Origin of the sequence: Kribbella sp. NPDC026611 (assembly GCF_040638345.1) — a bacterium.
Classification (GTDB): Bacteria; Actinomycetota; Actinomycetes; order Propionibacteriales; family Kribbellaceae; genus Kribbella.
On sequence record NZ_JBEZYC010000002.1, the window covers coordinates 1084477 to 1140029 of the forward strand.

At 69.0% G+C, this 55553-nt stretch carries 59 protein-coding genes (2 of these 59 only partly in view); 18 read left to right on the top strand and 41 right to left on the bottom strand.

Annotated elements, in window-relative coordinates; genetic code table 11:
- Positions 1-403, bottom strand: the 5' portion of a protein-coding gene (locus tag AB0E69_RS11170) for an RNA polymerase sigma factor (protein ID WP_360142734.1). It extends 170 nt beyond the left edge of the window; 403 of the gene's 573 nt are visible here — the first part of the coding sequence; it begins with the start codon at positions 401-403; its stop codon lies beyond the left edge, outside the window.
- A gap of 21 nt (positions 404-424) precedes the next feature.
- Between AB0E69_RS11170 and AB0E69_RS11175 the strand changes: the two genes are divergently transcribed.
- Positions 425-1786 carry a serine/threonine-protein kinase gene (locus tag AB0E69_RS11175; RefSeq protein WP_360142736.1) on the top strand — a complete coding sequence of 454 codons (1362 nt, stop codon included), beginning with the start codon at positions 425-427 and terminating at the stop codon, positions 1784-1786.
- Positions 1787-1987: 201 nt separating this feature from the next.
- On the opposite strand, the gene AB0E69_RS11180 is transcribed toward AB0E69_RS11175, so the two are convergent.
- Positions 1988-3196 carry a hypothetical protein gene (locus AB0E69_RS11180; RefSeq protein WP_360142738.1) on the bottom strand — a complete coding sequence of 403 codons (1209 nt, stop codon included), beginning with the start codon at positions 3194-3196 and terminating at the stop codon, positions 1988-1990.
- 107 nt (positions 3197-3303) lie between these two features.
- Here AB0E69_RS11180 and AB0E69_RS11185 point away from each other — a divergent pair, with 107 nt between their 5' ends.
- Positions 3304-4368 (top strand): methyltransferase domain-containing protein, encoded by a 1065-nt coding sequence (locus AB0E69_RS11185; protein ID WP_360142740.1) that lies wholly within the window; start codon positions 3304-3306, stop codon positions 4366-4368.
- Here the strand turns inward: AB0E69_RS11185 and AB0E69_RS11190 are convergent.
- The 19 genes from AB0E69_RS11190 to AB0E69_RS11280 all read right to left on the bottom strand — a co-directional run bounded on the left by AB0E69_RS11190 (position 4358) and on the right by AB0E69_RS11280 (position 24745).
- The gene (locus AB0E69_RS11190) at positions 4358-5590 is read right to left on the bottom strand and encodes a DUF6596 domain-containing protein (RefSeq protein ID WP_360142742.1); all 1233 of its coding nucleotides are present in this window, start codon (positions 5588-5590) and stop codon (positions 4358-4360) included. The two genes, AB0E69_RS11185 and AB0E69_RS11190, sit on opposite strands and share 11 nt — an antisense overlap.
- On the bottom strand, positions 5590-6009 hold the full coding sequence (locus AB0E69_RS11195; RefSeq protein ID WP_360142744.1) for a TIGR03668 family PPOX class F420-dependent oxidoreductase: 420 nt from the start codon (positions 6007-6009) through the stop codon (positions 5590-5592). The genes AB0E69_RS11190 and AB0E69_RS11195 overlap by 1 nt, the downstream gene beginning before the upstream one ends.
- Positions 6006-7598, bottom strand: coding sequence for an NAD(P)/FAD-dependent oxidoreductase (locus AB0E69_RS11200; protein WP_360142746.1), 1593 nt, complete (start codon positions 7596-7598; stop codon positions 6006-6008). The genes AB0E69_RS11195 and AB0E69_RS11200 overlap by 4 nt, the downstream gene beginning before the upstream one ends.
- A gap of 2 nt (positions 7599-7600) precedes the next feature.
- Positions 7601-8425, bottom strand: coding sequence for a CoA ester lyase (locus tag AB0E69_RS11205; protein ID WP_360142748.1), 825 nt, complete (start codon positions 8423-8425; stop codon positions 7601-7603).
- A gap of 14 nt (positions 8426-8439) precedes the next feature.
- Positions 8440-9627 carry a CoA transferase gene (locus tag AB0E69_RS11210; protein ID WP_360142750.1) on the bottom strand — a complete coding sequence of 396 codons (1188 nt, stop codon included), beginning with the start codon at positions 9625-9627 and terminating at the stop codon, positions 8440-8442.
- On the bottom strand, positions 9624-11612 hold the full coding sequence (locus AB0E69_RS11215) for an SUMF1/EgtB/PvdO family nonheme iron enzyme (protein ID WP_360142752.1): 1989 nt from the start codon (positions 11610-11612) through the stop codon (positions 9624-9626). Before AB0E69_RS11215 ends, AB0E69_RS11210 begins: the two co-directional genes overlap by 4 nt.
- A complete protein-coding gene (locus tag AB0E69_RS11220; protein ID WP_360142754.1) occupies positions 11609-12502 on the bottom strand; it encodes a ribokinase in 894 nt (297 codons plus the stop codon). Before AB0E69_RS11220 ends, AB0E69_RS11215 begins: the two co-directional genes overlap by 4 nt.
- Positions 12492-13883, bottom strand: coding sequence for an ADP-ribosylglycohydrolase family protein (locus tag AB0E69_RS11225; protein ID WP_360142756.1), 1392 nt, complete (start codon positions 13881-13883; stop codon positions 12492-12494). Before AB0E69_RS11225 ends, AB0E69_RS11220 begins: the two co-directional genes overlap by 11 nt.
- Positions 13880-15019: an ADP-ribosylglycohydrolase family protein gene (locus AB0E69_RS11230; RefSeq protein ID WP_360142758.1), complete on the bottom strand. Its 1140-nt coding sequence runs from the start codon at positions 15017-15019 to the stop codon at positions 13880-13882. Before AB0E69_RS11230 ends, AB0E69_RS11225 begins: the two co-directional genes overlap by 4 nt.
- Complete coding sequence (locus tag AB0E69_RS11235; RefSeq protein ID WP_360142760.1) at positions 15016-16302, bottom strand: extracellular solute-binding protein; 1287 nt, start codon at positions 16300-16302, stop codon at positions 15016-15018. The genes AB0E69_RS11230 and AB0E69_RS11235 overlap by 4 nt, the downstream gene beginning before the upstream one ends.
- An 8-nt stretch (positions 16303-16310) precedes the next feature.
- Positions 16311-17144, bottom strand: a complete 834-nt coding sequence (locus AB0E69_RS11240) for a carbohydrate ABC transporter permease (protein ID WP_360142762.1) — start codon at positions 17142-17144, stop codon at positions 16311-16313.
- Complete coding sequence (locus AB0E69_RS11245; protein WP_360142764.1) at positions 17141-18058, bottom strand: sugar ABC transporter permease; 918 nt, start codon at positions 18056-18058, stop codon at positions 17141-17143. Before AB0E69_RS11245 ends, AB0E69_RS11240 begins: the two co-directional genes overlap by 4 nt.
- On the bottom strand, positions 18055-19068 hold the full coding sequence (locus AB0E69_RS11250; protein ID WP_360142766.1) for a LacI family DNA-binding transcriptional regulator: 1014 nt from the start codon (positions 19066-19068) through the stop codon (positions 18055-18057). Before AB0E69_RS11250 ends, AB0E69_RS11245 begins: the two co-directional genes overlap by 4 nt.
- 94 nt (positions 19069-19162) lie before the next feature.
- Positions 19163-20365 carry an MFS transporter gene (locus AB0E69_RS11255; protein ID WP_360142768.1) on the bottom strand — a complete coding sequence of 401 codons (1203 nt, stop codon included), beginning with the start codon at positions 20363-20365 and terminating at the stop codon, positions 19163-19165.
- Between the two features lie 60 nt (positions 20366-20425).
- Entirely contained in the window at positions 20426-21313 is an 888-nt protein-coding gene (locus tag AB0E69_RS11260) for a zinc metalloprotease (protein WP_360142770.1), read from the bottom strand.
- 70 nt (positions 21314-21383) lie between these two features.
- Positions 21384-22373, bottom strand: coding sequence for a potassium channel family protein (locus AB0E69_RS11265; RefSeq protein WP_360142774.1), 990 nt, complete (start codon positions 22371-22373; stop codon positions 21384-21386).
- Positions 22306-23415 carry a GNAT family N-acetyltransferase gene (locus AB0E69_RS11270; protein WP_360142776.1) on the bottom strand — a complete coding sequence of 370 codons (1110 nt, stop codon included), beginning with the start codon at positions 23413-23415 and terminating at the stop codon, positions 22306-22308. Before AB0E69_RS11270 ends, AB0E69_RS11265 begins: the two co-directional genes overlap by 68 nt.
- 82 nt (positions 23416-23497) lie before the next feature.
- A complete protein-coding gene (locus AB0E69_RS11275; protein WP_360142778.1) occupies positions 23498-23911 on the bottom strand; it encodes a hypothetical protein in 414 nt (137 codons plus the stop codon).
- 24 nt (positions 23912-23935) lie between these two features.
- Positions 23936-24745, bottom strand: coding sequence for a GNAT family N-acetyltransferase (locus AB0E69_RS11280; protein WP_360142780.1), 810 nt, complete (start codon positions 24743-24745; stop codon positions 23936-23938).
- 73 nt (positions 24746-24818) lie between these two features.
- Here AB0E69_RS11280 and AB0E69_RS11285 point away from each other — a divergent pair, with 73 nt between their 5' ends.
- From AB0E69_RS11285 to AB0E69_RS11305, 5 genes are all read left to right on the top strand, one after another.
- Entirely contained in the window at positions 24819-25433 is a 615-nt protein-coding gene (locus tag AB0E69_RS11285) for a hypothetical protein (protein ID WP_360142782.1), read from the top strand.
- Between the two features lie 305 nt (positions 25434-25738).
- Positions 25739-26488 (top strand): ABC transporter ATP-binding protein, encoded by a 750-nt coding sequence (locus AB0E69_RS11290; protein WP_360142784.1) that lies wholly within the window; start codon positions 25739-25741, stop codon positions 26486-26488.
- Complete coding sequence (locus tag AB0E69_RS11295) at positions 26485-29142, top strand: FtsX-like permease family protein (protein WP_360142786.1); 2658 nt, start codon at positions 26485-26487, stop codon at positions 29140-29142. Before AB0E69_RS11290 ends, AB0E69_RS11295 begins: the two co-directional genes overlap by 4 nt.
- A 46-nt stretch (positions 29143-29188) precedes the next feature.
- Positions 29189-29944 (top strand): hypothetical protein, encoded by a 756-nt coding sequence (locus AB0E69_RS11300; RefSeq protein WP_360142788.1) that lies wholly within the window; start codon positions 29189-29191, stop codon positions 29942-29944.
- Positions 29945-30072: 128 nt separating this feature from the next.
- Positions 30073-31851, top strand: a complete 1779-nt coding sequence (locus AB0E69_RS11305; RefSeq protein WP_360142790.1) for a glycerophosphodiester phosphodiesterase family protein — start codon at positions 30073-30075, stop codon at positions 31849-31851.
- On the opposite strand, the gene AB0E69_RS11310 is transcribed toward AB0E69_RS11305, so the two are convergent.
- Positions 31848-32903: a glutamate--cysteine ligase gene (locus tag AB0E69_RS11310; RefSeq protein ID WP_360142792.1), complete on the bottom strand. Its 1056-nt coding sequence runs from the start codon at positions 32901-32903 to the stop codon at positions 31848-31850. The genes AB0E69_RS11305 and AB0E69_RS11310 overlap by 4 nt on opposite strands.
- Before the next feature lie 42 nt (positions 32904-32945).
- Between AB0E69_RS11310 and AB0E69_RS11315 the strand changes: the two genes are divergently transcribed.
- Positions 32946-33683 (top strand): HipA family kinase, encoded by a 738-nt coding sequence (locus AB0E69_RS11315; RefSeq protein WP_360142794.1) that lies wholly within the window; start codon positions 32946-32948, stop codon positions 33681-33683.
- Positions 33680-34060 carry a DUF3037 domain-containing protein gene (locus tag AB0E69_RS11320; RefSeq protein ID WP_360142796.1) on the top strand — a complete coding sequence of 127 codons (381 nt, stop codon included), beginning with the start codon at positions 33680-33682 and terminating at the stop codon, positions 34058-34060. Before AB0E69_RS11315 ends, AB0E69_RS11320 begins: the two co-directional genes overlap by 4 nt.
- Here the strand turns inward: AB0E69_RS11320 and pgm are convergent.
- Positions 34057-35679: a phosphoglucomutase (alpha-D-glucose-1,6-bisphosphate-dependent) gene (pgm, locus tag AB0E69_RS11325; protein ID WP_360142798.1), complete on the bottom strand. Its 1623-nt coding sequence runs from the start codon at positions 35677-35679 to the stop codon at positions 34057-34059. The two genes, AB0E69_RS11320 and pgm, sit on opposite strands and share 4 nt — an antisense overlap.
- Positions 35680-35761: 82 nt before the next feature.
- On the opposite strand from pgm, the gene AB0E69_RS11330 reads away from it, so the two are divergent.
- Positions 35762-36427: a maleylpyruvate isomerase N-terminal domain-containing protein gene (locus tag AB0E69_RS11330; RefSeq protein WP_360142800.1), complete on the top strand. Its 666-nt coding sequence runs from the start codon at positions 35762-35764 to the stop codon at positions 36425-36427.
- On the opposite strand, the gene AB0E69_RS11335 is transcribed toward AB0E69_RS11330, so the two are convergent.
- From AB0E69_RS11335 to AB0E69_RS11350, 4 genes are read right to left on the bottom strand one after another with little or no spacing between them, the layout of a single operon-like run.
- Entirely contained in the window at positions 36424-36771 is a 348-nt protein-coding gene (locus tag AB0E69_RS11335) for an MmcQ/YjbR family DNA-binding protein (protein WP_360142802.1), read from the bottom strand. The genes AB0E69_RS11330 and AB0E69_RS11335 overlap by 4 nt on opposite strands.
- A gap of 4 nt (positions 36772-36775) precedes the next feature.
- Positions 36776-37441 (bottom strand): response regulator transcription factor, encoded by a 666-nt coding sequence (locus tag AB0E69_RS11340; protein ID WP_360142804.1) that lies wholly within the window; start codon positions 37439-37441, stop codon positions 36776-36778.
- On the bottom strand, positions 37438-38616 hold the full coding sequence (locus tag AB0E69_RS11345) for a histidine kinase (protein WP_360142806.1): 1179 nt from the start codon (positions 38614-38616) through the stop codon (positions 37438-37440). The genes AB0E69_RS11340 and AB0E69_RS11345 overlap by 4 nt, the downstream gene beginning before the upstream one ends.
- A 24-nt stretch (positions 38617-38640) precedes the next feature.
- Entirely contained in the window at positions 38641-39333 is a 693-nt protein-coding gene (locus AB0E69_RS11350; protein ID WP_360142808.1) for a hypothetical protein, read from the bottom strand.
- 263 nt (positions 39334-39596) lie between these two features.
- On the opposite strand from AB0E69_RS11350, the gene AB0E69_RS11355 reads away from it, so the two are divergent.
- Together AB0E69_RS11355 and AB0E69_RS11360 are read left to right on the top strand one after the other, a co-directional pair.
- Positions 39597-40136 (top strand): hypothetical protein, encoded by a 540-nt coding sequence (locus AB0E69_RS11355; protein WP_360142810.1) that lies wholly within the window; start codon positions 39597-39599, stop codon positions 40134-40136.
- Between the two features lie 97 nt (positions 40137-40233).
- Positions 40234-40737, top strand: coding sequence for a hypothetical protein (locus AB0E69_RS11360; RefSeq protein ID WP_360142812.1), 504 nt, complete (start codon positions 40234-40236; stop codon positions 40735-40737).
- Between the two features lie 55 nt (positions 40738-40792).
- On the opposite strand, the gene AB0E69_RS11365 is transcribed toward AB0E69_RS11360, so the two are convergent.
- A complete protein-coding gene (locus AB0E69_RS11365; protein ID WP_360142814.1) occupies positions 40793-41344 on the bottom strand; it encodes a YceI family protein in 552 nt (183 codons plus the stop codon).
- Positions 41345-41519: 175 nt separating this feature from the next.
- Between AB0E69_RS11365 and AB0E69_RS11370 the strand changes: the two genes are divergently transcribed.
- The 4 genes from AB0E69_RS11370 (at position 41520) to AB0E69_RS11385 (ending at position 43444) form a co-directional block, all read left to right on the top strand.
- The gene (locus AB0E69_RS11370) at positions 41520-41906 is read left to right on the top strand and encodes a hypothetical protein (RefSeq protein ID WP_360142816.1); all 387 of its coding nucleotides are present in this window, start codon (positions 41520-41522) and stop codon (positions 41904-41906) included.
- Positions 41907-41995: 89 nt separating this feature from the next.
- Entirely contained in the window at positions 41996-42490 is a 495-nt protein-coding gene (locus AB0E69_RS11375) for an FBP domain-containing protein (protein WP_360142818.1), read from the top strand.
- A 75-nt stretch (positions 42491-42565) separates the two neighbouring features.
- Positions 42566-42823: a hypothetical protein gene (locus tag AB0E69_RS11380; protein ID WP_360142820.1), complete on the top strand. Its 258-nt coding sequence runs from the start codon at positions 42566-42568 to the stop codon at positions 42821-42823.
- Positions 42824-42928: 105 nt separating this feature from the next.
- Positions 42929-43444 (top strand): phosphoribosyltransferase family protein, encoded by a 516-nt coding sequence (locus AB0E69_RS11385; protein ID WP_360142822.1) that lies wholly within the window; start codon positions 42929-42931, stop codon positions 43442-43444.
- A gap of 605 nt (positions 43445-44049) precedes the next feature.
- Here AB0E69_RS11385 and AB0E69_RS11390 read toward each other — a convergent pair.
- Positions 44050-45276 carry an exonuclease domain-containing protein gene (locus AB0E69_RS11390; RefSeq protein WP_360142824.1) on the bottom strand — a complete coding sequence of 409 codons (1227 nt, stop codon included), beginning with the start codon at positions 45274-45276 and terminating at the stop codon, positions 44050-44052.
- 71 nt (positions 45277-45347) lie between these two features.
- Complete coding sequence (locus tag AB0E69_RS11395; RefSeq protein ID WP_360142826.1) at positions 45348-45980, bottom strand: hypothetical protein; 633 nt, start codon at positions 45978-45980, stop codon at positions 45348-45350.
- 18 nt (positions 45981-45998) lie between these two features.
- Here AB0E69_RS11395 and AB0E69_RS11400 point away from each other — a divergent pair, with 18 nt between their 5' ends.
- Positions 45999-46154: a hypothetical protein gene (locus AB0E69_RS11400; protein ID WP_360142828.1), complete on the top strand. Its 156-nt coding sequence runs from the start codon at positions 45999-46001 to the stop codon at positions 46152-46154.
- A gap of 135 nt (positions 46155-46289) precedes the next feature.
- Here AB0E69_RS11400 and AB0E69_RS11405 read toward each other — a convergent pair whose 3' ends face one another.
- Positions 46290-46781 carry a metallophosphoesterase gene (locus tag AB0E69_RS11405; protein WP_360142830.1) on the bottom strand — a complete coding sequence of 164 codons (492 nt, stop codon included), beginning with the start codon at positions 46779-46781 and terminating at the stop codon, positions 46290-46292.
- Between the two features lie 11 nt (positions 46782-46792).
- The gene (locus tag AB0E69_RS11410; RefSeq protein WP_360142832.1) at positions 46793-47782 is read right to left on the bottom strand and encodes an NAD-dependent epimerase/dehydratase family protein; all 990 of its coding nucleotides are present in this window, start codon (positions 47780-47782) and stop codon (positions 46793-46795) included.
- Between the two features lie 189 nt (positions 47783-47971).
- On the opposite strand from AB0E69_RS11410, the gene AB0E69_RS11415 reads away from it, so the two are divergent.
- Positions 47972-48283: a hypothetical protein gene (locus AB0E69_RS11415; protein WP_360142834.1), complete on the top strand. Its 312-nt coding sequence runs from the start codon at positions 47972-47974 to the stop codon at positions 48281-48283.
- Between the two features lie 142 nt (positions 48284-48425).
- Here AB0E69_RS11415 and AB0E69_RS11420 read toward each other — a convergent pair whose 3' ends face one another.
- From AB0E69_RS11420 to AB0E69_RS11460, 9 genes are all read right to left on the bottom strand, one after another.
- The gene (locus tag AB0E69_RS11420; protein WP_360142836.1) at positions 48426-48806 is read right to left on the bottom strand and encodes a hypothetical protein; all 381 of its coding nucleotides are present in this window, start codon (positions 48804-48806) and stop codon (positions 48426-48428) included.
- Positions 48803-49060 (bottom strand): hypothetical protein, encoded by a 258-nt coding sequence (locus tag AB0E69_RS11425; RefSeq protein ID WP_360142838.1) that lies wholly within the window; start codon positions 49058-49060, stop codon positions 48803-48805. The genes AB0E69_RS11420 and AB0E69_RS11425 overlap by 4 nt, the downstream gene beginning before the upstream one ends.
- 179 nt (positions 49061-49239) lie before the next feature.
- On the bottom strand, positions 49240-49698 hold the full coding sequence (locus tag AB0E69_RS11430) for a hypothetical protein (protein WP_360142840.1): 459 nt from the start codon (positions 49696-49698) through the stop codon (positions 49240-49242).
- A 39-nt stretch (positions 49699-49737) separates the two neighbouring features.
- Positions 49738-50214, bottom strand: a complete 477-nt coding sequence (locus tag AB0E69_RS11435; RefSeq protein WP_360142842.1) for a hypothetical protein — start codon at positions 50212-50214, stop codon at positions 49738-49740.
- A 21-nt stretch (positions 50215-50235) separates the two neighbouring features.
- Positions 50236-50703, bottom strand: coding sequence for a hypothetical protein (locus tag AB0E69_RS11440; RefSeq protein WP_360142844.1), 468 nt, complete (start codon positions 50701-50703; stop codon positions 50236-50238).
- Complete coding sequence (locus tag AB0E69_RS11445) at positions 50703-51929, bottom strand: hypothetical protein (RefSeq protein ID WP_360142846.1); 1227 nt, start codon at positions 51927-51929, stop codon at positions 50703-50705. The genes AB0E69_RS11440 and AB0E69_RS11445 overlap by 1 nt, the downstream gene beginning before the upstream one ends.
- Before the next feature lie 5 nt (positions 51930-51934).
- On the bottom strand, positions 51935-52195 hold the full coding sequence (locus AB0E69_RS11450) for a hypothetical protein (protein WP_360142848.1): 261 nt from the start codon (positions 52193-52195) through the stop codon (positions 51935-51937).
- A gap of 16 nt (positions 52196-52211) precedes the next feature.
- The gene (locus AB0E69_RS11455; RefSeq protein WP_360142850.1) at positions 52212-52889 is read right to left on the bottom strand and encodes a hypothetical protein; all 678 of its coding nucleotides are present in this window, start codon (positions 52887-52889) and stop codon (positions 52212-52214) included.
- Positions 52886-55553, bottom strand: partial view of an FtsK/SpoIIIE domain-containing protein gene (locus AB0E69_RS11460; RefSeq protein WP_360142852.1) — the 3' portion only. Its footprint extends 83 nt past the window's final position; 2668 of the gene's 2751 nt are visible here — the last part of the coding sequence; its start codon lies off the right edge, out of view; the stop codon is at positions 52886-52888. Before AB0E69_RS11460 ends, AB0E69_RS11455 begins: the two co-directional genes overlap by 4 nt.

The following is a 55553-nucleotide window of genomic DNA, read 5'->3' on the forward strand; positions in this document are numbered from 1 at the left end:
GGTGCTCCAGCGCGTCCAGAAGGTCGATCCGGGTGCCGGCGACGACGCTGGTGGTCCGCGGATCGGGACGGTCGTGCCTGGCCGGGCGATCGTCGTCCTGCCAGGCCGCCGGATTCTCCACGGCGCGGCGTTTCAGCCGCCGGTAGGTTTCGCGAGCGGCGTTCGATGCGACCGCGTGCACCCAGGTGCTGAACCGGCTCCGGCCGGAGAAGGTGCCGATCTTCGTGGCAATCGCCAGCAGCGCGTCCTGGCAGGCGTCCTCGGCGTCGGCGCGGTGCGGCAGGACGCGCTGGCAGATCCGGATCACCTGCGGCTGCACCTGCCGGATCAGCTCGTCCAGCAGGTCCGGATCCAGGGCAGCGCGACGGGCCAGGTCGTCGAGCGCGTCCGGGTCGTTCGCCATGGCGGTGAGCATAATGACGGCATGGTCCAGCCCGTGCGCCTCGGTCGCTACGCCGTGATCCGGAAGCTCGGCAGCGGCGGGTTCGCCGCTGTCTGGCTGGCCCGGGACGAACAGCTGGACGCGGAGGTGGCGGTCAAGGTGCTGGCAGAGCACTGGGTCGACGACCTCGACGTACGCCGCCGGTTCGTCGACGAAGGACGCTTCCTCCGCAAGGTCGAGTCGCCGTACGTCGTCGGCGTCCACGACATCGGCAGCACCGACGACGACCGGCCGTTCCTGGTCCTCACCTACGCCGATCGCGGCACGCTGGCCGACCGGATCAAGGCCGGTCCGCTGCCGCTGCCCGACGCCGTCGACGTCATCGAGAACATCGGCGCCGGTCTGCAGGAGCTGCACGACCGCGGTGTCCTGCACCGGGACGTCAAGCCGGAGAACGTGCTGTTCCGCAGTACGCCGACGGGTGAGCGGGCCATGCTCGGCGATCTGGGCCTGGGCAAGTCGCTCGAGGCGGTGTCGCGAGTGACGATGCCGGGTGGTACGCCGGCGTACGTCGCTCCCGAGCAGGTGCGCGGCGACGTACTCGATCCGCGCGCCGATCTGTACGCACTGGCCGCGGTGACGTACGCCGCGCTGGCCGGCCGACCGCCGTACGGCGCGACCACGCTGGCGGGGGTGCTGGCCGTTGACGGGCCGCCGGGTCCGCTCAGCACGGTCCGTGACGACATTCCCGCCGAGGTGGACGCGGTGATCCTGCGTGCGCTGGAGCGGGATCGTGAGCTGCGCTGGCCCGACGTACGATCGTTCGCCGGGGCCCTCCGGACGGCGGCGCTTGCGAGCGTTCCGGCCGGTCGGTTTTCGGTCCACCCCTGGGTGGCGGCGACGGTCGCCGCCGCGTTGCTCGGTGGGGCCGGTGGGTACCTGGGGTGGCAGTACGGCGTCAGTCGGCAGTGGGTCCGCGTGGTCGACCAGCAGCAGGTCCTTTCGGTCGAGCTCCCTCGAGACTGGACGCTCACCCTGGCCGGCGACGGCTGGCGACCACAGGGGTCGTCGGCCGCGCTGCCCGGGTTGCTTGTCAGCGGCAACAACGAGGCCTGGGGTGAGGCCGGCGCGAAGGTCCCGGGCGTCTTCGCGGGCGTGCTACCGCCCGGGACGATGCCCGCCGCTGCCGGTCTACCCGGCCCGGCGGGCTGCACGGTCACCCCCGAGCGGGTCGACAAGGACTCGACGGCGACCGCGAAGTACGTCGGCTGCCCCGCCGGCATGACGACGTACGAGCGCGTCCAACGAATCCAGGGCCAACTGATCCGCATCCAGGTCCGAGCCGAAAACACCACCCAGGCCGAAAAGGTCCTCGAGTCAGTAACCTACAACCCAAGAAAATAGGAAGAGATAAAAGACAGAGGAAAGATTCAGAGTGCTGGCCGGCTCTGGTCGCCAGCCGAAGGCCTGCCTGTGAAGTCGGCCAACACCTCGCGCATGATCGCTCGATGGATCCCGACATCACAGGCAAAGCTTCGGCTGATCACCAGAGCCAGCCACCACTCTAAATTCTTCTTCTTTCCTCTGTCTTTGTCTTTCAGTTCTTCAGTGGCCGAGTTGGTACGGGCGGTTGTTGTCGTTGCCGGTGCCCTTTTTCAGGGGGGTGGCGAGTTCGCAGGTGTTGGTGGTGGGGGTGCAGCGGGCGATGGCGGTCTTGCCGTTCTGTTCGGCGAGGACCAGGACGTGGTCGGCGTCTTCCATGGCCGTCGAGATGATCGTGACCGCGGAGCCGCCCGACCATTCGCGGACGGCCTTGCCGGTTTTGAGATCCAGCGCGGCGAACAGGCCGTCGCCGTACCCGTCCCGGTAAGCGGGGCCGCCGAGCGCGAAGGTGCTGCCGCCGACGAGCTCGTCCACTGCGTAGTCGCAGGTGGTCCAGCGCTTCTTGGCCGCTGCCACGTCGATCAGCGCGGTACAGCTGCCGTCGTTCGCCTGCGAGACGATCGAGGCCGCAAGCTGGAGGTCCGACGAGACCGCGGACGGTGCCGTTACGGCGCTGATCGGCTTCGGCGCGTCGTCGCCGGCAGTCCACTTGTAGAGGGTCTGCTTCTCGCTCTTGGACAGGGCACTGAAGTACACCTCGCTGCCCTGGACGGCGTGCACGATCGGTCCGTGCTCGCCGGTGCGCTGGAGCGAGTACTTCTCACCGCTGGGGTTGTCGCGCCAGGTCAACGTGAACCGGGGAAGCTCGCTGCCGTCGGCAGCCGTCGGCTGGACGGCGTACGCGCTGCTCGCCTGGTCCGCCGCGGAGAGGACCGTCGACACGTCGTTCACGCTCTCACCGCGGGAGCCGTTGTTCCAGGTGGTCAGTACGGTCCGGCCGTCGTCCTTCGGGGTGTGCAGAACCAGCGCGCCGGTGCCTGTGCGCGCGACGTCCACGACGGCACCGTCCGAGGCCGGCAGCGTGAACTTGGTGCCGCCGACGTGGACTGTCCGGCCGTCGACGTACGACGTGGCAGGCGCCGCGGCCTGCTCGAGCTTGGTGAGGTCCAGTGTCTGCTTGACCGACCCGCTCTGGGGGGCGGAGGAAGTCCTGGCAGGCGTCTTGGACGGTGAAGTGGACGATGAAGTGGACGATGTCGACGGCACCACCGGCGTCGGCAACCGTCCGCTGGCGCTGTCGATGGGGCGGACACCGCCGCCCGAGGCCGCCGCGAGCGTGGGTGTCTGCTGTGCGGCAACCACCGCGCCCGCCACCACGGCTGCGATCGAAACGCCCGCCACCAGCCCGATCAGCTTGCCAGTCCGATTCATGATGCCCTCCGAGTGAGTGTCAGTGTGTCGTACTGGAGGGCTTTGATGGTCGGCCGACACGATCGGTTCACGGCGCCTCCGGCGGAGGCCGACGTACGATCCACCGCATGGACCGGACCCAAGCGCTCGTCGACCGAATCTTCGCCAACGCCGGCGCAGCTCTGGAGCTGTACAGCATCTACCTCGGTGAGCGTCTCGGCCTGTACAAAGCGCTCGCGCAAGCACCCGCTACCTCGCCAGAACTGGCCGAGCGCACCGGCACCAACGAGCGCTACGTCCGCGAGTGGCTCGAGCACCACGCGGCCAGCGGCCTCATTGACGTCGACGAGACCAAGGCGGCCCCGACCGAACGGCGCTACACCCTGCCGCCGGAGCATGCCCGGGTGCTGGCCGATGAGGACGATGTCGACTACCACGGCTACAAGGGTGTCGAGCTCGCACGAGCCGCTCGCATGCTGCCGGACCTGGTCGACGCCTACCGCACCGGCGATGCACCGCCGCACCAGCCGTGGGAGCCCGAAGGACGGGCCGAGTTCAACCGGCCGACGTACCTGAACCTTCTCGGCAAGCAATGGCTGCCGGCCATCCCGGAGATCGACGAGCGGCTGCGCGCCGAGCCGCCGGCCCGGGTCGCCGACTTCGCCTGTGGCACCGGCTGGTCGTCGATCGCGATGGCCCAGGCGTACCCGCTGATCACCGTGCACGGCGTGGACCTCGACGAGGACGCCATTGCCGCGGCCGGCCGGCACGCCGAGGAGGCAGGTCTGGCGGATCGGGTCACCTACTCGACCGCCGACGCGGCCGACGCCGCCGACCAGAGCGGCCAGTTCGACCTGGTCACGATCCTCGAGGCCCTGCACGACATGTCGCGACCGGTCGACGCGTTGCGCACAGCATGCCAGATGCTGGCGCCGGGCGGCTCGGTACTGGTTCTCGACGAGCTGGTCGAGAACGAGTTCACCGCCCCGGCCTCGGAGCTGGAGCGGTACCACTACGGCTGGAGCCTGATGTCCTGCCTGCCGGACGCGATGGGCGATCCGGAGTCGGCCGCGACCGGGGCGGTGATGCGACCGGAAACTCTGCGCCGCTACGCCGAGGAGGCCGGATTCAGCGACACGCAGGTCCTCCCGTTCCACACGTCGCTCTTCCGCTTCTACCGGCTCATCCCGTGATGGCGGCAGCCTTGGCGTGAAGATACTGCTGCTCCGGCAAGCTCGTCGTCCGCTGAGCCGCGGCGAGATAGTGAGCGTGCGCCTTCTCGAGGTCGCCGGCACGCTCGTACAGATGCGCCCGGACGGCGTCCAGCCGGTGCGTCTCGGTGATGTTCTTGTCGGAGTCCAGCGTCGCGAGCAGGTCCAGCCCCGCCTGCGGACCTTCGACCTGGGCCAAGGCGATCGCGCGGTTGAGCGTGACCATCGGGTTGGGCGCCAGCTTCTCGAGGATCACGTACAGCGCCAGGATCTGCGGCCAGTCCGTCTCCGCGGCGCTCGGCGCCTCGGCATGAATCGCCGCGATCGCGGCCTGGAGCTGGTAGGGACCGACCGCACCGTTCTGCAACGTCGTCAGGATCAGCGCAGCGCCCTCGGCGATCTGCGACTGGTCCCACAGCGACCGGTCCTGCTCGTCGATCGGCACCAACCCGCCATCAGCCGACGCACGCGCAGCCCGCCGCGAGTCCGTCAGCAGCATCAGCGCGAGGAGCCCGGCCACCTCGCCGTTGTCGGGCAACGACGCACGCAGCAACCGGGTCAGCCGGATCGCCTCGGCGGTCAGCTCCACCCGCTGCAGCTCCGAACCCGAGCTTGCGGTGTAACCCTCGTTGAAAATCAGGTACAGCACCTGCAGCACGACCCGGAGCCGCGCGGCCCGCTCGGACTCCGGCGGCATCGCGAACCGGCTGCCCGCCTCCTTGATGCTCTTCTTCGCGCGGCTGATCCGTGGCGCCATCGTTGCCTCCGGCACCATGAACGCCCGGGCGATCTCGGCGGTGGTCAGACCGCCGACCGCGCGCAACGTCAACGCGACCTGGGAAGCCGGGGTCACCGCCGGATGACAGCACAGGAACAGCAGCGTCAACGTGTCGTCGGAGCCATCGGCCGGCGCGATATCGGCGCCCGGGGCAACCAGCTCCTCCGGGCCCGCCAGCGCGGCCACGGTGTCCTCGCGCCGGCGCCGCGCGCTCTCGCTCCGGAACGCGTCCGTCAGCCGCCGGGTCGCGACCGTCACCAGCCACCCGCGCGGATTCGCCGGTACGCCGTCGGTCGGCCACTGCGTCGCCGCCGCCAGCAACGCCTCCTGTACGGCGTCCTCGCACAGATCGAACTGCCCGTACCGCCGGGCCAGAAATCCCAGCACCTGCGGCGCATGCTCCCGCAGTACGTCCTCGACCGCCATCACTCTCCCTCACCCAGGTACGACCAGCCCGACCACCCGTCGGCGCGGATCGCGATCACCGGTCCCCGCGGCGGATCCGCCTGGTACTGCGGGTACTTCGCCACCAGCAACTCCAGCGCTACCGGATCCGCGTCCAGCACCCGCGCCGCGCCGTCGATCCGGACCCACCACAGATGCGTCCAGTCCTCGTCGTACTCGTCCACCAGGACCGCGACGCGTTCGTGCGCCGCGATGTTCCGCAATCGCTGCAGATCGGTGGTTCGTTTCGGTTTCTGATCGATCCCGATGAACACCTGATCACCATGCACGGCATACGTGATCGGTACGACGTGCGGCCGCAGATCGGCGCCGACGGTCGCCAGCCGACCGACCCGGGCGGCCGCGACCCGGGCTCGGCACGTCGCCTCGTCGAGTCTCAACGCTGGAGACGCCGGAGCGCCGCGGCGGGAAGAGTACGAGTGATCGGACCGATGATCGAAGCGTCGCGGAGCGCCGTCCGCGCCGCCAGGTGACCGCAAGCGCCGTGGACGCCGCCACCCGGATGAATCGCGGAGCTGCCCAGGTACAGGCCGTCGACGTACGTCCGTGCGCTGCCCAGTCCGATCGTCGGCCGGAAGATCAGTTGCTGCTGCAGCTGCATCGTCCCACCGCCCAGCGCGCCGAGACCGAGCGAAGCGTTGCCGGACTCGAGGGCGCTCGGGCGCTGCAGGTCGCGCGCGATGACCAGGTCGGTGAAGCCGGGGGCGAAACGTTCGATCGCCCGCTCCATCCGGCCGGCCAGCTTCTCCGCGGACGCGTCGTCGGCGACCCCGCGCGGGAGGTGCGAGTACGCCCAGAGCATCTCGGTGCCGGCCGGCGAGCGGCCCGGATCCGACTTGGTGGTCTGACCGATGAGCAGGAACGGCTGCGACGGCACCCGGCCGGTGTCCAGGTCGGCCGAGAGGTGCACGAGGTCGTTGGCCGTGCCACCGAGATGGACGACGCCGGCCGACCGGGCCTCGACCGAGGTCCACGGGACCGGGCCGCTGAGCCGGAAGTTCAGCTTCACCGTCGGGTAGTCCCACTCGTACCGCTCGTCCAGGTCGCGTTTCAGGCCGGCCGGGACACTTGCCTCAGGCAACAGGGAACGGTAGAGCATCGGAGCAGACGTGTCGGCGATCACCGCCCGCTCCACCGCCACCGTCTCGCCGGACGCCGTCCGCACCCCGCTGACGCGCCCCGCGGACACGTCGATGCCGGTGACCGGCGTACCGGAAACCAGCAGGGCGCCGGCGCGTTCGGCGCGCTGGACGAGGGCGCCGGACAGCGCGGACGAGCCGCCGACGGCGACCGGGAAGCCGACGTCCTGTGCCAGCATCGCCAGCAACCAGCCCATCGTGCCGCTGACGGCGCCGGACAGCGGCGCGTCCGCGTGCAGAGCGTTACCGGCCAGCAACGCCGGTCCGTGCCGGCCGTCGAACAGCTCCTGGCCCATCCGGTGCATCGGCATCGCCATGAACCGCGCGAACCGCAGCAGTTCGCCGAGCGAGCCGAGCTTCCGCGCCAGCTTGATGCCAGGGACGATCGGCGGCCAGGTGGTCAGCAAAGCCTTGAGCATCGGTTCGCGAACCGCGACGTACTGCTGGTAGAGCTGCAACCACGCCTCGCCGTCGCCCGGGACCTCCGCGCCGAGCGACTTCGCCGTGTCCTCGGGGTCAGGATGGATCGCAGCCGACGTACCGTCCTCGTCGAGCAGGTGCACCAGCGGCAGCGGGGCGTGACCCCACTTCAGGCCGAACTTCTCCAGCTCCAGCGCGCGCAGCACCGGTGACGCGACGCCGAGCGGGTAGTTCGAACTGAAACGATCACTGATCCAGCCGCCCTCCTCGACGGACCGGACGGCACCGCCGAAGGTCTCCGCGGCCTCCAGGACCAGCACGTCCCAGCCCGCGTCGGCGAGGGTGATCGCGCTCACCAGCCCGTTCGGCCCCGAGCCGATCACCACGGCATCAACACTGCGCGGCAGCATGTCTACGACCTTAACTCGATCTCCCGCATCAGCGTGACCACCTCCCGGGCGCGCCCGATCATCGCCGGATCGGCCATCCGCCCGTCCGGCAGCACGATCACGCCGCCGTCGGCGACACCGGCCTTCTCCACGGCAGCGAGCAGCGCCTCGGCCTCGGCCACCTGGACGGCGGTCGGGGTGAAGGACTCCACGATGACGGAGAGCTGCTTGGGGTGGATCGCCGTACGGCCGACGAAGCCGAGCGCTCGGCCCTCTGCAGAGGTCTGCCGCAGGCCGTCGAGATCGTGCACCTGCGGGTAGACCGACATCACCGGCGCACCCAGCCCGGCCGCCCGGGAGGCGGAGACCAACCGTCCGCGGGCCCAGGCGAGACCGGCCGACCCGTCCACGCCCAACGCGCTGGACAAGTCGGCCTCCCCCAGCGCGATCGCGACCACCCGCGGGTCCGCGGTCGCGATCTCGAAGGCGCGCTCCAGCCCCAGCGGCGACTCGATCAGCGCCGTGATCCTTGCTGACGGCACCTTTTCCAGCACAGCCCGGACCTCGGTGACACTCTCCACTTTCGGTAACCGGATCCGCACCGAGGGTACGGCGGACACCGCGGCCAGGTCGTCCTCGATCCACGGCGACCCGACCGCGTTCACCCGGACCTCCGCCGGCCCGTGCGTGTGCGCTGCGATCCAGGCCACCGCCCAACTGCGCGCCTCCGCCTTGTCCTCGACGGGTACGGCGTCCTCCAGGTCGAAGACCACCAGGTCGGGACCTGCAGCCACCGCCTTCGCGAACCGATCCGGCCGATTGGCCGGGACATAGAGTGCCGTCAACACCGTCAACCGCCCCCTTACACCACTCCAGCAGCTCGCAGACCGGCGAGCTGGTCCGGGGTGATTCCGATTTCGGCGAGCACCTCGTCGGTGTTCGCGCCGTGCGGCCGGCCGGCCCAGCGGATCAGGCCGGGCGACTCGGACAGCCGGAACAGGACGTTCTGCATCTCGACCGGCCCGCCCAGCTCGTCGTCCTCGACCGCGACGATCGTGCCGAGCGCGGCGTACTGCGGATCCGTCACGATGCCGCGGATGTCGTGCACCGGCGCGACCGCGGCCTCGGCCTTCTCGAACTCGGTCATCACCTCGTCCAGCGGCCGCTGCGCGATCCACGAACCGACCGCGTCGTCCAGTTCGTCGGCGTGCTCGGCCCGCTCCCGCCCGGTCGCGAACCACGGCTGCATGATCAAATCGGATCGACCGACCAGCGTGACCACTCGCTCAGCGATGCTCTGCGAGCTCGTCGACACCGCGACCCAGCGGCCGTCCGCAGTCCGGTAGACGTTCCGCGGCGCGTTGTTCGACGACCGGTTCCCGAGCCGCGGCTGCACGTACCCGGTCTGTTGGTACGCCGTGATCCCGCCGCCGAGCATCATCAGGATTGGTTCGATGATCGCCAGATCGATCACTTGACCAGATCCTGATCGATCGCGCTCGTGCAACGCAACCATCACGGCGTACGCCGTCGCCAGCGCCGTGATCCCGTCCGCGAGCCCGAACGGCGGCAGCGTCGGCGGACCGTCCGGCTCACCGGTGACCGCCGCGAACCCGCTCATCGCCTCGGCCAGAGACCCGAACCCCGGGCGCCGCGACCACGGCCCGACCTGACCGAACGCCGTGACCCGCGCGATCACCAGCCGCGGATTGGCCTCGAGCAACACGTCCGGACCGATGCCCCAGCGCTCCAGCGTCCCCGGGCGGAAGTTCTCCACGAGGACGTCGTGCTGCCGGACCAGCGCGAGAAACGTGTCCCGGCCGCGGGACAGGTCGAGCGTCGCGACCCGCTTGTTCCGGCCGAGCGTTTTGAACCAGAGCCCGACGCCGTCCTTGGACGCGCCGTGCGTCCGGGCCGCGTCCGGGCGGTCCGGGTGCTCGACCTTGGTCACGTCGGCGCCGAAGTCGCCCAGGAACGTCGCTGCCAGTGGTCCCGCGAACAGCGTCGCCGCCTCGAGCACCTTCACACCGTCGAGAGGAGCAGGTCTCATCCCGCGCACCGGAAACCGATGCTCGCGGACCGGTCCAACCCACCACCGGTCAGCACGAGCTTGAAGCTCACCTCGGGGTCCTTCGGCCCGCCGTCGGCGTACCAGTCGGAGCCCTCGGCGACGTAGTGCGAGCCGCCCTTCAGGATGCAGAACCGGCTGCGGCCGTCGCGGTGCTCGCTCTCGGTCAGGTTCCAGACCAGCGGCTCGCGCCGGGTGAAGCCGTCCTCGAGCGCGGCGAGCTGCCACTCGTCCTCGGTGGGCAGCCGCGCGCCGCGCCAGGCGGCGTACGCCCGCGCGTCCGGCAGGTCGACATACGTCACCGGGTGCTCCTCGGTCCCGGGAACCGGGGCTCCCTCGACCCAGTGCTTCAGGAACCGGTTCGCAATCAACGGCCGGTAGCCGGTGGCGTTCAGGAACTCGGCGTACTGCGCGTTGCTCACCTCGGTGATCGCGACCGAGATCCCGGCCAGGTCGACCTCGCGCTTGACCTTCTGCTGGTCGTGCAGGCGGGGCGGGAGCGGCTTCCACTCCTCGACGTACGGCGCCTGGTCGTAGAGACCCGTCTCCCGGCGCCGGTGCCGGACGGTGAGAACGCGTTTCCCGGCCGGTACGTCGACGACCGGGCCGATCTTGGCGTTCCCCCAGATCTCCGGCGGCTCGACCCGCTCGGCCGGACGCATCGGGAACGCATTCTCGGCGACGTGCGGCCGCGGCATCGTGCCCAGCCGGCGCGCGGTCGCCCGGCAGCTCGCACCGGCGGTCGCGCCGACCCGGATGATGCCGGCCACGCCGCGCCCCGGCACGACCAGGTGGACGCCGTCGTCGTCCGACGTGATCGGTACGCCCGACGTCACGTCGTACCAGTCGCCGACCTGGTCCTCGGACCGCAACACGATCCCGTCGAAGTCCTCCTCGTCGCGGTTGACCAGCGTCCAGAACGTGATGTCGGCCAGGTCGAACCGGGAGCCGTAGATCCCGTGGTCGCGCGCCTTCTCCGGGATCTCAGGCGTCAGCTGGATCCAGTCGCCGTTGATCAGCACCGGAGCGAACGCCCGCTGAGCCGCCACCATCCGGCGCAGCGTCGCGCGGTCCCGGGCGTTCCAGCCGACCCAGGCCGAGAACACCGACTCCCAGACCAGCATGCCGACGCCGTTCACCCAGGCGGACTGCAGCTCGTCGCTGTGGTCGCGGTTCCAGCGGCGGGTGTGGTGCATCATGTGCCGGCGCTCGAACAGGTGCGCGCGCAGCACGCCCGGCGCGCGGGTGTCCGCGAACCACTGCGCCCAGGACAGCGCATGGTCGCCGATCCTTGCCATCGGCAACCGTGACTCGCCCTCGAGGGCGATCGCCGGGTTCGCCCGCCGGAGCGCCCGGGTGAACGCCGGATCGCCCTCCTTCAACGTGTCCAGGAAGACACCGTCGACGGCGTACTCCGCGACCAGCGCGGCGAACTCGTCCGCGTCCGAGCGCTCCGCCCGGCGGGTGCCGACGTCCCACGGGTTGTAGTCGAAGAACACCTTCAGGCCGTGCTCGTGCAGGTCGTCGACCAGCTGCCGCAGGCCGGGTACGTCGCGGTAGAAGTCGAACTGGTTGCGGTCGTCGATCCCGATCACCGGGTACGCGTGCCAGAGCACGATCGCGTCGTACCCGCCGAACTCGTCGATGCCGTGCCGGACGAACCGCTCCGGGGTGAACCTCCCGGTCGTGACGTCGTACAGCAGGTCGTCCCAGAGCCAGACCAGCGCCACGGAGTACGCCGTCTGGGTCCACTCGCGGCCGGGCTCGTCGTAGTGGGAGCCGTCGTACCGGGTCCGTTCGATGGCGCCGAACCGCCATTCGGCGAGCTTGGCGCGCCACCGCGGCAGGTCGGCCGGGTCCTCCGGGGCGCCGAGGATCTTGGCGTCGTCCAGGAAGGACATGTCGGCCCGAAGCCCCAGGTCCACCCGGGCGGGTAGATCGATGGGCCGCGGCTCGAGCGGATTCACAGGTACACCTCCGCATAGCGCGCGTCGATCGCATCCCCGTGAGGCACCGAGGGAATCGCCCCCGCGGCCTGAACACTCAATGAAGCAGCAACGTTAGCGCGTCGGACGGCGTTCGTCAGGTCGGTTGCGGCGATCGCGTCGATTGTTGACTTGGAAGCCAAGGTCGCGGCGAGGACCCCGCAGAAGGTGTCGCCCGCGGCGGTGGTGTCGACCACCTCGACGGGTACACCGGGAACCGCGATCTCGTCGGCGCCGCGGGTCAGGATTACCGCGCCGGCGCGGCCGAGGGTGACCACTACGGCCGGGACCTTCTCGAGCAGCGCGGACCGGTCGGCGCCGGCGATCGCCTCGGCCTCGGTCTCGTTCACCACCAGGAGGTCGACCTCGGCGAGCAGCTCGTCGGAGAGCTCGGCGGCGGGGGCTGCGTTGAGGATGAAGTACGCGCTCGCGGCGGCCGCGGCTCGGACGGCCGGAAACGGGATCTCGAGTTGGGCCAGCACAACCTTCGCGGTACCCAGGGCGGACACGGCGGCGGGGGTCAGGGTCAGCTCGCCGTTCGCGCCTGGAGCGACGACGATCGAGTTCTCGCCGAGCTCGTCGACGGTGATGATCGCCGTACCGGTCGGGGCGTCGCTGGTCGTGGCGAGGGAGAGGTCGACGCCGTCGAGCGCGTCGCGGAGGAGGGCGCCGCCTTCGTCGTCGCCGAGCGCGACGATCATCGCCGTACTGGCGCCGGCGCGGGCCGAGGCGACCGCCTGGTTCGCGCCTTTGCCGCCGGGGCCGCGGGTCATGGTGCCCGCGAGCACTGTCTCGCCCGGTCGTGGGATCCGCTGGACCGGGAGCACGAGATCCACGTTCGCGCTCCCCACCACGACTACCTCAGGCTGCACCCCCGGCCACCTCCACAGTCCTCGCCGCCAGCTCGTCGATCGCGATCTGGTTCATCCCGGGCAGGCTCGTGGCCACCCGATTGTCCAGTGGTGCGCACCACTCTGCCGGAACCCCGCGGGTCGCGCCAAACACCGCCCCGACCGTCGCACCGACCGAGTCCGTGTCCCAGCCGCCCATCACCGCGCGCCCGACGGCGGTCGCGAAGTCGGGGGCGGTCAGGGCGTAACCGGCGAGAGCCGAGTTGTTGACCGCGTGGACCCAGTGCAGGTGTCCGTACTCCGCATGCAGTCGGTCTAGTGCTTCATCGAGCTCTAGGTCGGCGAGGTCGAGGCCGAAGCGAACGGCGCGCTTGAGCTCACCGTCCCCGATCACTTCCAGCCCCGCGAGCGCCGCCTCAACCGGGTCGTCCAGGACCATCGCCGCCGCCGACATCGCGGCCACCCATAACGCACCGTCCACGCCGGCACCGGTATGACTCAACCGAGCATCCGTCAGCGCGAGCTGCGCGGCCGCAGTCCGATCACCTGGGTTGACCCACCCGTAAACATCCGTGCGGATCTGCGCCCCGATCCACTCCCGGAACGGATTGCCTGTCGTCGCCGCCTGCTCCGGCTCGACCCCTTGCAGAAGGTTGCGATAGGCAACCCGCTCGGCCGTGAACACCCGCCCCGCCGGCAGATCGTTCAACCAGCTCTGCGCCACATCCTCCGTCGTCAACCCACGCCCGAACCGCTCGAGCATCAGCAACGCCAGAATCGCAAAGTTGATGTCGTCGTCCTCCGGCATCCCGTCGATCACTTCCCGCAAGCTGTTCACCTGCGACCGCCGATTCCACGGCCACCGCTCCACCACCTCCCCCGGCACCCCCACCGCGGTGATGTACTCGCTCAGCGGCCACTGCCCCGAACTCTCCAAAATCTCCCGAATCCCCACCCGAGAAATCTTCTCCACCGGCTTCCCCAACAAATTCCCAGCCATCCGCCCCAACCAAGCATCCAGCACCCGCTGCTCAAACCCCCGCGCCCCGCCGACACTCTGCCGGGAGAGACCTACTGCCTCGCGAGACGAGGGTGTCTCGGTGCCCGGCTCGCCCGTCTTCTGCTTTTCGAGGCCGTGGGCCTCGCCAAGCAGAGGGGTGGTGGGGATGGTTGGTGGTTGCCAGGGTGGGGTGCGGGTGTCCAGTTCGTCCATCAGTTGCTTGGCCAGGGTGCGCAGTTCTGGTGTTGCTGGTAGGTCCGTTGCGCCGGAGACGGGAGCTTCTAGGGAACCGCCGGCTGTGGTCCAGCGTGACTCGACGTCGGTGATGGCGACGCCTTCGGCTCGGGACTGGATCAGTTGGTGTGGGAGGAGGTCTTCGGGTTGGACCCAGGTGAGTCTCATCGGGTCAGAGTCTCCAGTACTTCGGTGCGGTGTGCCCAGCGGCGCGCGTCGGATGCGTGCAGGTCGGCGGCGACGGACGCCATCACCTGACCCGGGCGGACCAGGTCGGTCCTGCTGGCCGTGGCGACGTCCTCCGCCCAGTCCTGAGGTACGCCGGATGAGCCGTTCAGCGCCCCGGCGATCGCGCCCGCCATCGACGCGATCGAGTCCGCGTCGCGGCCGTAGTTCGTGCCGCCGAGGACGGCACGGCGTACATCTCCCTCCGCCACCAGCACGAACCCGAGCGCGACCGGCAGTTCCTCGATCGCTTTCGTGCGGCTCGGGCGGCGGGCGTCCAGCGACTGGTCGCGATAGTCGGGCCCGACCGTGTCGTACGGCGCGATCGCCTTGCGCAAAAGCGGAATCGCCTGCTCCCAGTCGGTCACCCCGGACGCCGCCTCCGCCACCGCCTCGACCGCGCGCCGAGTCCCATCCTTGGCCAGACCAACAGCAGTCTCGACCACAGCCGCCGCCGTCACCCCCGGAACCATCGCCGCAGCAACAGCAGCCGCGAACACCCCGGCCGCCTCCCGCCCATAACTCGACTGATGCGCCCCAGCCACATCCACCGCCTCGGCGTACGCACCCGCGGGATCACCAGCGTTGGCAATCCCCACAGGTGCCATGTACATCGCCGCACCACAGTTCACGATGTTCCCGACGCCGGCCTCACGCGGATCAACATGCCCGTAGTGCAACCGCGCCACCAACCACTTCTCCGCCAGGAACACCCGCTGGAGCAGCAGCGCCTCGGTCTCCAGCTCGGGCACCCACCGCGGCCCGCTCACCATCTTCGGCACCAACGACTCAGCCACCGCATAAGCATCCAGATGCGTACGCCGCTCGTCGTACACCTCGACCAGCGCATGCGTCATCAACGTGTCGTCGGTGATGTGCCCATCGCCCTTGTGGTACGGCGCAATCGGCCGAGCCGTCCGCCACTCGTCGTACCACGGCCCGACAATCCCCGTGACCCAGCCACCGTGCCGTTCCCGAATCGCCTCCGGCGTCCAGCCCTCGACGGCCCCGCCGATCGCATCACCGACCGCGGAGCCGACGAGAGCGCCGACCGCCTTCTCCTCCAGCAGGGACGTCACTGGTTGACCTGACCCCATCCGTCGCTCAGCTTCTTCCCCAGTCCGGCGAGATCAGACTTGTTCGCCAGGTACTCCTGTAGCGCCGGCGTCGCGATCTGGTCCTTCCACTTCGGGTAGTTCTCCACGCTCTGGAACGGCGCCTTGGTCAGCTCGGTGCCGCTGGCAAGCGTCTGCTGCCAGCCGTTCTTCCCACCGGTCGTCTTCAGGATCGCGTCCCGCGCCGCCTGCGTGGTCGGGATCAGCCAGTCGCCCTGCCCGACGGCGGCCAGGTTCTCCGCCTTCATGAAGTAGTCGATGAACTTCGCCGACTGCTCGACATGCTTGCCCTCGGCCGGTACCGACAGCGTCTGCGGGTTCGCGGCCTGCTGGGTGCTCGTACCCTTCAGCGGCGGCAGCACCTCCCACTGGAAGCCCTTCGGTGCCTCCTCGAGGATCTGCTGCGCGGCATAGTTGCCGCCGACAATCATCGCGTACTTGCCGGCGTAGAACCCGGGCAGTACGTCGGACCCGCTCTGGGTCAGCGAGGTCGGGTCGATCGACTTGTCGTCGTACGCCATCGCGTGGATCCGCTTCGGCACCTCGAGCTCGGCGTCGCCGATCGTTGCCTTGGCGTCCTTACCGCTGCCGTCGAAGAACTTCGCGTCGAAGTTCATGCCGAGGTTGAGCACCGTCGCGGTCGGGCTCTTCAGCCCCCAGCCGAGACCGAACTTGCCGCCCGCGGTCAGCTTCTTCGCGTTCGCGGCCAGGTCGTCCCAGCTGAGCGAGTCGCCGGTCGCGGTGATCCCGGCGCCTTTGAGCAGCGCGCTGTTCGCGAACACGACGTACGACTGCAGCAGGGTCGGCGCGGCGTACACCTTGCCGTCGTTCGAGACCGTGTCCCAGACGCCCTTCGAGACCGCATCCTTGGTCTCCTGGCTCAGGTACGGCGAGAGGTCGGCGAGGTAGCCCTGGTTGATGAACCCGGTGATGTCGGCGGACTCGTCGTGGATGATGTCCGGCGCGGTCCCGCCCTGGAACTGGGTGACCAGCTGGTCGTGCACGGAGTCCCAGCTGCCCTGGACGTACTCGACCTGGATGTTCGGGTTGGCGGCGTTCCAGTCGGCGACGATCTTCTTGGTCGCGGCCACGGTGGTCTTCTGGAAGGCGAGGCTCTGGAACTTGAGCGTCACCTTCTCGGTCGAGCCGCCCGATCCCGAGCTGCCGGAGCCACTGTTGCCACCACCACAGGCGGCGAGCGTCACCAGAGCGCTCGCCGCGAGCACCGCGGTCAGTACCTTCTTCATTACCTCTCCTAACCTTTGACTGCGCCGCTCAGCAGGCCGGAGGTCAACCTCCGCTGCAGGAAGGCGAAGAACACGAGACTGGGGACCGTCGCCAGCACCGAGGCGGCGGCGAGCGGACCGAACTGGACCTGACCCTCGGCACCGACGAAGCGGGCGAGGACCAGCGGAAGCGTTTTGAGCTGCGGGTCCTGGAGCAGGACCAGCGCGAAGAAGAACTCGTTCCAGGCCGAGATGAACGTGAACATCGCGGTCGCGATCAGCCCCGGCCGGAGCAGTGGCATCACGATCGACACGATCGTCCGGAGCCGGCCCGCCCCGTCCACGGACGCCGCCTCTTCCAGCTCGCGCGGTACTGCGCCGACGTACCCCTGCAGCATCCAGAGCGCGAACGGCAGCGACCAGACCATGTACACGATCACCACGCCCGGGATCGTGTTCGTGAGGTGCAGCGGGCGGAGGATCATGAACAGCGGGATCACGATCAGGATCACCGGGAACACCTGGGACACCAGGATCCAGCCGTTCGTGAGCGGCCGGAGCCGGCTCCGGAACCGGGCCAGCGCGTAGGCGACCGGCAGCGCGATGACCAGCACCAGGATCGTGCTGTAGATCGAGATCTGCAGGCTGTTGCCGAGGCCGCGGACCAGGCCCTGCTCGTTCAGCGCATCGGTGTAGTTGGAGAAGTCGGCGTGCTTCGGCAGCAGGCTCGGCGTGATGCTCGCGAACTCCTGCGGCGACTTCAGCGAGCTCGAGATCAGCCAGAGCAGCGGGAAGCCGAGGAACACCAGGTAGCAGAGCACGGCGACGTACTGCAGGAAACGGGTGGCCGGACGGGTTCTCATGCTTCGCTCCGCAGCCGGTTCCGGAGGTAGAAGAACAGGAACAGGATGATGATCACGACCATCACGTCACCCATCGCGGCGGCCATCCCGAAGTTCCCGTACCGGAAGGCCTCGTTGTAGGCGAAGAGCATCGGGAGCATGGTCTTGCCACCCGGGCCGCCGGCGGTGAGCACGTAGACCAGGCCGAACGAGTTGAAGTTCCAGATCAGGTCCAGGCTGGTGATCGCGACGATGACCGTTCTGAGCTGCGGCAGCGTGATGTGCCGGAACTGGCTCCACGCGCCGGCGCCGTCGACAGCGGCTGCTTCGTAGAGCGTGCGGTCGATGCCCTGCAGGCCGGCGAGCAGCGTGACCGTGGTCATCGGCATACCGACCCAGATCCCGACCACGATCACAGCCGGGAGCGCCGTGCTGAAGTTGCCGAGGAAGTTGATTGGGTGGTCGGTGAGGTGCAGGTTCTGCAGGATCTCGTTGACCGGGCCGTTGGTCGGGTGCAGCAGCAGGCGCCACATGATCGCGACCACCACCGGCGGCATTGCCCACGGGATCAGCGCGAGGGTGCGGGCGACGCCGCGGAACCTCAGGTTCGTGTTCAGCAGCAGGGCGAGGCCGAGCGCGGCGACGAACTGGAGGATCGTGACCGAGAGGGTCCAGATCACGCCGATCCGGAACGAGTCCCAGAACAGGTGGTTGTGCAGGAGCTTGCTGAAGTTCTCGAAGCCGACGAAGCGCGTCTCGACGCGAAGGCCGGCGCGGGCGTCGGTGAAGCCGAGCGCGATTCCGCGGATCAGCGGGTAGACGCTGAGCGAGAGCACCGGCAGCAACGCGGGGAGGAACAGGAAGATCGCTTCCCGGTTCTGCTTCGGCCGCCCGGCCTGCTTCAGCTCTGTCGGTGCGGTCATCGTCGCCGTCACGGCGTCGACCCCCGCACACTCAGCGCCGGCTGTACGACGATCCGCCGCGGCGTCCGCGTACTGTCCTCGATCCTTGCCAACAGCAACTCAGCCGCCCGCCGCCCCCGCTCCGCCGACCCCAGGTTCACACTCGTCAACGTCGGAAAACACTGCTCGGCCAACTCACTGTCATCCATCCCCACCACAGCCACATCCGCAGGCACCAGCAACCCCACCGCAGCCAACTCATGCATCAACCCCACGGCCAGCAAGTCGTTCGCACAAACCACCGCGTCAAAGGCGCTGGAACCCGAGCCCGTGCGCCCCCTTCCTTCCAGCAGTTCTGGGGCTGCGGCGCGGCCTGCTGTGAAGGTGAAGTCGGCGGCCTCGGCTACAGCTGCCGGTTCGAGACCGTGCGTTTTTAGGGCGTCTGCGAAGCCCTTGGCTCGGGCGGTGCCGGGGACTGTGTCGGCGGGGCCGTTGAGGAAGGCGATTCGGCGGCGGCCGCGGGAGACCAGGTGGTCGACGGCGAGCAGCATGCCCTTGGGGGAGTTGGCGCGGACGGTGTCGACGCCGGCCTTGGCTGGCACGTTACCGGCGACCACCACCGGTACCTCGCACTCGCGGATCGACTTGATCAGGTCCTCGTCGACGCGCAGCGGGCTGATCACGAGACCATCGGCGTACCCACGCGCCATCCCCCGCACCAACGCGACCTCGTCGACGATCTCCGGACCGGTCGTCGTCACCACCAGCCGATAGCCGGCCGCGGCGACCACCGACTCCACCGCGCGCATCATCGTCACGTACACCGGGTTGCCGACGTCAGCGACCGCCAGCGTCAGCTGAAACGTCCGCCCGACCTTCAGCGACCGGGCCCGCGCGTCTGGCACGTATCCGAGCTCCCCCACCGCCCGCTGCACCCGCTCGGCCATCTCCTCGGTCGCCGGCAGCCCGTTCAGTACCCGCGACACCGACGCCACCGAGACCCCGGCAGCCCGAGCCACCTCAGCAATCGTCGGCCGACTCACACGGTCTCCTGTAATCGTTCTTGTAATCGTTTACAGGCCAGACAGTAGAGCGCCCGGAACGACACCGTCAACACCCAAGAGCCAGGCGAAGCGGTCAGCGACCAACCGGCTGCACAGCGCCAGCACGAAGCGTGACGCCCAGCGCGACGACAACACCCACAGCTCCAGCAACCGCCACCGTGTGCGCCACCCCGATCCGGTCGGCCAGCAGCCCCGCCAACACCACCCCAAGCCCCTGAGCGGTCAGTACGCCGGAGTTCAGCAACCCCATCACCTGCGCGCGACTCTCCGCGGGTGTCTGCCGCCCGAAGGACGCCCCCACCTGGATCTGGTACGCCGTGCACATCCCGCTGACCACCAGAATCACCAGGACGACCACCACCGGCGGTCTGGCGAAGCACAGCATCAACACCGCACCAGCAGCCACCGCCAGCGGCCCGGTCCACCCCGGCCGCCGCGCGGCATCGACGTACCTGGTGAAGAGCCACGCGCCAACCACCAGACCAGCTGCGGGTGCGCCCATCAGCAGCCCCACGGTCGCGGCCGGTGCGTGCAGCTCGGACACCCACGCGGCCGCCAGCCCCTCCGGTCCGATGTAGAGGCCGGCCAGCATGCCGAGCACGTACAACCCGGGCAGCCCAGCCACGGACCGGATCACCCGCACCCCCTCAGCCGTCGACGACCAGAAGCTCCGGCGCACACCACCCGCCGCGGCCGGCCGGCGCCGTACAAACACCCGCAGGATCAGTGCCGAGCACAGGAACGTCCCAGCGTCGACCAACAGCGCCACCCGCGGGCTGAGGAACGCCACCACCACACCACCCGCAGCAAACCCGACCAACTGCGCGCCCTGGATCGTCATGCTCCGGATCGCCAGCGCACTCACATACGCCTCACCGGCGAGCATCTCCGGCAGCAGCGCCAACCGCGCCGCCCGAAACGGCCCGCCCACCAGCGCCACCCCAGCCATCGCCGTACACACCACCGCCAACGGCATGCCCGGCACAGCCATCACCACGACCAGCACCGCGCACAGGAGGTCGCACGCGATCATTACCGAGCGCCGCGGCAACCGGTCCGCCAGCCCGGACAGCAGCGCCGAGCCGACGAACGCCGGTGTGTACGACAACCCCAACGTCAACGCAGCCAGCGCCGCCGACCCGGTCCGCTCGAACACGAGCACAGCCAACGCCACCCGAGCCAGCTGATCACCAACCTGCGACAGCGCCTCCCCGGCCCACACCCCACGAAACTCCGGTACGTCGAACGCCGCCCGAAACGTACCGGCCCCAGTCATACCCGGGATCGTGCAGCGCCCCGACGTACCCCTCAAGGCTTTCCGTCAGGACGCAAGAGCTCACGCGCGGTAGAACAACCAGGCGTCGGCCATCCGTTGGGCCTGGCCCGGGGTGAACTGGGTGTAGCAGGAGTCGTACGAGTAGTCCATGTAGTTGTGGATCGGGTCGAGGCCCGGTGCCGAGCAGGTGTCCTTGCCGGCCGGGCAGCCGCTGGTCGGTGTCTTCTCCGCCGGGGTGTCGTCGACGAAGTCGCCCTTCGCGTTGCAGCCGCCGAAGAACGTGTGCTCGAGGTTCAGCCAGTGACCGACCTCGTGGGTAGCGGTCTCGCCCTGGTCGTACCGGCCCGCGAACCTCGTCGACGCACCCGGGACGGACTCCCAGTTGATGACGACGCCGTCGAGGTACGTCCGGCCTGGCTTGGTGACGATGTCCGGGAGGTACGCCCACCCGAGCAGGCTGTCCGAGGTGATCGAGTACAGGTTCAGGTCGCCCGGGCCGCCGACGTGCAGCGCCCGCTTCATGCTGTCCTCGTCCGTGCCGCTGGGCTTCAGGTGGAACCACGCCGCGTTGTCGGTGCGCGTCACCCCGGCCAGCCGGAAGCTGAAGCCGGTGCGCGCTCCGCCCTCACCGCCGACGTAGGTGTTGTTGAGTACGGCGATCTGCGCCTCGATCTGCGCCGTCGTGAGCGCACCGGTCGAACCGTCGGTGATCACGTGGAAGTAGACCGGCACGGTCGCCCTGAATCCGGCCCCCGCCCGGCCCTTCGCCGCGGCCGGCAGATCCTCCACGACCTGACCGAGATCCGGTTCGCGTGGCCCGCCGCGGGCCTGGACGACGCTCTCCGCAGACACGCACCCGCCACCCGCGGCCTGACCCTGCACCCCGGTCAGCCCCGCACACATCAGCGCCGCGATGCCGGCCATCCCGGCCGCTCTGCTCCACCTCATGACTGCCCCCTGCCGCGCTTCGGCCCCCAGGCAGTTCGACTCTATGCACGCGGCTGGTGCGGCGGAAGGTTCAGTCGTCGGTCTCGTCGGCGCCTGGGCGCTCGGCCCAGGGGGTCTCCTTGGCCGGGCGGACGACGATGAGCTTGTCGCCGGCCGCGAGCACCGACACGTTCGAGTCGTAGTACCGGTGCACCTTGCCGTCGCGGACCACCGAGACGACCCGGTCCGGTACGGCGGAGGGCGGCTTGCCGACCTCACGGCCGAGCACGGGCCGCTCGGCGACCTCCAGACCCTCGCCGTACGTCAGGAGGTCCTCCATGACCTCACCGAGGTTCGGACTGACCGCGGAGAGGCCCAGCAGCCGGCCGACGGCCTCGGAGGACGTCACCACCGCGTCTGCACCGCTCTGCCGGAGCAGCGGGACGTTGTCCTCCTCGCGGACCGCCACGACGACATGCGCACCAGGGTTGAGCTGGCGCACCGCCAGCGTGACCAGCACCGCCGAGTCGTCCCGGTCGGTCGTGACGATCACCTCGCGCGCCGACATCACCTCGGCGCGGCGCAGTACGGTCCGGTTCGTCGCGTCGCCGTGGAACGCGGCCATCTGATCGTTGCCCGCGTCACCGATCGCCTGGGCGCGCGGGTCGATCACCACGATGCTGTCCCGCTTCACCCCGTTGCTGATCAGTGTCTGCACGGCCGAGCGGCCCTTGGTGCCGTACCCGACGACGACGGTGTGGTCCTTCATCCGTTTCCTCCAGCGCGTGTCGCGCATGACCCGGCGGCCCTCGTTGGCCAGCACCTCCAGTGTGGTGCCGACCAGAACCACCAGGAACGCGATCCGCAACGGCGTCACGACGAAGGCGTTCACCAACCGCGCCGCCGGGGTGACCGGTGTGATGTCACCGTACCCGGTCGTGGTGAGCGTGACCGTGGCATAGTAGATGCTGTCGATCAGGTCGACGTGGCCGTCGTAGCTGTCCTTGTACCCGTCACGGTCGACCACCACGATCAGCACCATCACGACCAGCAGCCCCACCGCCACCAGGAAGCGGCTCAAGAGCTGAAAGAGCGGGGAGCGGGTGCTCGCGGGCAGGTTGACCAGCAGTCCGTGCGGATTGCGGCCGGGGGGAAGGGGTGGCACGGGTCCGACGATATTGCACCGGCGGCCGATCCACCGCATGCGACAGGCTTTCCGCGGACAGCGCGACCGTGGCCATCAGGTTGTCGCCGTCGCGCACGACCCGGGAACGCATCCGCAGCCGCTCGAGCGTCCGCAGCATCGCGTGGTTGTCGGGCTGTACGACGCAGACGGCCCGATCGGCCCCGAGCGCGCGGGCCTCGGCGATCACCTGGCGTAGCAACCGGAGCCCGAGCCCCTGCCGCTGCCACCCGTCCTCGACGAGTACGGCGACCTCCATCGTCGCACTCCCGAGCTCGTCCCAGGGAGCCGCGGTCGCCATCCCGATCACCGCGTCGCCGACACACGCCACGATCGACACTCCCCCGGCCGGCGCCGACAGGTGCCGCGCCGTCCGCACGGTCAGCTTCGCCATCGGCACGTGGTACCGCCGCGTCCGCGTCTCGTACGAGCACCGCTCGTGCATCGCCACGACCGCCCCGGCGTCCTCGACAGTCGCCGTCCGCAGCTCCGGTACGCCGCTCCCCGGCCGCGGCCCGTCGATCACCTCACCCCGCTCCGCCAGCCGCCCGGCGATCTCGACGAGGACGTCGGCCCGGGCCCACTCGGCCGGTGTGTACTCGTCGAACCCTTGCAGGTTGCCCAGCTCCTCGTCGACGGACATCGGGTCGTCCAGCAGCCGCAGCACCGCCCGCAGGTACCGCGTGGGTCCGTCACTCAGTACGTCGGCCTGGCACAGCCGGACCGTTGTCCGCAGACACCCGGCCTCGGCGGCGAGGGCGGTCAGGTCGTCAGCGGTCCAGCCGACACTGGTGGAGACGACCAGCTCGTCCACGGCCCCGGTCTCCGCGGTGAAGACCTCGAGGCTCAGGATGTTGATGTCTTCCGCACCACAGCGTGCAGCAAGTTCGGCCAGTGCACCGGGCCGGTCGGCGAGTTCGGTCCTGATCTTCCAGAGCATGCGGACGCCCTCCCTCGTGAAAACGTGCTTCCACTGTGCGTGCGGCCTGTTGCCCGGGCGGGTCCGGAATGTTACGCGGGCGTCAACGCTTGCGGCGGACCCGCGGCAGGTGCGTGGGGAGCTTCGGCTTCTGTGCCTTCTGTGCCGCAAGTGCGGCCCCGGACTCGCGTTTGTCCAGGTCGGAGTGGCGGAGGAGCTCGGGGTAGGCGCTCTGGGCGACGGTCGGATAGGTCGTCACGATCGCGTCGCCGGAGAACACGAAGAAGATCGCCTGGCCGTCCTTGATCACCTTGAGCAGGGACCCGTCGCGGACGGTCAGGGCGTGCTCAACGGCCTTGCGCCGGGCGGTTCGCTTGGCCCAGGCGGCCTGGACGGCCTGTTGGGCAGGTTCGCGCCCGTGCTTGACCGCTTCCACGATCAGCGGGCCGTAGCGCACGCCGTACTTGACCACGGTCTTCGCGATCCGGCCGCCGCTGCCTCCTGTTGCACCTGCCATACAGCGAGCGTACTGACTCCGGGGTCAGGCGGGCGGCGTCCAGATGTACGGCACGGTCACCGAGACCGGCCGCAGCCCGAGTCGAGCCAGGATGCCGCGGCTGTCCGGGGACGCGTCGACCTGCAGGTAGCGGTACCCGCGCTCGACGGCCAGATTCCGCCGATACGCGACGTGGGCCCGGTAGATCCCCTGGCCGCGGTACTCCGGCAACGTCGAGCCACCCCACAGCGAACCGAACTCGGTCCCGGTGTGGAACCGGATCCACGAACCGCACACGATCCGGCCGTCGTCGGTCTCGGCCACGACCACAACGGCCGGGTCGTCGTCCGTGATCGCCGCGGACAGCGCATCCGGAAGCCAGGCGTGCGAGTAACCCCACACTTCCTCCTCCATCGCCTGCATCCGCTCCAGGTCGGCGCGCGCGGTGATCTCCCGCAGCCGGATCCCGTCCGGTACGACGACCTCGGAGGTGAGCTCGGCGACGTCGCCGATCAGCAGGCACTCCTCCTCGTCGGGAACCAGCCCGGCTCGGGTCAGCCGCTCGGGCAGGTCCGCCGGCAGGTCGTGCGAGTAGTACTTCCACTCGAACTTCACGCCGAGCTTCGCGAAGTACTCGACCTGGTCGGCGATCAGCCGGTCCAGCTCGGCCCCGTCAGTATCCTCGGAGCCACCGAGGTACTGGACGAAACCGTCGCCCTCGAAGCCGACCTTGCGGATCAGCGGACCGACGCGCTCGACGCTGCCGCCGTTCGCGCTGCCCGGACGGGAACGGATCTGCTGGTCGTACGCGGCCCGGAGCGCGAGCGCTGCCGGCGAGGTGTCGAGAGGAATCACGGCCCCAAGTACATCAAACCCCGCAACGGGTTTTGCCCGGCTCGGCATGCGAGCCCGGAGCGCATCAGGCACCATGGAGGCCGTGACCACCCCCAACCCGCGCCGACCGATCCTGCCGGGCAACAAGTTGTTCGAGTCGCTGCCCGGCGCGAACGACCCGGCGACCGTCAGCGAGGCCGCGCACCGCACGGCCGAGTTGCTGGTGCGTGGCGTCCGCAAGTCCGAGGACACCGAGGTGCACGCGCGCGTGGTCAAGCTGGCCGACGAGTACGGTCTGGACGAGCTGGCCGAGCTCTGGTCCGACGCGTCCCCGGACTCGCTGCCCGGCTCGCTCTGGCGGCTGTACCTGCTGCGCTCCTGGGTGCACTCGAACGCCGAGGAGGTGTCCCGCGAGTTCGCCACCGGCCGCAAGTACGCCGAAGTCCATGCGGTGATCGCCGGCGTCGCCGAACCACCCGGACCGGCCGAGGTCCGGGAGATGATCGACGCGGTACTGCGGGGTGTCGCGACCGGGGACTTCGCCACCACGCTGGACCGCGCGGCCGCGTTCGCGCGGATCGTCGCCACCGGACGGGCACATCTGGCCGAGGACGGGCACGACCGGGTGCTGTCGGCGTCCAAACTGGTCGAGACCGCTGACCAGCTGCAGACCGCGGCGCGCGCGGAACGCGCCGGACAACTCTGGTAGTTGCGCAAGGCGCACTCCGGTGTTATAGGTCTCGTGGCCCGAGATCCCTACAAGACAAGGGGTTTGAGCACCCGTTACACTGTTCGAGGTGTCGGGCCGGTGCAAGCCCCGGGTCCCAAAATTAGCCGCTACGAGCGGCCACGCGCCGTGAGGCGCTTCCCGGTCCGGCACCACCAATCTCCCACCCCCGTGGCCCTGATCAGGGACCACTCCGGGTAAACCCCCTGTCGCTCAAGCCGGATCGCGGCCAGACTCGAAGCACTTTGACGGAACGGCTGGGGGCCGCTGACTCGTCGGGAGGGGCGATGGTCGGCATGGTGGGGATCGGAACCGAGGTTGTCCAGGCGGAGGACCTCGTGCGGGTGTACGGCGCGGGCGACACCGCGGTCCAGGCGCTGCGCGGCGTGGGGGTGCAGATGGAGGCCGGACAGCTCACCGCGGTGATGGGGCCCTCGGGGTCGGGCAAGTCGACGCTGATGCACATCCTCGCCGGGCTGGACCGCCCGACCTCGGGCTCGGTACAGATCGGCGGCACGGAAATCACGACGCTCGGCGACGACGCGCTCACCAAGCTGCGCCGGCGGCACATCGGCTTCATCTTCCAGTTCTTCAACCTGCTGCCGATGCTCACCGCCCGCGACAACATCCTGCTGCCGCTGACGATCGCCGGGGAGAAGCCGGATCCGGGGTACTTCGAAGGGCTCGTCGAGCGCGTCGGCCTCGCCGACCGCCTGACCCACCGGCCGGCCGAGCTGTCCGGCGGCCAGCAGCAGCGGGTCGCGATCGCGCGGGCACTGGTGTCCCGGCCGACCGTGGTCTTCGCGGACGAGCCGACCGGCAACCTCGACTCCCGGACCAGTGCCGAGATCCTCGCGCTGATGCGGTCCTCGGTCGAGGAGTACGGCCAGACGCTGGTGATGGTGACCCACGACGCCAAGGCGGCCGCGATGGCCGACCGGATCCTCTACCTCGCCGACGGCGAGATCGTGAAGGAGACCGGCCGGTCCAGCCAGCACGAGATCCTGCAGATCATCGACACGCTGGACCTGCAGTGATCAGGTTCGCGTTGCAGGGCCTGCTGGCCCGCAAGCTGCGCACGGCGCTGACCGCGATCGGCGTCGTCCTCGGGGTGGCGCTGATCTCCGGGACCTACGTCCTGACCGACTCCATCACGTCCGCGTTCGACTCGATCTTCACCCAGAACTACAAGAACACCGACGCCGCGATCACCGGGAAGACCGCGTTCGACGCGTCCCAGGACGGGACCGTGACCGCGCCGCCGTTCGCGGCCGGCCTGTTGCCGAAGGTCCGCGACCTGCCCGAGGTCGGCGCGGCCGGCGGAGCGGTCAGCGGCGAGGCGCAACTCATCGGCAAGGACGGCAAGGCGATCGTCTTCGGCGGTGCCCCGAACCTCGGGTTCAGCGTCGACCCCGCGCTACCCCAGTTCAACTCGCTGACCCTGGTGTCGGGTTCCTGGCCGTCGCCCGGCGAGGTGGTGATCGATACCCAGACCGCGCAGAAGAAGGGGTTCCGAGCCGGTGACGAGATCGGTGTGCAGGCGCGCGGACCGCTGCAGCGGATGCGGATCTCCGGCCTGGTCGAGTTCGGCGCGGTGTCGTCGATCGGTGGCGCGACGCTGGCCGGATTCGACCTGGGTACGGCGCAACACCTGTTCGACAAGGCGGGCAAGCTCGACCAGATCCTGATCGCGGCGAAGTCCGGCACCGGCAAGCAGCAGCTGATCGACGCGGTCCAGCGGGTCCTCCCCGCCGGGACCCAGGTCCGCAGTGCCGCGGACCAGGCCGCCGAGGACGCCGCCGGTACGACGAGCTTCCTGAACTTCCTGCAGACGTTCCTGCTGGTGTTCGGCGCGATCGCGTTGTTCGTCGGCTCGTTCGTGATCGCGAACTCGTTGTCGATCACCATCGCGCAGCGGACCCGCGAGTTCGCCACCCTCCGCACCCTCGGGGCGTCCCGCCGGCAGATCCTCGGCTCGGTCGTCCTGGAAGCGCTCGTCACCGGCCTGGTCGCGGCGGCGATCGGCCTGTTCCTGGGCCTCGCGATCGCGACCGGACTGTTCAAGCTGTTCGACGCGATCGGCTTCACGCTGCCGAACAACGGCCTGGTGTTCCGCAACCGGACCATCGTCGTCGCGTTGGTCGTCGGCGTCCTGGTCACGGTCCTCGCGAGCCTGCGGCCGGCGGTACGGGCGACCCGGGTGCCGCCGATCGCGGCGGTCCGCGAAGGCGCGATCCTGGTGCCGGGGCGGCTGAACCGCTTCCGCCCGGCCGGTGCCGCGCTGCTCGCCGCCGCCGGCATCGCGCTGGTCCTCGTCGGCCTGTTCGCCCACGGCCTGAAGACGAGCACGCTCCTGTCGCTGCTGGGCGCCGGGGTGCTGCTGCTCTTCATCGGGATCGCCACGTTCTCCGCCCGGCTCGTCCGGCCGCTGGCAGCCTTCTCCGACCCGGTGGCGCGCTGGTCGGTCGTCGTACTGACCGCTGTGATCTGGCCGGTCGTCCTGGTCCCGTTGTGGGCGCTGCGCCGGCTCTTCGGACGGCAGCCCGAGTTCCCGCGGGTACTTCCCGACCGGCCCGCAGTGGCGATCGGTGGCCAGAACAGCCGGCGCGATCCGCGCCGGACCGCATCGACCGCGGCGGCCCTGATGATCGGGCTGGCGCTGGTCACGCTGGTCGCCACGCTGGGCGCGGGGCTGATCAAACCGTTCGAGGACGCGGTCGACCGGATCTCCAGCTCGGACTACGCGATCACGGCCCAGAACAACTTCAGCCCATTGCCGCCGACGGTCGCCGCCACGGCCGCGAAGGTACCGACCGTCGGCGCGGTGACCAGCGTCCGCGGCGGACAGGCGCGGGCGTTCGACAAGACGATCCCGATCACCGCCATCGACCGGACCGCGCCACAGTTGCTGAGGTTCGACTGGCAGGCCGGATCGCAGGCGTCGTTGTCCCAGCTGGAACCCGACGGCGCGATCGTCGACGCCGACTACGCCGCGGAGCACTCGCTCAGCCTCGGCTCGACGTTCACCCTGCAGATGGTGACCGGGAAGCAGCTCCCGTTCCAGGTGCGCGGAATCTTCAAGCCGCCCGCGGGCGGATCGCCGTTCGGGAACGTGACGATCTCGGCGGCCACGTTCGACTCCGCGACTCCCCAGCCGCAGAACATCTACACCTTCCTGACCATGCGCGGCGGTGTGACGGCGGCGAACACCGCCGCGCTGAACGCTGCCCTGGCGCCGTTCCCGAACGCCAAGGGCGTCACCATCGAGCAGTTCAAGAAGGCGCAGACCGACAACATCAAGAGCCTGCTCAACGTGCTCTACGTCCTGCTGGCGCTGTCGGTCCTGGTCAGCTTGTTCGGCATCGTGAACACCTTGGTACTGACCGTCTTCGAGCGCACCCGCGAGCTCGGGATGCTGCGCGCGATCGGCCTGACCCGGGGTCAGGTGAAGCGGATGATCCGGCAGGAGAGCGTGATCACCGCGCTGATCGGCGGGGTGATCGGGATCGTTCTCGGTCTGCTGCTGGCCGCGTTGCTCGCCGCCCGGCTGGACGAGATCTCGTTCACCGTCCCCGTGGCCCAGCTGGCGATCTTCGCCGTGGTCGCGGTCGTGGTCGGCATCTTCGCGGCGATCTGGCCGGCCCGCCGGGCGGCGCGGCTCAACCCGCTGGAGGCGCTGCAGTACGAGTAGTTCTACGCACGAGCGGTAGACCCCGGCGCTGCTAGCTTCGCTGGCTGTGAAGCGACTTGCTGCCCTCACCGTGCTTCTGGTCCTTGCCGGATGCTCCACGGTCGAATCCAAGGACATCCGCACCAGCGGCATCACCGCGGACCTGACGGTGACGCTGCCCGATACCGGTGACGCCATCGACGCCAGCGCCACCTTGCGGGTCGGCAGCCTGACCTTCATCGAGCTGGGCAACGACGAGAAGCTCACCGCGTCGGGCGGCGGCAAATCCGCGGAGTTGAAGCGCCACCGCGCCGCCGGTGTCACGCAGTACAGCGCCCAGCTCGACGGCGTACTCGATCCGGGCACCGAGATCACCCTCGGGCTGCAGCGTGGCGGCGACAACGCGTCCGCGCCGAAGTCGACGGTGAAGCTGCCCGAGCGCGTCCGGCTGACCGCTCCGGCGGCCGGTACGACGTACTCTCGCCGGCGAGCGATCCCGATCAGGTTCGACAGCCTGCCGTCGGAGCGGGGAACGGTCGTGATCTGGTCCGGCCCGTGCATCGAGTCCGGCAGCATCGGGTTCGAGGCCGGCCGGGTCAGCGGGACCATCCCGGCCGGCTCGCTCACTGCCACGGCCGCGAAGACCACGACGACTGCGACAACTTCGACGACTGCGACGCCGGGTCCGGGCAAGGCGGCGACGACGTGCCTGGTCGACCTCACCCTCGTCCGTCGGACCGAAGGCACGCTGGACCCGGCGTTCAAGGACGGGCGGGTGATCGCAGAGAGCCGGTCCGTGCGGCAGATCAGCTCGGTTCCGTAGCTGAGTTACGACACGCGGCGGTCACGCGTCGGCCTTTTACCGGCTACCTTCACGAAGGCACAAGGATCCCTGGGGCGGCAAGCCTCGAGGACGTCCGCCCACAACCCCTCCGGAAGGGACCACCCCTTATGCGCCGCCTTCCTCGCGTCTTGCTGCCGTGTGCGCTGATCGCCGGACTGCTGCTTCCGGCCGCCCCGGCCGCTGCCCGGCGCGCCGACTTCGACATCCAGGGCCACCGCGGTGGTCTCGGGCTGACCGTGGAGAGCACGATCACGTCGTTCTCGCACGGTCTCGAGCTCGGCGTCAGCACGCTTGAGCTCGACGTCCAGATCACCCAGGACGGGTACGCCGTCGTCACCCACGACCGGCAGGTCTCCGGGAGCAAGTGCCGCGACACCGCGCCGTACACGCCGGACGACCCGGAGTACCCGTACGTCGGCAAGTTCATCAACACGCTCACCCTGAAGCAGGTCAAGCAGCTCGACTGCGGCTCGTTGCCGCTGGCGAACTTCCCTGGCCAGCAGCCCGACCCGGGCGCCCGGATGCCCGAGCTGCGCGACGTGTTCGCGCTCGTGCACCGCTACCACGCGTACGGCGTGAAGCTGAACGTCGAGACCAAGGTCGAGGCCGGCGCACCGTCCGAGACCGCACCGCGCGAGCAGTTCGTCCAGGTGGTCGCCAGCGAGATCCGCAAGGCGCACATCGCCAGGCAGGTGACGATCCAGAGCTTCGACTGGGGTTCGCTGATGCGGATGCGCCAGGTGATGCCGGAGCTGCCGCTGGTCGCGCTGGACAACTTCGACTTCCTGCAGGTCGGCAAGCCCGGCAAGTCGCCGTGGCTGGGCGGGATCGACATCGACGACTTCGGCGGCGACCCGCTGAAGGCGGTCAAGTCGTTCGGCGCCTCCGCGATCTCGCCGGTGGACGGTTTCCCGCAGGGCGGGAAGATCACCGACCCGGCGTTCCGGCCGTACTTCACCAAGGACACCGTGACGGCCGCACACAAGGCCGGCCTGAAGGTCATCCCGTGGACGGTCGACGACCCGGCGACGATCCAGTGGTTCATCGACCAGGGCGTCGACGGAATCATCAGCGACTACCCCGACCGGGTCCGGGACGTTGTCCGCGCCAACGGCCTCCGGCTGCCGACGGCGTACGACGCTCCCGCCGTCCGGCCGCTGTCCTCGGCGCACGCGCACAACGACTACGAGCACCGGCGGCCGCTGGTGGACGCGCTGGACCGCGGGTTCAACAGCGTCGAGGCGGACGTGTGGCTGGTCGACGGTGAGCTGCGGGTCGCGCACGACCTCGCCGACGCCAAGGCGGGTCGCAACCTGGAGAGCCTGTACCTGAAGCCGCTGGCTGACCGGGTCCGGGCGAACCACGGGCAGGTGTACCAGCACGGCCGCGACTTCCAACTGCTGATCGACATCAAGAGCGACGGACCGTCGACGTACGCCGCGGTCGACCAGGCGCTGGCGAAGTACCGCGGGATCAGCACTCGGTTCGTCAACGGGCGGGTCGTGAAGGGCGCGGTCACGTCCGTGATCAGCGGGAACCGGCCGCTGGACGACCTGAAAGCGCAGAAGATCCGGTACGCCGGGTACGACGGCCGCCTGAGCGACCTGAACTCGGGGATGCCCGCGTCGCTGATGCCGCTGGTCAGCGACAACTGGTCGAAGAACTTCACCTGGCGCGGTATCGGCCCGATGCCGGAGGCGGAGAAGACGAAGCTGCACGACATCGTCGTCACCGCACACCACGCCGGCTACAAGGTCCGCTTCTGGGAAACCCCGGACACCCCTGGCGCCGCCCGCGAGGCCGTTTGGCGCGAGCTCACCGCCGCAGGAGTCGACTACCTGAACACCGACGACCTGCACGGCCTGGAGGACTTCCTGCGTGCTTAGGGTTTGACTTCCGTGAGGGCGATGAGGTCGTCGCCCTCACGGAACACCTTCTGCTGCTTCATCGCGCCGTTTCCTTCGCGGAACGCCCGTTCGATGCCGGCGTCGACCATCGTCAGCGAGTGGAGGTCGCGCAGCGCGGGTTCGACGTGTGTGCGGAGGTCCTCGATCACCTGCCGCATCGGCTGCTTCTCACCGGTCAGGACGTCCAGCCCGTCAGCCGTCAGGCCGTCCCGAGCAGCCAGCCAGTACGCCGCTGACAGGATCTGCGGCTCCAGCTCAGGCCCCAGGCTCCCGTCCTCGAGCGCAGTCATCACCAGCGCCCGGGCGAGCGTCGCCAGCAGCACTGTCTCGTCCACAGTGAGCGGCACGTCGCTGACCCGGACCTCGATCGTCGGTAGGTGTGAGGACGGCCGAGCGTCCCAGTAGACCATCTGCTCGTCCATCAAGCTCCCAGCCGCCAGGTACATGGCCACCAGGGCGTCGTAGTGCTCAACGGACTCGAGGTACGGCGGTGCGCCCGCGGACGGCCAGCGCGACCACATGATCCAGCGCCAGCTGGCGAACCCAGTGTCCTGGCCCAGGTAGATCGGTGAGTTCGCGGTCAGCGCCAGCAACGCCGGCAGCCACCGCCGCAGGTGGTTCGTCACCCGGATGGCAGCATGCTTGTCCGGTACGTCGACATGCACGTGGCAACCGCATACCGCCTGCTCCCGGGCCAGCTGGCCGTACCGCGCCTCCATCTCCAGGTACCGCGGCTTCTTCGTCACCAGCTGCGACGGCTTGCCGTACAGCGGGACCGCGGTGGCCAGCAGCCGCCCGCCTTCGTCGGCCGCCGCAACCGCCAGCGCCGAACGCATGTCGGACAGGGACTGGTGCAGCTCATCCGTCGTCGAGCACACCGGGGTGTTCGTCTCCACCTGTGCCCGGGTCAGCTCGAGCGTGATGTCCTGGTCGCCCAGCTCGTCGACGATCTTCTTGTTCCGCGGCAGGGGTTCACCGGTGGCCGAGACGAGCAGCAGCTCCTCCTCGACCCCGATCTTCGGTTGATTCACCCTGGACCAGTACCCGGAGGCTAATCCAGCTAGGCTCTCGCCGTGAGTTTGCCAGTTGTCACCGCGACCCGGTACGTGCTGCCGTTGCGGGAGGGTGGGTCGTTGCCTGGTGTTGTCGAGGGCAACGATCTCGGCACGTACGTGATCAAGTTCCACGGCGCCGGCCAGGGGCCGAAGGCGCTGGTGGCCGAGGTGATCGTCGGCGAGCTGTACCGGCGGCTCGGGCTGCGGGTGCCGGAGCTGAAGCTGATCGAGCTGGACCCGGCGATCGGCAAGTCCGAGCCGGACTTCGAGATCCAGGAGCTGCTGATCCGCAGCGCAGGACTGAACCTCGCGGTCGACTTCCTCCCCGGCTCGTTCGGGTACGACGGGTCGGCCGGCAACCCTGGTGACGAAGGAATGGCCCGAATCCTCTGGCTGGATGCCTTTGTCGCCAACGTGGATCGGTCGTGGCGGAACACCAACCTGCTGGTCTGGCACAAGAACCTGTGGCTCATCGATCACGGCGCCGCGCTCTACTTCCACCACTCGTGGATGCCGGCCGAGAAGTTCGCCTCGTTGCCGTACGACGCCTCCGATCATGTGTTCTCGATTGCTGCTGCTGACGTCCCGAAGGTCGACGCCGAGCTGGCTGCGGCGATCACGCCGGACCTGCTCGAGGAAGTGATCGCACTGGTGCCGGACGTGTGGCTGGGTGAGGGCGATCGGGAGCGATACCTCGGGCATCTGCTAGCGCGGCTGGATCAGCGTGCCGCCTGGCTGCCGGGAGGTGCCCGATGAATCTGGTGCCTTTCGACTACGTGATCCTGCGCGCCGCACCGAGGATCCAGCGCGGTGAATTCATCAACGTCGGCGCGGTCTTGTACTGCCGCGGACTCGACTACCTGGGCGCCGGCTGGGACGTGAAGCCGGAGCGCCTGAAAGCCCTGGACCCCAACGTCGACGTTGACGTGGTGTGTGCGTCGCTGGATCAGATCCGTGCGGTGTGCGCGGGTGATCCGGCGGGCGGGCCTGCGGCGGCGACCACGATCAGTGAGCGGTTCCGGTGGCTCGCGGCGCCGCGCAGTACCGTCGTGCACCCCAGCCCTATCCACAGTGGGATCACCAACGATCCCGCTGCGGATCTGGACCGGTTGCTGGACGCCTTCGTCCGTTAGGCGAGCGCTGCCGAGACCACCTCGCGGGCCTGGGCGAAGACCTGCTCCAGGTGGTCGGCGCCCTTGAAGGACTCGCCGTAGATCTTGTAGAGGTCCTCGGTCCCGGACGGCCGGGCCGCGAACCACGCCGACTCGGTGGTCACCTTCAGCCCACCGATCGCGGCGCCGTTGCCCGGCGCCTTGGTCAGCCGGTCCACGATCGGCTCCCCCGCCAGCTCGGTGGCCGTGACCGCGTCCGCGGACAGTCCGGCCAGCTTGGCCTTCTCCTCGCGGGTCGCCGGCGCGTCCACCCGCGAGTACGCCGAAGCACCGAACCGCTCGACCAGCTCGGCGTGCGCCTTCGACGGCGTCTCGCCGGTCACCGCGGTGATCTCGCTGGCCAGCAGCGCCAGCAGGATGCCGTCCTTGTCCGTCGTCCACACCGTGCCGTCGAAGCGCAGGAAGCTCGCCCCCGCGGACTCCTCCCCACCGAAACCGACCGAGCCGTCGACCAGACCAGGCACGAACCATTTGAACCCGACCGGCACCTCCCACAGCCGCCGGCCAAGGTCAGCGACCACCCGGTCGATCAGCGACGACGACACCAGCGTCTTGCCGACCGCGACGTCCGGACCCCACTGCCGGTTTGCGAACAGGTAGTTGATCGCGACAGCGAGGTAGTGGTTCGGGTTCATCAGTCCGGCGTCCGGCGTGACGATGCCGTGCCGGTCGGCGTCCGCGTCGTTGCCGGTCGCGACGTCGTACCTGTCCCGCTGCGCGACCAGCGAAGCCATCGCGTACGGCGAGGAGCAGTCCATCCGGATCTTGCCGTCGTGGTCCAGCGTCATGAACGACCAGGCCGGATCGACCCGCGGGTTCACGACCGTGAGGTCGAGCCCGTGCCGCTCGCCGATCGCGGCCCAGTAGTCCACGCTCGCACCGCCCAGCGGATCCGCGCCGATCTTCACACCGGCCGCGCGGATCGCGTCCAGGTTCAGCACCGAGGGCAGGTCGTCGACGTAGTGGCCCATGAAGTCGTAGGACCCGGCCTGCTGACGCGCCCGCTCGAACGGCGTCCGCCGTACCTCGCGGTTACCGGCCGCGATCAGGTCGTTGGCCCGGTTCGCGATCCAGCTGGTCGCGTCGGAGTCGGCCGGACCGCCGTGCGGCGGGTTGTACTTGATACCGCCGTCCCGCGGCGGGTTGTGCGAGGGCGTGATCACGATGCCGTCCGCGTCGGCGCCCGCGCCGCGGTTGAGGCGCAGGATCGCGTGCGACACCGCCGGGGTCGGCGTGAGCCGGTCCGCACTGTCGACCAGGAACTCGACGTCGTTGGCCGCGAGCACTTCGAGCACGGTGCGCCAGGCCGGCTCCGAGAGACCGTGGCTGTCGCGGCCGACCAGCAGCGGGCCGGTCGTCCCCTGGCCGGCCCGGTACTCGCAGACGGCCTGCGTGATGGCCAGGATGTGCGCCTCGTTGAAGGCGGCGTCCAGGCTCGAGCCGCGGTGGCCCGACGTACCGAAGACGACCTTCTGCGCCGGGTTCGAGACGTCCGGTGTCAGGTCGTCGTACGCCTTCAGCAGCGCGTCGACGTCGACGAGGTCCTCGGGCTGAGCGGGCTGGCCTGCGCGTGGGTGCATGACCACATTCGATCACAAGACTGTCGATCCGGAGGGCCTTCATTCGTCATGCTGTGGACAAGGGTGGGACGAGGAGGAACTCATGGACGCGAACACGAGTGCGGGGCTGTACCGCGACAGCCGTGAGCGGATGACGGCGGCGGTCCGAAGCCTTGGGGAGGCCGACCTGGACAAGCAGGTTCCGGCCTGTCCGCAGTGGAGTGTGCAGGACCTGGTCTCGCACCTGACCGGAGTCGCGGCCGACTTCGTCGCGGGCAACCTCGCCGGTGCACCACGACCACCCTGGACCGCGGTCCAGGTCCAGACCCGCCGCAACCTGTCGATCGACGAGGTCCTGGACGAGTGGTCAACGACTGGTCCAGCCCTGGAGCAGGTGATCGTTGGCGGTACGACGTCGCACCCGCTGGTCTGCAACCCGTACGTCGACGCGTCAGTGCACGAGGCCGACCTGCACGGTGCTATCCAGTCCGGTCGACCAACCCGGGAGGCCTGGCTCGCGACGCTGGACTGGTTCCTGGACGAGCCCGGACAGCTGACGGTCATCACCCCGGACGGCACGTACCAAGCCGGCTCCGACGGACCGACCGCGGTGGCCCATACCTCGTCGTACGAGCTGTTCCGGGCGCTGTTCGGACGACGTAGCGCGTCGCAGGTGCTGGAGTGGGACTGGGACACCCCGTCGAATGCTGCAGCGTGGAGTATGAGCTTGGCTCGACTCCCGCAAACCCCTGGTCCGCTGGACGACTAGAGCCGGGCGATCAGGGTCTTCGGCGCGATCTGCCGGAAGGCACTCTCGACCAGGTCCTCGAAGTGGCCCCAGTCGACGTCCACGTCCAGGTAGACGCCGAGCCAGCCGCGGTGGCCGACGTACGGCGGCCGGTAGAAGTGTTCCGGGTCCTCAGCGACCAGCGACTCCTGCACACCCGGCGGTGCGGCCATCCAGACGCCCAGGCGGTCGTCGTGGTGGTGGTCGGCGTACATGACGAAGGTCTTCTTGTCCCGCACGAACCACGTGGGCTCACCGTGACTCAGCCGCTCGGTCGTCTCGGGCAACGCCAGGCACAGGCCGCGGACGCGTTCCAGGGTGTCCATGCAGCTACCTCCTCGGTCCAGGGACCACCACACCGGACTCGTACGCGTACACGACCGCCTGAGCCCGGTCCCGCAGGTCCAGCTTGGTCAGGATGTTGCTGACGTGAGTCTTCACCGTCTGCTCGGCCAGCACGAGCTCCTCCGCGATCTGCTTGTTGGACAGTCCCCGCGCGACCAGCCGCAGTACGTCGGTCTCTCGTGGCGTCAGGTGCACCGGCTTGACCGGTACGACAGGTTGCACGCGGGCAAAGTCCTCCACGAGTCTCCTGGTCACGGACGGCGCCAGCAGCGCGTCACCGGCGGCGACGATCCGCACCGCTGCGGCCAGCTCGTCCGGGGTCGAGTGCTTTAGTAGGAAGCCGCTCGCGCCGGCGCGGAGAGCGGCGTACACGTAGTCGTCGAGGTCGAAGGTCGTGAGCATCACGACGCGGGGTGGCTCGCCAGGGGTGGTGCCGGCGAGGATGCGGCGGGTGGCGGCGAGACCGTCCAGGTTCGGCATCCGTACGTCCATCAGGATGACGTCAGGCTTGACGTGCGCTGCCAGCTCGACCGCCTCCAGTCCGTCTCCCGCCTGGCCGACCACCTCGATGTCAGGCTGCGCGGCCAGCAGTGCGCTGAACCCGGCCCGCACCATCTCCTGGTCGTCAACCACCATCACCCTGACAGTCACTCTTTCTCCACTGGTAAGTAGGCCTGCACCAGGTAACCGCCCTCGGGGGTCGGTCCAACGCTCATGGTCCCGTCCACCAGCGCCACGCGCTCCCGCATTCCCACCAACCCGTGTCCACTGCCCGGTGCGGCCGGCTGGTTCGCTGCGGGTCGACTGTTCTGCACAGTGACCTCCAGCTCCTGACCGACCACCTTGACTGCGACTGTCACGACCGACCGGGGTGCGTGTCGTACGGCGTTGCTCAGCGCCTCCTGCACCACGCGGTACGCCGTGAGCTCGACCGCCGGATCGAACCCGGTCGGCACCTCGCTCTCGAGCCGAACGTCCGCACCCGCCTGACTCGTGCTGACGATGAGCTCCCGGAGCTGGTCCAGTCCGGGCTGCGGACCGAGCTCTCCGATCGGTGGCTGCTCGAGCGGCTCGCGCAGCAGCCGCAGTACCCGACGCATCTCAGTCAGCGAGGCCCGTGCCGCACTGGCGATCTCCGTGAACTCTTCCTGGACGCTTGCCGGTACGTCGGCCAGCCTGTGCGGCGCACTGTCGGCGCGGACCACCACCACCGACAGGTGGTGCGCGACGACGTCATGCAGCTCGCGAGCAATGCGTGCTCGCTCCTGCAGCCGTTCGCGTTCGGCCCGCTCGGTGCGGCTGATGGTCTCCTGCTCGGCCAGCCTCCTGTTTGTCTCTCGCCGGCTCTGGATCAGGTCGCCCACGACGACCCCCACGGCCGAGAGCAGAGCCATGGTCAGCAGGCCGGGCCAGCCACCGCGGTCCGGCTCGATCGCAGTAGCAACCAGGCCCAGTGCCTGCGTCGCCACCCACCAGCCGGCCTGCTCCCGACGACTGAGGCCACGCGCCCCAGCGATCGCCAGCACGAACGTGTGCCCGAAGGCCGCCGACGTCCCCCACGGCCATGGCTCGCTGGAACTCACAGGTGTCGTCACCGCAGCAGTGAGAGCTGCGGTGACAAGCGAAACGACCACTGCGGCTCGCGGCCGCAGCCACGCAAGGCTGAGCGACAAGGCCCGCGCCAAAGCGAGCGCAAGCACCGTACCGAGCTGTACTTCGTAGTGCTGGCGGAGATCGAGCTGGGTGAGGAACAGCAGCACCGCGACGCCGGCTCCCGCGACCCAGGCCCATCGGCCACGCGGCCATCCGTTGCGCTGAGTGGTCACTGTTGGACCCTAGTCCCCGCCGGCTCAGACCTGCTGCAGCCAGGACCAGAAGAAGAACACCATCCCAGCCGCCACCACGATGCTTGCCGGAAGCACCCACCGGCGACGGGCCAGCCCGTACAGCGGCCGCACCAGACGGGTGTGCAGCGCCGTCATCCCCCGCAGCGCGAGCAAGAACACCGGAGCGGCCACCACACCAAGTACGCCGTGCACCAGCCAGGCTCCGGCCCGCGTCGGTCCGCCCCAGGTCCCCGGCCCGACCGGACCGTGGTCGACGAAGCCCCAGAACGGGCCACGCACGATCGTCAGGGTCAGCATGAACAGCAGGAACAGGCTTGCCGCCCCCAGCACCACGGTGAGCAGCCCGAGGCCGAGCGTCCGGGTCCGACCTGGCGCGCTCCGACTGGTCGGCTCGTAGGTATCTGGCCGGCGCGCGGGGCGTAGGAACATCACGAGCCGCTCCCAGCGCCACCCAGCCCGCTTCGGGTCTCCCCGGAGCCCGTCGACCATCGTCAGTACGCCGACGGGCAGCAGGGCCGCGTCGTACCCAACTGAACGCACCAGCCGGCCGAGGCGCGTGGACTGCTGGTTGCCGGCCCGTCGGCGCGGACTCTCCTGCGTCCGTGGGCCTTGCAGCTGCCCCTGCAGCTGCCCTTGAGGCTGCCCGGATAGCGGTCGATTCGGCTGGTGCTGCTGGTTGGCGAGTGTGTCCGTCATGATCTCTCCTCGGTCTCAAGTCTTGAGATCGAGACTAGAAATCAGGCCCCGCCGGCACATCCAGCCGAGGAGCCAACCCCGAACCAGTACCGGGGTAGGGGGTGCGTCGCGCTCCTACTGTGATCCAGGTCACAGTGACCACGGTCCGTGTTTTCACGTTACACGGTCAGTGCCGACCGGCGTGCGCGGCTCGCTCGCTGCACACCTGGGGTGCCGGGACGGCACGAGCGGCAATGCCGCGTCCAACAGGAGGATCGGACACCATGCGCACTCGGAACCTGGCGCTGACCGCCACGCTGATCCCGGTTTTGATGCTCACCGGCTGCGGCACCGACACCGCGTCCGGCGTCTCGACGCCCGGCGCGCAGAAGGCGGCCAAGACCGCCCTGACCGAAGAGGTCGGCGCGGCGACCCCGATCGACCCGGTCGTCAACGCGTACTACGACTACCGCGTCGCGCTCGACGCGATGATGCGCAGCGGCGGCGCCAGGACGAAGCAACTGCAGCCCGTGATGACGCCGCGGATGTTCGCCGCGATCAGCGCCCAGGCGAGGTACTTCCGCGCCAAGCGGCTGCACAACACCGGCCTGACGAAGGTCATCTGGGCCAAGCGCACCCTCGCGTCCAGCGGCGTGATCGTGAGCGCCTGCTACGACACCACCGCCGCCCGCACCGTCAACGCCCGCGGCCATTCGGTGCTGCCGAGCAGCACTCCGACGCGCTGGCTGGACCAGATGCGCGTCCTCCCGACCCAGTCCCGCTGGATCGTCGACGGCGGCAGCACGACCCCCAACGCCTGCTGATTGTTCTCGTTGGATCACGATCGCGAGTCTCCGGGTTTCCGCGCGCCCGGCTGGGCAGACTCGAGGGTGAGTGCCGGCTAGGTCGAGGGGTCCGCCGATGATCGACACCAGGTTCGCGCGTTGGTTCTTACCGTTGTTCGGTCGCGGCCGCGCGGTCCGCCGTACGCCGGAATCGTTCCGGCCACGCGGTACCAGCTCGCGCGTCAGCCGGCTCGCCGCGCAGTACGACTCCGACGTCGACGCGGCGCTGCTGCGGCTCTGGCCGCGGTCCCGGATCTACCACGACCGCGAGTTCACCCGGGACCGGGCAGACTTCCTGCTCGTCGTGCGCGGCCGGGGAATCATGGTCGAGACCAAGGTGAAGAGCGATCCCGGCCTGTTCCGCGGCTCGACGCTTCCGCCGCTGCTGGAACGGCTGCACCGCGACGGCCGCCGCCTGGTCGTCGTGCTCAACCAGGGCGACCCGACGCCGGCCCGCGACCTCATCGCCACGGCCTTGGGCGACAAGGGCCGGATCGTGGTCTGGTCCGGTCCGCATCACGACGACGACCTCCGCGTCGCGGTCGAGGACCTCCTGCACCAGACCTCACGCCACACCTGATTTCCGGAACAAAAGTGCCACCGGGCGGCACTCTTGTTCCGGAAAGGAGTGGGGATCAGGCGTTCTTGATCGCGGAGACCTCGAGCTCGAGCGTGACCTTCTCGCTGACCAGTACGCCGCCGCCCTCGAGGGCCGCGTTCCAGCTGACGCCGTAGTCCTTGCGGTTGATCACCACGGAGCCTTCGAGGCCGACCCGCTGGTTGCCGAACGGGTCGGTCGCCGAACCGGTGTACTCGAACGGGACCTCGACCGACCTGGTCACGCCGCGGATGGTCACGTCGCCGGTCACCACGAAGTCCGCGTCGCCGGTCTGCTTGACCGCGGTCGACACGAAGCTGATCTCCGGGTACTCGTCCATCGACAGGAAGTCGTTGGAGCGCAGGTGGTCGTCGCGCTGGCCGTTGCGGGTGTTGATGCTCTTGGCCTGGATCGTCACCTTGCCGGACGACTTCTCCGGGTTCTCGCCGTCGATGTGGAACGTGCCCTCGAACTCGTCGAACGCACCCCGCACCTTGGTCACCATCGCGTGCCGGGCACTGAAACCGACCCGGGTGTGCGCCGTGTCGATCGTGTAGTCACCGGTGAGTGCGGCGTACTCGTTGGACATCAGGAATTCCTCCAGAGGCAGAAGGTCGAACAGGGGCATTAGTTGAAGTTTGCATGATACAGAATTCACCTTTCTCGCTCGGATGTCCACCCCGGCACCGCGCGTGCCCGCGGAGTGGCTCGCGTTGCCCCCGGTGCGGCCCGACAATGGGCTGGTCGATCCGAGGAGGGTGAGGTTGACGGAGCAGAAGGTGTTCTGCAAGTCCGCGCCGAGCGACGTCTACCGAGCGCTGAGCACGCCGCTGGGCCGCGAGCGGTTCTGGGCCGGCTCGGCCCCGGAGTCGGGCGGGGTGATCGCGTTCGCGCTGGCCGACGGCCGGACCGCGAACTGCGCGATCGAACGCGCAGTCCAGGACGAACTCTTCCAGCTCGAGTACTTCGGTCGGCGCATTGCCTTCGCGCTGACGCCCGGCGACGCCGGCGGGACCGACGTCACGCTCAGCTCGGACGACGACTCCCCCGAACTGGTGTCGCTGCTGCTCCGGCTCAAGGCAGCCGTCGACTTCGGCGTCGACCTGCGCAACCACGACGAGCACCGGACCGCCGGCTACCTCGACAGCTAATTGCCTCCGGCAACGTTTATTTCGGTTGCGGCGGGCTGCGGTGTTCGGTCTCATGGTTGGTCGATCATGCATGGTCGATCAATCGGAGGATGATCGTGGAACCGCTGACCGCGGACGAGATCAAACGCTCGTTCGTCAACTCGACCAAGGGCCAGGCCAAGGCGATCAACCTGCCTACGCGCTTCACCGAACTGCCCTGGGAGTCGCTCGACTATCTCGGCTGGCGCGACCCGAAGGCGCCGAACCGCGGCTACCTGGTGGTACGGCGGGACGCCGGCGTCACCGGGATCGCGGTGACCACCCAGGCCTCGGGCGCACCGCGCCGCTTCTCCGGGCTGTGCGACCTGTGCAACACCGCGCACCACGTCAGCGACGTCGCGCTGTTCGCCGCTCGCCGTGCCGGGACGGCCGGGCGGGAGGGGAACACGGTCGGCACGTACATCTGCGCCGACCTCGCCTGCTCGCTGTACATCCGGGGCCTGCGCGAACTCGACGTACCGCAAGGTGAAACCGCTTCCCCGGAGGAGCGCGCCGCGCGGCTCTCGGCCCGCCTTGAAGGTTTCGTAAATCGCGTGCTGGCGTGACGGCGGGAAGGCGGCGCCGAGCACTACGCTTGAGCCTTACTGTCGGCCCGCGGGCGAAAGGAAGAGCGAGTCGCGATGACCGAGTTCAGAATCACCCATGAGATCCACGAGGTTCACCCGGACATTCGCGAGAAGCTCACCACCACCACGATCGAGGCCATCAACGAAACCAGCGCCCGCTCCGCTGAGGACGCGGCCCGGGTGCTCCGCCACAAACTGGCCGAGATCGGCGTCGCGATGAGCGAGCCGGCCTGCCTGGCCGCCATCGAACGCATCCGCGCCGGCAAACAACTCCGCTTCGAAATCGAGGAAGCCCCCGCCGAAGAGGACTAACCCTCTCCCGCCCGTCGAGTCGCGTTGTGCCGCGACTTGGCGGAGGGATGGAGAGCCAATCGCCACAGCCCCGGAGCCTGGTCGGGCCGGGGTAGGGTGCCGGGCGTGGATCTTCAGGAGCTGGGGCAACGGGTTTATCAGACCGCTCACCTGACGGGTGAGTTCTTGCTGCGGTCCGGGCAGACGTCGACGGAGTACTTCGACAAGTACGCCTTCGAGGCGGACCCGGTCCTGCTGGACGAGATCGCCGCCGCGATGGTCGAGCTGGTACCACCCGACACCGAGGTCCTGGCCGGCCTCGAGATGGGCGGCATCCCCGTCGTCACCGCCCTCGCCCGCCACACCGGCCTCCCCTGCGCCTTCGTCCGCAAAGAACCCAAGCCCTACGGCACCCGCCGCCTGGCCGAAGGCACCAACACCACCGGCCGCACCGTCACCATCGTCGAAGACGTAGTCACCACCGGCGGCCAAATCATCCTCTCCACCCAATCCCTCCGAGCCACCGGCGCCACCATCACCCACGCCCTCTGCGTCCTCAACCGCAACCCCACCACCCCACCCCCACTAACCCAAGCCGGCCTAACCCTCCACCCCCTCCTAACCCCAACCCACCTCCCCTAACCCCACCCCCACACCAACCCCCTACCCCAACCCACCCGCCGCCCGTACCCCCACCGCCCCACGAACACCCGCCCACCGGTCGCGGCCATACCCACTCCCCACCGAACACCCGCCGTACCCTCACCGCCCACCGCCACTCGCCCATCGAACGCCCGCCGTACCCCACGGCTCACCCCCACCGCCTCGCGTATCCCCGCGTCCCCGACGTTCTTCGAACCGAACCGCACCCCGACGGCTCCACCCGCCCCTCGGACACCGCGCACCGGCCGCCGCGTCCGGCAGCTCACCAAGTCGGCGTGGCGTCCGCCCGCTCCATACCCGATCGCCTGCCCAACCGGACCGTCCGCCTGACCCACGGACCGCCCACCGGGAGCCCACACCCCGGCGCCGGCACCACCGACCCCGGAACCCGCGGTCTCGCATGACCCGGAGCGGCGACTCCCCCCGAACCCGGAACCTGCGGCCTCGTATGACCCCGACCGGTGGCTCCACCGGGCCCCGGAACCTGCGGCTCCGCATGACCAGCGGCTCCACCCGACTCCGGAAACCCGCGGCCTTGCATGACCAGCCCTCCACCCGGTCCCGGACATCCCCGCGGGGCGGCGTTAGCCGGCTTTGCGTTGGTTGGTGGGGAGGAGGTTGCGGAAGTCTTCTGTGGAGATGATGGGGATGTTGTACTCGCGGGCCGCTCGCGCCTTTACCGAGAGGGTGTCGGTGTCGGCGGCTACCACGAAGGTCGTGTCTGGGCGGACCGCCTCCTGTGGGTTGAAGCCGGCTGCCACTGCGCGGTCCCACCAGATCTCTCGGGGCTCGACCATGTCGCCGGTGAAGACCATCGTGCTGCCCCGCGGAAAACCCTGCGCTCCAGGCCGCGGCGGTACGACGTAACCGCCGCCGCTCGCCCGCACCAGTGCCTGGTCGACGTCCACCACCCGCCGGCCCAGCATCACCGCGACCTGGTCCAGATCCCGTCGCTGGTCGGCCGTGATCTCATCGCCCCACGACGCCTCCGCCAGATCGACGACGTACGAGCGATGCAGCTCGTCGACCTCAGAGCGCGTGAGGCCGAGCTCGTTCGCCACCTGCACGAGCTGGTCCGCGTCGCCGGCCGTGATCTCGCGGTTCGCGACGATCGAGTCCAGCAAGACGAGGTACGAGTCGGCCTGCGGCGGCTCCGGAACTCGGGGCAACTGGTCGACAAGCCGACTCATCCACCCATGCCGCCCACCCGCATGCACCGGCCGCACAGTCGGCGCGACATCCGTCCCCGGCAACGCCGGCCACTGCAACCGCCGCACCTCTTCGTAGGCCCACTGCCACGGCGGCGGCGACGGAAACGCCTGTAAATACTGCCCGAACAGCTCAGCCGTGGCCCGCGTATCCGCAAGCGCCGAGTGCCACCCCTCGATCGAGATCCCGGCCGCCGCACAGCACGCGCCGAGCGTCCGCTTCGCCCCCGGGTACAGATATCCGGCCAGCGCCATCGTGCACATCGACCGCTCGGTGATCAGCGGCACCGCGAACCCGATCCGCGCGAACTCCGCCCGCAGGAACCCGAGATCGAACTCGACGTTGTGCCCGACAACCATCCGCCCTGCCAGCAATGCCCCGAGCTGGCGCGCGATGTCCCGGAACTCCGGCGCCGCCAGCACATCCGCGGTCAAGATCCCGTGGATGTGCTGCGGACCGAGATCGCGTTGCGGATTCAGCAACGTCACCCACTCGTGCTCGACCTGCCCGCGGGCGTCCAGGAGCACGACCGCGATCTCGATGACCCGGTGCCGATGGCTCGGCAGCAGACCGGTGGTCTCGGTGTCGATGACGGCATACATCCCGGGCCTCCTCCGGTTCGCTGACCGACTGGAACAACCCAATCACACGCCCCCGACAGTTTTCGTCACCGTCAGAGACCAGGGATGTCGACCGCGATCTCGTCACCGAGCCGCGCGCCGTGCGACAACCGCAGTTCATCACCGCTCCAGAAGCGGCCGGGGTCGTACCAGTTCGGTGGCCGCTTGTGCAGCAGCCCCATCTCTTCGTAGGTGATGGCAACGACCTCCGCGCAGTACGCCGTCTCCAGCTCGAGCTCGCGCGCTCCCCGCCGGATCGCCGGGACCCGGCCCTTGACCCATCGCGACGCCAGCCGGGCCGTCGACGGGAACGGCGTACCGTCCAGCCGCGCGACCGTTCGCAGTACCGAGTCCTCCATCGCGTGCGTGACCGGGTGGTCGAGCTGCCGCAACCACGCACGCTGACCGTACTTGCGCGCCCAGACCAGCACCGAGTCCCGCAGGTCGTGCAGCTGTACGCCGCGGTGGTGCGTGCCGGTCCACACGTCCGGCAGCGAACGGCCCAACTCGGCGTGCCACATCAACGGCGGCAGGTCCTCGACGACGATCGCCATGCCGACGTGGTTGACCGGGCTGTTGGTGGTGAGCTGGATGGCACGATCTGCGGCGCTCTCACCGCGGAACAGCCAAATGTCACCTGTTCGTGTCAGTTCCGTAGCGTCATCCAGCGAAATCCGGCTGTCCACGTCGCTAGGTTAGTCGGCATGAAGGTATGGAAGGTGATTGGACTTGCCGGGATCGTCGGCGTGGCCGCGACCGGCGTGGTGATCGCGCGGGGCGAGCGGAAGCGTCGCTCGTACACCCCCGAAGAGGTCCGGGACCGGCTCAAGACCCGGGTCAAGGAAGCAGCCAACGCCTGACCCCGGTACGACGATCGGCCGGGCGCGCCTCGGTACGCCGTAACTCGGTGGTACGGCGTCCACCGTCGCACGCCCGCCCGAGGTCGTTGTCCCGGGCAACCCTCCTCTTCGGCGCCGGCAGCGTCGTCCCCAGCCCTAGAGGTTGTGCAAGGCAACGTCCTCGAGCCGGCCGGCCGTGATCGTCGCGGTCATGTACGTGCAGTACGGCTGCCGCCGCCGATCCGTCGGCGAACCCGGATTGAGCAACCGCAGCCCCTTCGGACCCGTCGTGTCCCACGGGATGTGACTGTGCCCGAACACCAGCACGTCCACACCCGGGTACGCCGCCTCGCACCGCATCTCACGCCCCTGAGCAGAACCGGTCTCGTGGACCACGGCCAGCGACAATCCGTCGAGCGTCGCCCGCGCGACCTCAGGCAGCCGCGCCCGCAACTCCGGACCGTCGTTGTTGCCCCAGCACCCGATCAACCGGGCCGCGCGTGACTCCAACACGTCCAGCAGTCCGACGTGCACCCAATCTCCCGCGTGGATGACCACATCGGCGCTCTCGACCGCGTCCCAGACCGGATCGGGCAGGTTCTTCGCCCGCACCGGCAGGTGAGTGTCCGAGATCAGCACCAGGCGCATGCGCCTACTCTTCAGCCCTTCAGCGACTCGATCAACTCCTTCTCGCGCGTGGCGCTCAAACCGGCCCGGCGCTCGCGGTCCAGACCGAGCTCTCGCTCCCAGGCCAACGCGTCGACCAGGAACTCCCGCCGAGGTCGGTGCACTAGCCCGGCGGCCCGCGCCGCGGCACCGCTCCGCGACGACCAGCCCTCGTAGCCCTCCTCAACGATCCACATCGCCAACGAGTCGGGTCCCATGTACTGCTCGACCTTCTGCTCCTCCAACCAATCCTTCGGCGCGAGGACAACCGGCCCGGTGTGACCGCCTACCTCCCGCGCCAACTCGATCCACTCCCCGAACGGCACGACCGGTCCTTGCGCGTCGAACGTCCCGGTCCGGCCCTCGGTCGCGCAGTCCAGCAGCCAGCCGGCCAGATCCCGCACGTCGATGACCGACGTCGCCAAGTCAGGCGTGTCCGGCACGAGCAGCGGCTCCTCCGGGGCCCGCGCCGCCCGCGCAACCCACGCACCAGCCCGATCGCTCTTGTCCCCCGGCCCGCCGATCAGCCCGGCCCGGGCAATCACCAGTCGATCCCCGACGATCTCCCGCGACGCGAGCTCACAGGCGACCTTCGCCGCGCCGTACTGCTCCTGACTCACCACCTCCAGCTCGGTCGGCGTCCGCAGTACCGCTGACTCGTCGGCGCCGGGCGTGTCGTACTTCTCGTAGGCGTTGATCGACGACACGTACGTCCAGTGCCTCGCCCGCGGGCCGAATGCGGCCAGCGCGCCGCGCACGAAAGCTGGTTGCCACGACACCTCGAACACCGCGTCCCAGTCCTTCCGTGGCACGGCGTCGTACCCGTCCGGGCTGCTGCGGTCGACCGCGACCAACGTGGCACCGTCCGCGACCGAACCGCTCTCGCCGCGCGCGACGCAGGTGACCGAGTGGCCGCGCGCGACCGCCTGCCGGGCGAGCTCGCGACCGAGGAACGCCGTACCGCCAAGGATCAGAATCTCCATGCGGGCCAGCAAATCAGGCCGCACCGACAAAACCCAGCACGCTCTGCCGACGGCAGAAATACCCGCGGTGACCGACCGGCCGTGTCAGACCGCCGTAAGGGTCAAACCCTTGCCCCGCAGGCGTTGCGGGCGCACTGTTCGAGAAAGGAGGCGCCCTGGGGGTGGGTGCCACGGAGACAGGGGGCCGACATGGCTGGTTTCGTTCAGATCATCGAGTACCGGACGTCGAAGCCGGACGAGATCGAGGCGCTGATGACCGAGTTCAGCGCGAAACGCGGCGCGGACGCGGAGGGGGCGGCGCCGGCGCGCGGCATCCTGTGTGCCGACCGCGACGAGTCCGGACGGTACTTCGCGATCGTCGAGTTCAACTCCTACGAGGAGGCGATGGAGAACTCGCAACGGGCCGACACGACCGAGTTCTCGGAACGGATGATGGAGCTCTGCGACGGGCCGGGCAAGTTCTACAACCTCGACCTCGTGCAGACGATGGAGTACAGCTGAGCAGCGGGCCGGTGCCGGAAAGGAATACGGCACCGGCCCACCAACGGGGGCCCGGACCCACGGCGCTGGTCCCGGACCTGCTTTCGGCGCGCCCGGTACGCCGTCTCCCAGGTGGTACGGCGTACCGGCGCCAGCGCGCGGCTCAGCGGAAGGCGCGGTAGGCCGACCGGCCCGACTGCGGGCCGAGGTCGCGCTCGCTGTGCAGAGGATCGGGGTCCTGTGGCTCGGCGGCGGAGTGCAGATCCGGCCACGGTCTCGGTCGAAGCGTCTCGGGTGGTGGTATTTGCAGATCAGGGTCGGGGCTGGACTCGGGGTCGATCCACTCGACCTCGGTGGCGCCGCCGTGACCGTGAATGGCGATGACGGACTCGATACCGTCCCAGACGGTGGTCGTCGGATAGTCGCCGTACCAGCGGAGCGCCACGGCGCCGTCGGTGAACTGCACACCCTCGGCGACGGGGCCGGTGCCGCTGACACCGGAGACGTCATAATGGCGGATCAGCCGGAAACGACGGGAGCTCATGTCGGACTGACCTCCCAGAGCCGTTCGCCCGGGAGCCGGCGGTCCGGTCCCGGATCGCAGTCCGGAATCGGTTCGCTGGTCACGCGCAGACCGGCGAACCGACGGGACATGGCAGCCGCGTACCGCTCGGCCAGCTCGGCTTCGGCCCGGTAGTCCGCGACCACGTGCTCCCCGAACCAGACCCGAACCCGCCGCCGCTCGGCAACTCTGACAACACCCGGGTGAGGATCCCCGTCCGCACTGTCAGCAGTCATCTCAATGCACCCGCCGCCGGATCCGGCAAGCTCCAACCAACGCCCTCGCAACAATTCCCTTCACATCAATCACGTCCACTCCTGTGGGGATGGCTTCACAGGAAGTGACGACCGTCACCGGCCGCTATGACGCGAATCCCCCAAACTTCCCCCAAACCCACCAGGAGACGCCCAGTCTCCTAAACAACCCAGGCCCGCCAGGTGTCGACGTCCGGGTCGTCGAGGGTGGTGTCGGCGTCGAAGGTGTGGGTCCCGCGCCCCGGTAGGTACGCGGCGACGAGGAGCTCGAGGTTGTGGGAGAGCAGCGCGGGTACGTTGCCGAGCGCCTCGACCAGCAAGCCGAACGCCAGGCGGGCCTCGTCCCGCTGAGCCGTCTTGTGCGTGCGGGACTGTACGTCGACGATCAGCGGATACCTGTCCATCGCCTGAACCTCCCCCGGCTCCGGGCCGAACTTGTTCGGCCCGATGTAGACGCCGATGACTCCGTCGAACGTGCGCGCCCGGCCCTTGTACTGCAACTCACCCGTGTCGGCTCGCAGGTCCCCGAGGAACTCCAGCCCGAGCACCCCGGCCACTCGGTTCGCGGCAGCCTCCAGCGGCTCATCCGTAGCCATAAAGATCTCGTCGCTGTCAGCCATCAAGACTCCCTCACATAACTCACCAACCGCCCGTGCAAATCAGCTAGCGATCCAGGGCCGCCAGGTGTCGAGGTGATCGGCGTCGAGGGAGGTGTGGGGTGGGAAGGTGTGGGTGCCGGTGCCCGGTAGGTAGGCAGCGACGATCCAGGACAGGGCATGGCTCAGGATCAGGGCCGCCGGGGGCTGGGTCTGGACCAGCTCGTCGAAGACGGCGCGCGCCTCGCTAGCCTGCGCATCCTCGTGGCGGGCGCCGAGCAGACGTACCTCGACCGCGATCGGATAGCCGTCGACAGCTGAGACATCTTCAGGTGCCGGATCCGTCTCGCCGTAGACATTCGGCTCGACCAAGACGTACAAGGGTCCGTCAGCCGTCCTCGCGTCCCCCCTGAACAGCCGCACGCCGTCCTTCAAGTCAGGATCGTCAACCGGCTCCAGCCGCAGTACACCACTCAACCACTGAGCAGCCTCCTCCAGCGACGCGCTACCAGCCACAAAGATGTGGTCGTCGGTCGACATCACTGCTCCTTGCGGGCCGGCTCAGTGTGGGGTGACGACCCAAGGGCGCCAGGTGGCGATGTCGGCGATGTCGGGAGTGACGGGCGGCAGAAACGTGTGGGTTGCGACGTGCGGGACGTGAGCCGCGATCAGCGTCTCCAGGTTGTGCACCAGCAGCATTGGTGCATCGGGCCGGGACTCCGTCAGTGTGCTGAACAGGAGCCCTGCTTCCCGGTGCAGCACCTCGTCGGGCTGACCCGCGCGCACCTGAACCTCGATCGGATATCCGTCCATCGCCTGGACCTCGTCCGGCTCCGGATCGGGGAGGACGTACCCGTTGGCCTGTACGACGATCCCCAGCCAATCCGGAACGGTCTCCGCTCGACGCCGCAGGCGGACGGTTCTCGGCTCGGCGAGCACCACCTCACAGCCGGCGGCTGCGACCAACCAGTCCGCCACCTGCGACGGTGTGTCCGGAACCGCCAGAAATACGCTGTCGACAACCGACATCAACGCTCCTTCCGATAGCTGACGAGTCGTCCGTCACCCAGCAAGATGTGAACGACCTCGGCAATCGTCTTGCCAGGCTGACCTGCTGCCCGCCGGTACGCACGCCAGGCATCGTCCTCGGCAAGATCAACACCCCGACCGTCGATCACGACCTCGGATGCTTGTTCGCTTGCGTCACAGATGTTCCGCCTGATGGTACTGGTCGAGTTCTTGGTGGGCGTCTTGAACTCGACGATCACGCCCCGCTCACCTGCCCCCTTACGAACCGTCGCGTCCGGGTTCTTCGCACCCGAGGAATGATCTGGTTTCCGCGCGTCGACGCGCCAGCCCTCCTCCGCGAGTCGATCGGCGATGACCCGTTCATGAGGCTTGAAGGACCGGTCCGGATCATGAACGCTCGGCGCGAAGCCGACCTCGAGCGGCCTCAGGTCGAAGGCCAGATCGAGATCGGCTCCTGGGAGGTTCGGCAGTTCGATGTCGACGACGATCGGCTCGGAGTGGTCGTCCGGGTAGTCGAAGGTGGCTTCTACCTGGTGGGTGGTGATGGTGATGACGGCCTGTTCCCACTCGCGGCCTTCGTCCTTGGACATGGCTTTCAGGAGCGTCTTCACGGCTTCGGTGAGGTCGGTGGAGATTTCGAAGTCGCGGAGGAGGTGGGCTTCGCGTTTCTTGTCTTCTTTCTCGTTGTGTTCTTCGAACTCCAGGTCGCCGGATTCGGTGACGGTGATCTCGATCTCGAGCGGTTCTTCGGGGAGGTCTTTGGAGTCTTCTTCGTCTTTTTCTGACTGTTTGCGGAAGGTTTCGAAGGCTTTGCGGGCGACTATGACGAGGGGTGGTTCATTGTCTTTGGCAACTTCTAGGTCTTCGAAGGTGGCGGTTAGGCGTTGCGTGCGGATCGGGCGGCCGCCGGTGGGGAGTTTGTTGCGGTTGGCGGAGTCGGAGGATGGGCGGTTGGTCGAAGGGCCCGAACCGCCGACCAGGCCCTCGGCCCAGGTGCGGGCCTTGGGTGGGGCCATTGAGAGGTAGTGGGCGGCGGCCTCGCAGGCGCGGGCCGCGGCGTCCAGTTGCTGGGCGGCTACGGTTGCCTGGCCGTGGGAGGCCTGGAGGACGACCTGGGCGTTCTCGCGGCAGCGCAGCGCCGTGCGTTGCAGGCGTTCGACGACGCCCGGGACCTCGTCGAAACAGTCGACCAGGCCGCGGGCGACGCGCTGCAGCTCCGACGGCAACGGCGTCAGATCTGGTCGGCGTAGCTCGTGCAGCCGGCGGACGCGATCTCCAGCGCCTCGGCGGCCTGCTCGACCGCCTTGCCGGCCGCCTCGAGGATCTCGATGATGTCCCGGTCGATCCCGGTCGCCGTACCCGCGATCAGACTTTCCACCAGCTGACTGTGCTGGGTGAACCGCAGCTTGAACCCGGCCAGCCCACCGGCCGCCTGCTTGGCCTCCATCGAGACCTGGTGCAGCTGTTCCTTGAGCCGCAGTACGTCGGACACCTCAACCCACTCCCAACTAGTTGCGCTTCTTCGGCAGCACGATCGCCGTACCCGCCACTACCACCGGGACCGCGATAGCGAGCCACCACGGCAAGCCGGCAGCCATCGCCACCATCACCGCGACCGCACCGCCCCAGCCCCACCAGCGCGCACCGGGCAGCCGCGGCAGCCCCAGCACCCGTGACGCAGCCAGCATGGTCACCGCTCCGATCGCCGCCGCTTCAACCCCGGCCAGAAACAACCCGGTGACCACCCAGACCAGCACGAAACCGACCAGCGCCACGGCCGCGCTGATGGTACGCCGCCTGCGCCGCTCCTGCTCTGCCCGGGCCGCGGTCCGTACCTCCTCCAGCTGGTCGACCGCCTCCGTCAGCTGCTTGGTGATGCGTGCAGCGATCGGCTCGATGTCGCTCAGCGACCGGATCTCCGGCAGGGTGTGGTTCGCCCGCCTGCCCTCAGCCGGCAGCCCGGCCCGCTGGAGACTCGCAGCAGCCTTCTCAGCCAGCCCATTCAGCCGCGTCTGCAGCTGCTGCCCCCGCTCGGCCATCGCGGTCGCCTCTGCTGCAGCTGTGGCCTCAGCCTTCGACTTGTGTGCCGTGACCCGGTCCTGCGCCTGCTGCGCGTCCGCTCTGGCCATGGCGACCGTACGCAACGCCCGCACGTACTCCGACCACTCCTGCTCGACCGTCTTCATCGCCTCACCAGCTCCACCGCACGCTCGACCTCGTCGGCTCGCAGCGCCGCGAACGGTACGACGACCTGTGCCTCCGGATGTAGCCCGTCCCACAAGAGCCCCCGGTGCGGCTCCGACGCCCACCGCACCAGCGGTCCGGCGACCGCACGCACCCCGTCCTGCGGGTGCCGAAGGAACAGGTGCGTAGCGACGTTCCCTCGCCCGTACCCGAGCTGCTCAGTGCATACGTGCAACCGATTCCACCAGCCGAACGTGATCAGCCCGTGTGCCGGCCCGTCGCGCACGATGTCCTGCAACGCGTTCGCCGGGCTCTCGAAGAACCCGTCCGCGTGCAGCTGCATCCGAGGTACGCCGTGGAAGCCGAACCCGAGGAGGTACGTCGCACCGGCCGTCCCGGACCGCATGGCGTCGCGCAGTGCGAACAACCGGGGCGCGATGTCGTCGTGCTTGTCCACGGTCTCGACCTCACAGCCCAGCTCCCGCAGCACCTGCACCAACGCGTCCTTGCCCTCAGCAACCGCAGGCGCCGAGTTGGTACCGTCCACGAACACGAACCGCGGCGGGTCAACTGCCGCGGCAGCCGTCGACACCGCCAGCCCACTGAGTACGCCGAGCGCATCCGCCGGCCCGTCACCCAGCACGAGTACACCGCCGCCTGGCTCGGGCCGCACCTCGACTTGTACCGGCTCCTCGGTCACTGCGATGGGCAGTCCGGTCCACGGCCGCCCCAGCTCGGGCTTGACTGCCGCAGCGGTGTCCGTGATGCGCGCCGGCTCGGCCAGGTGGAACACGCGCGGCGGGTGCGCCGCCGTACCGGCGCGCTGCCACAGCTCCTGCCGAAGGGCGTCCAGCACTGGCTTGTCAGCGAAGCTCACCAGCACGTGCTGGTTGTCGTCCGGCGAGCCGAAGTTCGCGTTCAGCACTGCCTCGCCACGGAACTGCAGCTCCGCCGCGGCGGTGTTGCCACTGCGCAAGATGGCCTGCGAGTCGGCCGGTGTGGTCTTCAGCGCGATCCGGTACGGCACCTGGCCAAAGATCGAGTCGCGCCGCGTCGACAGCCGCTTGACCCCCTCGATCGTCTGGGTCGCCAGCACGACATGTACGCCGTACGCACGTCCTAGTCGCACCAAACGCTCCAGCAGCTTCGCCGCCTCGTCCGCGAGCTCGTCGTCGTCCTCCAGCAGCACCTGGAACTCGTCAAGCACGACGAGGATGCGCGGTGGCCGGTCCGGACCCGGTGCGAGCTCAGCGATGTCAGCAACGTTGCCGTGCGACTTGAAGATCTCGCTCCGGCGCGCCAGCTCGTCGGACAGGTGCCGCAGTACGGCCAGACCGAACGCGCGGTCGCTGTGCACTCCCAGCACCCGGATCTGTGGCAGCCAGTGCGGCCGCTCCGGTCCCGGACCGAGGGCAGAGAACTCCACGCCGTGCTTGAAGTCGAGCAGGTACATCTCCAGGTCTGCCGGCGAGTACCGCGCGGCCAGACCGTGGATCATCACCAGCAGCAGGTTCGACTTGCCCTGACCGACCGCTCCCCCGACCAGTACGTGCGGCAGCGCCGGGTTGCCGCTGCGCAGCCGGACCAGCGCCGGCGTGCGGTCGTCGTACCCGATCACCGTGCCGATCTCGTCCTTGACCGGGGTCCACCAGGTCGATCGGTCCGGCAGGGTGCGTTCGAAGTCGATCGTCGGCAGTACAGCGATGTCCGCCTGCTCAGCGATCACGTCACAGATACCTGCGGCGATGTTGGCGTCGAAGGGCGGGTCCAGCTTCGCGGCGATGCCCGGCAGCTGCGTCAGCTCCACCTTGTTGTTGACGATGGCAACCGGATTGAGGAGGTCGAGCAACTGCTTCGCGTTGACGTCCAGCTCCGGCGACGTCGCTACGTCGTGGTGGACGAGGAAGCAGATCCCGCGCTGCCCTGCAGTCGCCGCCAGCCGGAGCAGGTCGCGCTGAGCCAGCGTGTCGATGCCGGAGGGGTAGTCGAAGAGGATGACCAACCGGTAGGGGTCAGTGACCTGACCTGTCTCCCGGATGAGGTCCTCGAACCGCTCGTGCCCGAGCTGCGCCTGCCGACTGGCCCGCAGCGACGACACGTCGACCAGCCCGGACAGCACGGTGTGCAGCTGCTCCGCGGTGTGCGTTGCTCTGGGCACCAATTGCGGGTACTTCGTGGTGAGGTGGCCGAGCAGCCCCATCATCCCCGTCAGCCGCGGGTCGAACGCGTCGATGCGTAGCCGGAACGGTTCAGCAGCAGCGACCAGCCGCAGTGCAATGCTCTGCAGCAACCGTCTGGCCGACTCGTTGCGGTCAGCGGTCACCTTCCAGCCGTTGGTCTGCAGCAGCGGCGCGACAACCGGCGTACCGGCGTCCAGCTCGCCGATGCGCACGTACGACGGCACGCCGGCGCCGATGAGCTGTCTGGACCGCCAGCGAGCGTCGTTGGGCGGGATGGACGCGAGACCAGGCGCCAACCGGTCCGCCAGCAGCCGTGCCTTCGGCTCAGCCGTCGACAGGGCCTCTGCGGTCTTCGCATCGACCAGAGCGCGCGACTCACGCCGCGCGGTGGCCGTCTGCTCCTGCAGCTGACGATGCAGCTGTACTGCGCGCTGGTGCTCGCCCTGCGTCAGGCGACGCGCGGTGTCGAGCAACTGCCCCAGCGCG

Bases quoted from the DNA above. Each gene is read 5' to 3' on its own strand.
- AB0E69_RS11175 (WP_360142736.1), top strand. From the start codon at position 425: ATGGTCCAGCCCGTGCGCCTCGGTCGCTACGCCGTGATCCGGAAGCTC.
- AB0E69_RS11180 (WP_360142738.1), bottom strand. From the start codon at position 3,196: ATGAATCGGACTGGCAAGCTGATCGGGCTGGTGGCGGGCGTTTCGATC.
- AB0E69_RS11185 (WP_360142740.1), top strand. From the start codon at position 3,304: ATGGACCGGACCCAAGCGCTCGTCGACCGAATCTTCGCCAACGCCGGC.
- AB0E69_RS11190 (WP_360142742.1), bottom strand. From the start codon at position 5,590: ATGGCGGTCGAGGACGTACTGCGGGAGCATGCGCCGCAGGTGCTGGGA.
- AB0E69_RS11200 (WP_360142746.1), bottom strand. From the start codon at position 7,598: ATGCTGCCGCGCAGTGTTGATGCCGTGGTGATCGGCTCGGGGCCGAAC.
- AB0E69_RS11210 (WP_360142750.1), bottom strand. From the start codon at position 9,627: ATGAGACCTGCTCCTCTCGACGGTGTGAAGGTGCTCGAGGCGGCGACG.
- AB0E69_RS11225 (WP_360142756.1), bottom strand. From the start codon at position 13,883: ATGAGACTCACCTGGGTCCAACCCGAAGACCTCCTCCCACACCAACTG.
- AB0E69_RS11235 (WP_360142760.1), bottom strand. From the start codon at position 16,302: ATGAAGAAGGTACTGACCGCGGTGCTCGCGGCGAGCGCTCTGGTGACG.
- AB0E69_RS11240 (WP_360142762.1), bottom strand. From the start codon at position 17,144: ATGAGAACCCGTCCGGCCACCCGTTTCCTGCAGTACGTCGCCGTGCTC.
- AB0E69_RS11255 (WP_360142768.1), bottom strand. From the start codon at position 20,365: ATGACTGGGGCCGGTACGTTTCGGGCGGCGTTCGACGTACCGGAGTTT.
- AB0E69_RS11260 (WP_360142770.1), bottom strand. From the start codon at position 21,313: ATGAGGTGGAGCAGAGCGGCCGGGATGGCCGGCATCGCGGCGCTGATG.
- AB0E69_RS11270 (WP_360142776.1), bottom strand. From the start codon at position 23,415: ATGCTCTGGAAGATCAGGACCGAACTCGCCGACCGGCCCGGTGCACTG.
- AB0E69_RS11275 (WP_360142778.1), bottom strand. From the start codon at position 23,911: ATGGCAGGTGCAACAGGAGGCAGCGGCGGCCGGATCGCGAAGACCGTG.
- AB0E69_RS11285 (WP_360142782.1), top strand. From the start codon at position 24,819: ATGGAGGCCGTGACCACCCCCAACCCGCGCCGACCGATCCTGCCGGGC.
- AB0E69_RS11290 (WP_360142784.1), top strand. From the start codon at position 25,739: ATGGTCGGCATGGTGGGGATCGGAACCGAGGTTGTCCAGGCGGAGGAC.
- AB0E69_RS11305 (WP_360142790.1), top strand. From the start codon at position 30,073: ATGCGCCGCCTTCCTCGCGTCTTGCTGCCGTGTGCGCTGATCGCCGGA.
- AB0E69_RS11320 (WP_360142796.1), top strand. From the start codon at position 33,680: ATGAATCTGGTGCCTTTCGACTACGTGATCCTGCGCGCCGCACCGAGG.
- pgm (WP_360142798.1), bottom strand. From the start codon at position 35,679: ATGCACCCACGCGCAGGCCAGCCCGCTCAGCCCGAGGACCTCGTCGAC.
- AB0E69_RS11330 (WP_360142800.1), top strand. From the start codon at position 35,762: ATGGACGCGAACACGAGTGCGGGGCTGTACCGCGACAGCCGTGAGCGG.
- AB0E69_RS11335 (WP_360142802.1), bottom strand. From the start codon at position 36,771: ATGGACACCCTGGAACGCGTCCGCGGCCTGTGCCTGGCGTTGCCCGAG.
- AB0E69_RS11350 (WP_360142808.1), bottom strand. From the start codon at position 39,333: ATGACGGACACACTCGCCAACCAGCAGCACCAGCCGAATCGACCGCTA.
- AB0E69_RS11355 (WP_360142810.1), top strand. From the start codon at position 39,597: ATGCGCACTCGGAACCTGGCGCTGACCGCCACGCTGATCCCGGTTTTG.
- AB0E69_RS11360 (WP_360142812.1), top strand. From the start codon at position 40,234: ATGATCGACACCAGGTTCGCGCGTTGGTTCTTACCGTTGTTCGGTCGC.
- AB0E69_RS11365 (WP_360142814.1), bottom strand. From the start codon at position 41,344: ATGTCCAACGAGTACGCCGCACTCACCGGTGACTACACGATCGACACG.
- AB0E69_RS11375 (WP_360142818.1), top strand. From the start codon at position 41,996: ATGATCGTGGAACCGCTGACCGCGGACGAGATCAAACGCTCGTTCGTC.
- AB0E69_RS11380 (WP_360142820.1), top strand. From the start codon at position 42,566: ATGACCGAGTTCAGAATCACCCATGAGATCCACGAGGTTCACCCGGAC.
- AB0E69_RS11390 (WP_360142824.1), bottom strand. From the start codon at position 45,276: ATGTATGCCGTCATCGACACCGAGACCACCGGTCTGCTGCCGAGCCAT.
- AB0E69_RS11400 (WP_360142828.1), top strand. From the start codon at position 45,999: ATGAAGGTATGGAAGGTGATTGGACTTGCCGGGATCGTCGGCGTGGCC.
- AB0E69_RS11405 (WP_360142830.1), bottom strand. From the start codon at position 46,781: ATGCGCCTGGTGCTGATCTCGGACACTCACCTGCCGGTGCGGGCGAAG.
- AB0E69_RS11410 (WP_360142832.1), bottom strand. From the start codon at position 47,782: ATGGAGATTCTGATCCTTGGCGGTACGGCGTTCCTCGGTCGCGAGCTC.
- AB0E69_RS11415 (WP_360142834.1), top strand. From the start codon at position 47,972: ATGGCTGGTTTCGTTCAGATCATCGAGTACCGGACGTCGAAGCCGGAC.
- AB0E69_RS11420 (WP_360142836.1), bottom strand. From the start codon at position 48,806: ATGAGCTCCCGTCGTTTCCGGCTGATCCGCCATTATGACGTCTCCGGT.
- AB0E69_RS11425 (WP_360142838.1), bottom strand. From the start codon at position 49,060: ATGACTGCTGACAGTGCGGACGGGGATCCTCACCCGGGTGTTGTCAGA.
- AB0E69_RS11430 (WP_360142840.1), bottom strand. From the start codon at position 49,698: ATGGCTGACAGCGACGAGATCTTTATGGCTACGGATGAGCCGCTGGAG.
- AB0E69_RS11435 (WP_360142842.1), bottom strand. From the start codon at position 50,214: ATGTCGACCGACGACCACATCTTTGTGGCTGGTAGCGCGTCGCTGGAG.
- AB0E69_RS11440 (WP_360142844.1), bottom strand. From the start codon at position 50,703: ATGTCGGTTGTCGACAGCGTATTTCTGGCGGTTCCGGACACACCGTCG.
- AB0E69_RS11455 (WP_360142850.1), bottom strand. From the start codon at position 52,889: ATGAAGACGGTCGAGCAGGAGTGGTCGGAGTACGTGCGGGCGTTGCGT.